Raw genomic sequence first — 57,671 nt, 5'->3', positions numbered from 1 at the left:
GCGGTTCTGCGCGAAGAACGAGACGGTGAGCTTCTTCGGGCCCATGGCGTACGGCACGGTGGGCGAGGGTGAGGGCGCCGTACTGCGCGACGACGTGCCCCGTGTCCGCCGGGTGTTCTTCTCGCACTGGGCGGCGCGTGCGCTGGCCACGGCGATCGCCCGGGACCCCAAGATCCTTCCGCATCTCGCGTTCCACTCCACCGGACGTGGTGACGCGGCGCGGGAGCCGCTGCTGCCGCTCGTGGCCCCGGACGGAACGGTGTTCCGCGACGTGGTGCGCGCCGCCGGGCAACCGGCCCGCGACGTGGCCAGGACGCTGATGCGGCTGGTGGCCGAGGAGGCCGTCACCATCGGCCTCGGCGGCGGCGACTACGACCTGGAGCCCCTCGCGACCCTGCGGGACCAGCTCTCCGCGCTGCCCGCCTCGCCGGCCCGCGAGCTGTGGCTCGACCGGACAGCCGAACTCTCGTCCCTCATCGGCGAGTTGGCGGAGGTGCCGCTGGAGCGCAAGGCCGCCGCCGTCGCCGCCCTGGAGGAGCGGTTCACCGAGTTCACCGGCAGGCCGGCCAGGCGGGGCGCCGGTGCGGCGTACGCCGACCGCGCCGTGTTCTTCGAGGAGTGCGCGTCGCCCTTCGCGCTGACCCTCGGAGCCGGGCTGGTCGGCGACTGGGAGCGGCAGCTCGCCCCCGTGATGGAGGTGTGCGCCGCGCACGGGCAAGCCGCCCAGCGCGCGGCGGCGGCCGCGGTGCGCGACGCCTTCACGGACGGCACCGCGGGAGGGGCGGGCGCCGAAGGCCGCGACGGATCCGGGCCACCGGCGGCCACGGAGTTGGACCTCCTCACGTACGCGACCCGAGCGGCCGCGAGCCGGTCCGACTCGACCAGCACCTTCCAGGCAGCCCACGCACCCGTCTACCCCGGCGCCGACTGGCGGGCCGAGGTCGAGCGGCTGACCGAGGAGGCCGGGGCGCTGGACGGCGACCGGTACGCGGTCATCGACCTGTGCCCCGCAGCGCCGGACACCTCCGGGCTCGGCGCCGCCGCCCCGCTCGTCCTCTCCCGCGCCCACCACCACCTGCTGGTGCACAGCTGGCTGGGCACGATGCACCCGGATCCGGACCGGCTCGGCGCGGACGCCGCCGCCTGGACGGCGGCGCAGGACGGCGCGGTCGTCGGCCTCGACTTCGGGCGCCGCAACAAGGGCTACTACCGCTTCCCCGGCCGTGAGGTCGCGATGCGCCCGCTGACCTGGACCGACCACGATCAGCCGGAGCTGCTGAAGCCGGAGGACCTCACCGTCCGCATCGGGCCGCACGACGTCACCCTGCACGATCCGGACGGCAAGGCGGTCAGCGCGTACGTCCCGCTGAGCGACTTCGTCAAGTACGCCCCGATCGCCGCCCTCTCGCATCCGCAGGTGCTCCACCCCACCTTCACCACCGAGGACGCGCAGCCCGAAGTGGCCCTGGGGTCGGTCGTCCTGCAGCGGTCCCGGTGGCAGGTGCCCACCGCGGCGCTCGCGGCACCGGAACCCGAAGCGCGGTTCCTCGCGCTGCGCAGGCTGGCCCGGGAGACCGGAACGCGGTTCGTCTTCTGCCGCAGCGCCCATGAGCGCAAGCCGTACCTGATCGACCTGGCCTCACCGCTCGCGGCCGACCTGGTCAGCCATGTGGCGCGCGGCGCCGAGCAGTTGGGCGTGGAGCGGATGGCGCCGGGGCCGGACGAGCTGTGGCTGCGCGACGGCGAGGGCCGGCGCTACACCAGCGAGCTGCGGATGCAGATCATCGGCAGCAGCGGCAGCAGGAACAGCGACGGCAGCACCAGCAGCGACGGGAGCAGCACGCGATGACGCACACCACGCTCTTCGCCGAGCACTCGCTGCGGATGCGGGCCGACGTGCTCCCGGACGGCGCCGTCTCCACCGAGCGGACCTCGGTGCGCGGAATGAGCGTCGAACGGCACCTCGACCGGGGCTTCACCGAGCACCGCTTCGCCGACGGCGACGACCTGCTGGCCTCGGGCGCCGCCGGAGCGGGCCCGGAGGCCGCCGACGCGCTGCGCGAGGTGCAGGAACGGCCGCTGTTCGAGCTGACCCCCGAGCTGCGCGCCGAGCTCGCCGGGATCGCCGCCGAGACCGGCGCGGAGCTGACCCTGGGTGTGGCCCAGCAGCACGTCGCCGCCGGCAGCGCGGACCGCGTCGCCACCACGGAGCGGATCGTCACGACCCTGGAGACCAGGCTGACCGGCGACGACGGCACCGTCCACTCCCGGTCGCTGTTGTGCGCCCCCGCGGGCTCCGCCCCGGACGGGCTGAGGGACGCGGCCGTGCGGACGGCCGACGCGGTGCGCGAACGCCTCGCACTGCCGCTCGCCACCGAACTCCCGGAGGGCGCCGACCTCGTGCTGCTGCCCGGTCTCGCCGGGGCGTTCTTCCACGAGATCGTCGGGCACCCGATGGAAGCCGACGTGGTCGCGTCCGGAACGAGCTACCTCGGGGCGCGCGCCGGGCGGCGGGTCGCACCCGCGTGGCTGTCGGTGGTCGACGGCGGTGCGCACGACGGGCCGGGCTACCGCAGTCCGTTCGACGACGAGGGCACCCCGTGCCGCGCCCTGCGGCTGATCGACCGGGGCACGGTGGGGCGGCCGATGACCGACCGGGCGCTCGCCGCCCTGCTCGGCGGCGGCCCCGGCACGGGCCACGGGCGCAAACAGAGCTACCGGCATCCGGCGATCCCCCGGATGACCCACACCGTGGCCCTGATCGAGCCCGCGGCCGAGCCGGAGCCGCCCTCGGGCGACTGGATCGCCCCGTACGGGCTGCGGCTGGACATGATGAACATCGCCTCGGGCGCCTTCGTCTTCCACGCCCCGTTCTCCCTGCTGCACCGCGCCGACGGCAGCACCGCCCGGCTGGGCCCGCTGACGGTGACCGGTGACGGAGCGCGGGTGCTCGCGGGCCTGCGGCCCTACGAGCACCGGGTCGCCGCCTACCTGCGGGCCACCGGAGGCTGCGGGAAGCTGGGGCAGTACCCGGTGCCGGTGTCGTTCGCCAACGCCGGATTCCGGCTGCCAGCCGGACTCGTCGGGCTGCGGGCGGTGGCCCGTGGCTGAGACCAGGACACGTGCCTCCGGAATCGTCACGCCCACCCGCGGCGCGGCGCGGCTGACCGTCTCGCTCGACACCCTGCGCCTCGAACGGGACGCGAAGGGCCGGGTCACCGGCTCCCGCCGGGTCGCCGGGTCGCCGGACCAGGACGCGGGCAAGGAGACCGGGCTGCTGCTCACCGAGGCGGCCGAACGGACGGCGTCGGCCGTCGCCGGACTCCAGAGCGCGGTGGCGCAGGTCCACGAGTGGCGTGACGGCGACGGCCTGCCGGTGTCGAGGCGGGCCGAGCTGCTGGCCCGCGTCGAGACCCCCGGCGGTCCGGTGCTGCTCGGCACCAGCGGCCAGGGGGATCCGGCCGGGCTCGTGGAGGCGCTGCCCTGGGGCGAACTCGGGGCGCTCTCGGAGCCGTTCGTGCCGGCCGACCCGCCGGACGACTGGCGCGAGCGGCCACTGCTGCTGCGGCCCTCCGCGGCGGCGGTGCTGGTGGCCGGTGCGGCCTTCTCGCTGACCTCGCGCGGGGGTCGCGCGACCGCTGCCCGGCTGGCGGGGCGGCGCATACTGCCGCAGCTGACCCTGACCGATCTGCCGTCGGCGCCGCCCGAGTCGGGGCTGGACGACCGGGGCGACCCGGCGGCGGCCACCGTCCTGGTCGACGGCGGCCGGATCTGCCCGCCGCCCCCGCTCGCCGAGGGCATCGCGCTCGGCCGGGCCGTGTGGGACCACGACACCGGCGGGTTCGGCCCGCCGCCGCTGGCCCGGCTCGAACTCGGCGGGCCCCGGGCCGAGGTGCCCCCGGACGCGGTGGAACTCGTCTGGTGCGTGGAGGGCCTCCAGCGTTACCACGGCGACGGCACCGTCCGGCTCCAGTGCCTGGCCAGGGTCGCGGACCGGCCCGGCGGCTGGTTCCGCCTCGCCCTACGGGGCAAGCCCGTCCACCTGCTGCGCCAGGCCCGCGGCCTGGCCGGCCCGCCCATGGCTGTCCACAGCGACAGCGACGTGACCACCCGCTCGCTGGTACTCGCCGGCGCGGCCGAAATGGAAGGTGCAGGACATGCCGTCGTCACCGTCATCACCCCCTGACTTCACGCTCATCGGCGGAGGGATCGTCGGCGCCTGCCTCGCCGAGGAGTTGAGCGACAGCGGGGCGTCGGTCCGGGTGCTCGACTCCGGTGCCGAACCCGGGCACGCGACCAACCGCGCGGCGGGGGTGGCGGTTCCCTCGCTGCGCTACCTCACCGACCGGGAGTTCTACGACTGGCTGCGGACCGCCAAGCGGGACCTGGACGCCGACGTCGCCCGGCTGGAGCCGGAGTACGGCGCGTTCAGCGTGGCCAGGCCCATCCTGCGCGCCCTGCGCGAGACGGACGTGGAGGCCCACGGCGACGTGCTGAGCGGGCTCGGCGTCGGCGACTGGGTGGAGGGCGGCGCCCTCGCGCAGGCCGCGCCCGGGCTCAAGCTGCCGACCAGCAGGCGCTACCTCCTCGACCCGGACGGGCTGATGATCGACGGCCGCCGCTACCTGGACGCCGTACGGCGCCGGTGCCTGGCCCGGGGCGTCGACTGGCGGCAGGGCGTCACGGTCCGGGAGGTGCGCGAGGAGGGCGCGGCCGTCTCGGTGGTGACCTCCGACGGGACGCTCCGCGCGGACCGGGTGGTGATCACGGCCGGTGCCTGGAGTTCGGGCAAGGGCCTGGCCGAGGCGACCGGAGTCCGGCCGCAGCGCGGGCAGATGGCGGTGCTGCGGACCGACGAGGAGCTGAACTGCATCCTGTCCTCCGCCTACTACCTCGCGCCCGGGGTCGGTGACGACGTGATCGTCGGTGCGACGGAGGAGGACACGGGGTTCGCCGAGCACGTGACCACCCAGGGCATCGCGCACCTGCTGCGGTTCGCCACGACCGTCATGCCGGGGCTCGCGGACTCGGTGCCCGTGGAGCTCCGTGCCGGACTGCGCCCGGTGTCCGGCACCGGACGGCCGCTGGCGGGCGCGCTGCCCGGCCACGAGCGGATCTTCCTGTCGGCCGGCCACGCCGGGCACGGGCTGCTCTCGGCGCGCGCCACCGGCAAGGGCATGGCCGCCGGCCTGGTCGGCGACGACTGGGAGGCCCTGCCGTACAGCATGTGCCCCTCGCACGCCCTGGGCGGTGCCTCCTGATGCGCATCGACCACGTGATCCTCGGCGCGCGGACCATCGAGCCGCTGCGCGAACTGCTGTGGGACCAGTACGGGTTCGGCATCACCGACGGCAGTCCCAACCCGGACGGCACGGCGAGCTGGGTGGTGCCCTTCGACACGCCCGACGTGCAGTACCTGGAACTGCTCGTCACCCACGACGAACGGCGGCTGGCGGGCGAGGACTTCGGCCGGCTGTTCCTGGAACGGACCGCGGACGGGCCGGACTTCCTCAACTGGGCGGCACTGACCGACGACATCGAGTCCACCGCGCGCGAGGTGGAGACGGTCACCGGAGCGGATCCGGACCTCTTCCGCGGCGAGTCGGTCCGGGCCGACGGCCTGAGCGTGCCGTGGGCGGAGGCGGCGTTCGACCTGTCGTGGCGCAGCCGGGTACTGCCGTTCTTCCTGAGCTACGGCGACCCGCAGGCGCGCGCGGCACGGGTGCCGGGCGATCTCGAGGCGGCCGGGCACCGGGTGTGCCCGACGTCGCTACGGCTCCTGGAGACAGGCCCGGCGCCGGAGCGGGACTGGGCGGACCGGTGGCCCGGACTCGCCGCGCTCGACGTCCTCGTCGACCCCGCGGCGGGCCCCCGCATCTCGGCGGTGCACATCGACACCGCCGAGGGCGAGACGGTGGTGCGGCTTCCGTGACCCCCGCACGCCCCGCACCCGCGGGGGCACCGGGCGGCCTCCGCCGCAGCACCGCCGCGGCCGGGGCGTCCGGACCCGCCCGGCCGGGCGGGTCCGGACGGCGGCGGTCAGCCGGCCGTGCGGCCCGCGTCACGACGAGCCGCGTGGGCCGTGAGCAGCCGCTCCCGGGCCTGGTCGTCCTCGGCGGCCCGCGCCGCCGTCCAGGCCAGTGCGACGGACGCCTGGAGCAGCGCCCGGTCGGCGGCCGGGCTCACGCAGGCCCGGGCGAACTCCGGCTGGTGGTTGACCGCGCCGCCGGTGTCGATGCCGATGCTGGGGTGCACGCTGGGCAGGACCCGGCTGACGTTGCCCATGTCGGTGCTGCCGGTGGGCATCGCGCGCTCCTCCTCCGGGGACACCAGGGGGCGGCCCAGTTCGGTCGCCGCCGCCCGGTAGGCCGCCACCAGGAACGGGTCGTGCGCCAGTTCGGCGTACGCGGGTGTCGAGCGGACCTCGTGGGTGCAGCCGGTGGCGACGGCGCCGCCCTCGAAGCAGGCTCTGACGCGTGCTTCCAGGCGCCCCAGGGACTCCATGTCGGCGGCCCGCAGGTTGTACAGCGCGCTGGTGTGCGCGGGGACCACGTTGGGCACCTCGCCGCCCCTGGTCACGATGCCGTGCACCTGCTGCCGCGGCTCGAAGTGCTGGCGGCCCACGCCGACGGCGACCTCCGCCACGGTCAGGGCGTCGGCGGCGTTGACGCCCAGGTGCGGGGCGAGGGCGGAGTGCGACTCGCGTCCGGTGTAACGGACTTCGAGCTCGACCAGGGCGAGGGGGCGGGGAGCACAGTTGTCCTCGGGGGCCGGGTGGACGAGCATCGCCATCGACACCTCGTCGAAGACACCGGCCTCCAGCATGGCGATCTTGCCGCCGCCCTCCTCCTCGGCCGGGGTGCCCAGCACCATGACGGTGATGCCGAGGTCGTCGGCCACGTCCCTCAGCGCCAGGGCCGCGCCCACCGACGAGGCGGCGATGATGTTGTGGCCGCAGGCGTGGCCGAGGCCCGGCAGCGCGTCGTACTCCGCGCACAGCCCGACCGTGAGCGGGCCGCTGCCGTAGCGGGCGGTGAACGCGGTGTCCAGGCCGCCGGCGCCGTGCACCACCTCGAACCCCTCGTCCCGCAGCAGGCCGCTCACCTTGGCGGCGCTGCGGTGCTCCTTGAACGCGGTCTCCGGCTCGGCGTGAATACTCCTCGACAGCGCGATCAGTTCGTGTTCGGCGCGTTCAACGCTTTCGCGACAACCACGCATGATCCGAGACGAGATTCGCATCTTCTCTTTCCCCTCCGAATGACCTGGATCGCCGCCGGCCGGATGGCCGGACAATTCCCTGGCCTTTTCCTTCCTACCGGAGTCTCCGACGAAAAGCGAGACCAGTCTGGAGAATTGACATGACGTCACTGAAAACGTCACTGAAAACGTCACCGGCAACGTCACTGACAGCGTCACTGACATGGAAGGTGCGGGCGGGCGACGGGGAACTCTCGGTCGAGATGATGCCCTGGTCGCTGCTGCGCGCGACCGGCTTCCCCGCCGGGCTCCTGGACGGGCTCGCGTCCGAGGAACTGCTCGGCACCGCCGCCGGGGTGCTCGCGGCGGAGCAGGCGGTCGCCGCCGAGCGTGCGCACTTCCTGGACCTGCTGTGGCCGGGGCTGCGCAAGGCCGTACGGACGGTCGAACCGCGCCAGCGGTCGCTGCGCGCCCTCCAGAGCTGCCGCCGGCTGGTGGACGGGGGCGCGCCCCTGGACGAGCGGTGCGCAGCGGTCCTCGCGGCGACCGGCGCGCCGGACTGGGCGCCCCGCTGGAACGCCCTGGTCGCCGCGCTCGACGAGCGGCTGGCGGCGGCCGGGACCGCGCTGGAGGCGGCCCTGCTGCGGGCCCGGCTGCACACCGCACGGGCCGCCGGCCGCGACGACTTCGGGCACGCCGTGTTCGTGTCGAACCCCTCGTTCCACCACACGGCCCTGGAGACCCCGCCGCTGACGCACCCGGGCTGGGCGCAGGCGCGGGACGAGGGCGGCGCCCTGCCGCAGACCCTGCGCCGCCGGGTCGACACCCTGCACCGCTATCTGCGCCGGTTCGCCACCAAGTGCGAGACCGTCTCGTTCTTCGGCCCGGTGCTGTTCGGCCGTCTGGTGCCGGAGCAGGAGGAGACCCTGCTGGTCGGCGCGCCCGGCCGCGAGAAGGTCGTGGTGGAGGCGAGTGCCTGGCTGGTGGAGGAGCTGCGGGAGCAGGCCGCCCGCGAGGTGCCGCTGACGCGGCAGCGCGTGTGGCCCAGCCCGCTGTTCCGCCGGCCGGACTCGTCCCCGGTGCTGGAACGGGCCGTGGACGGGCGCAGGTTCAGGGTCGCGGCGCCCGCGCTGGCCCTGTGGAGTGCCGCCGCCGCGGCGCCGGGGAGCCGGCTCGACTCGCTCGTCGGCGCCGCCGGCCCCGTGCCGGCCCCGCATCGGGCGGGGGCGGACGACGCGTACGCCGCCGGGCTGGTGAAGGCACTCGGACCGGCGCTGGTCGTCTCCCCCTGGCGGCTGCCGGCGACCGAGCTGCACGCGCTGACCAGGCTGGCGGCCGAGCACCCCGCGGACACGGTGGTGGACCTGGCGGAGGTCCGCGACACGTACGCGCAGGCGCCCTGGCCCGAGCGGGCGGCGCACCTCCTCGCCGTGCGGGCGGCCCGCGCGGCGGACGGCGGGCGGGTCTCGCAGGACAGCGGACGGCACTACGCCGACCGCGAGCTGTTCCACGAGGACAGGTCGAGTCCGCTGAGCGAGCGGGTCGGCTTCGGGGCGCCGGTCGTGGAGCGCATCCGGGAGGTCACCGAGGCGGTGTTCCCGCTGGTGTTCCTCGCGGCGCTGCTGGCCAGGGAGGACGCCCGCGACGCCCTGCGCGCCGAGCTGGCGGGCGCCCCGGCGCCGCTCGCCGCACTGGCCGCACGGGAGATACCCGCTCGTTCACCGCGCCGGGACCGGCTGGACGCGGTGCTGCGCCGGCTGGTCGGGCGGGCCGTGGAGGCCGCGGGAACGACCGACGGCCGCCCCCCGGTCGTGGAGCTGAGCCGTAGCGAACTGGCCGAGGCGCTGGCGCCGCTGTGGGACACCGTGACGTACGGCCCCGACGACGCGTGCCTGCCGAGCCCCGACCTGATGGTGGCGGGCCCCGACCCGGCCACCGCCGACTGGGTGCTCTCGGAGCTGCACGACGACTGCAGCTCGATCTTCGGGGGGCTGGAGCGTCCGCTGCACAGCGACCCGGACGGGCTGTGGGCCGGCTTCACCGAGCGGGTGGCGCGAGCCGTGCCGTCCGGGACCGCCGCGACCATCGTCTCGCGCCGGCGCAGCGCCCACGTGACCCCCGAACTCCCCGGTACCGCCATCGAACTGAGCGGCCTCTCGGGCAAGGACCGGGCCGACGTGGTGCCGATCGCGGATGCCGTCGTGCCCGCTTCGGCCGACGCGGTGGTGGTGGACGGCCGGCGGCGGCTGCTCTACCCCGGTGACCTGTCGTCGACGCTGCACCGCGCGGTGTCCCGGCCCGCGCTGGTCCCGGTGCCGGTCGACCTCGGGGCGTACACCCCCAGGATCGTGGTGGACGGTGTCGTGGTCCAGCGGGCCCGCTGGCGGCTGAGCATTCCGGAAAGGGCTCCGGAGAAGACCGCGGACACCGTCACCCAGTGGTTGTCCGTGCAGCGACTCCGGGCCGCCCGGGGAATGCCGCGCCACGTCTACGTGAAGCATCCGGCCGAGCCCAAGCCGCTGTACGTCGATTTCGCCGATCCGCTGTCGGTGATCGATATCGCGCGACTTCCCGGAGGGGAAGTCGTCGTGTCCGAGATGCTGCCCACCCCGGATCAGTTGTGGTGGCGCGTGGCGGACGAAACGCATTGTGCCGAATTCCGTCTCGGCTGCATCGTGCGGCCGGTGACGTCCGACAATCCGCTGACCCCGGAACAACAGGAAGAGAGCGCGTCATGACCGAGGACCTCCGCATCACCTCACTGGTGAGGGACGCTTACGACAAGGCCGCCGAGCAGTACGAGTCCGCCGGTCAGATGATCTTCCACCCGCTGGGGAAGATGATCGCCGACACCCTGGAGCTCTCGCCGGGCGAGCGGGTGCTCGACATCGGCTGCGGGCGCGGCGCCTGCCTGTTCCCGATCGCCCACGCGGTGGGCCCGGAGGGCTTCGTGCTCGGCATCGACCAGGCCCAGGGCATGGTCGACGCCTGCACGGCCGACATCACGGCCCGCGGGGTGTCCGGCTGGGCCCGCGCGGAGCTGGGCAACGCCCAGGACTTCGCCTTCGCCGAGCCGTTCGACGCGGCGAGCGCCGGGATGGTCCTGTTCCTGCTGCCGGAGGCGGAGAAGGCCCTGTCCTGCGCCGTCGCGGCGCTGCGCCCCGGGGGCAGGTTCGCCGCGACCACCTTCCCCACCGAGAACGGCAGGCTGGCCGCCGGCTGGGAGTCCGCCGAGATCCTCGCCGGAGTGCTCGCCAAGCACCTCCCCGAGGGTGTGGACGACCCGTGGCAGGTGGTCCTGGGCCTCGGCGGCCCGCTGGCCGGTGAGGAGTCCACGGCTGCCGCCTTCCTCACCGCCGGCTTCAGCGATGTGCGGATCCGCCACGTCCCGGCGGACTCCCGCTTCGAGACCATCGACGACTACCTGGCGTGGACCAAGACCGTGACCACCCGCGTGCAGTGGGACCTGGTGCCCGCGGAGCGGGTGGCCGAAGCGACCGACGAGGCGCGCGAGGCGCTGCGGGTGCTCGCGGGGCCGGACGGCTCCCTGGAGTTCTCCTGCCCGACCAGGACCGTGCTGGCCGTTCGCTGACGGCACGACCGCAACCGTCTACCAAGCGCTGAACACAGAGCCGAGAGGTGCGATGACATGGCTCCTGACACGACCCCTTCGCTGATCCGTCCGCTGTCCGAACTGCTCGGCGGACACGCCGCCCGGATCGGGGACAAGGTGGCCTTCACCGACGCCCGGCGGGGCGTCGGCTACCGGGAACTGGATCTGCGGACCTCTCGGCTCGCCGGCCGGCTTGCCGCGCTGGGACTGGAGAAGGACGGCCGCGCCGCCGTCCTCATGGGCAACAGCGTGGAGATGGTGGAGAGCTGCCTCGCCGTCATCCGGGCGGGCGGCATCACCGTGCCGCTGAATCCGCAGGCGTCCGAGGCCGAACTGGTCCACTTCCTGCGGGACTCCGGGGCGTCGGTGGTGCTGTGCGACCCGGCACGGCTCGACGTGCTGCTGCGCGCGGTGGCCGCGTCCGGCCCGTCCCGGCCCTCGATCGTGCTCACCGGCGACTCCCCCGGCGCCGCCGCGCACGACACCGCGGACACCGCGGACACCGCCGGGTACGACGTCACCGCGTACGAGACGCTCGCGGCCACCCCGTACGACGGGCCGGTGCCCGAGGAGAACCCGCTCGACGCTCCGGCCTGGATGCTCTACACCTCGGGCACCACCGGCCGTCCCAAGGGGGTGCTCTACTCCCTGCGCAGCTCGCTGTGGCTGGTGGAGGCCTGCCACGTGGGTGTGCTCGGGATGACGCAGGACGACCGGCTGCTGTGGCCGATGCCGCTGTTCCACGGCCTGGGCCAGAACCTGTGCGTCATGGCGGTCGTGGCCGTGGGCGCCGGCGCCCGGCTGATGAGCGGCTTCGCCCCTTCCGAGGTGCTGGACGCCCTGCGCGACGACGGGGTGACCTTCCTCGCCGGGGTGCCGACGACGTACCACTACCTGCTGGACCGCGCCCACCAGGAGCACACCCGGCTGCCTTCGCTGCGGCTGGGGTTCGTCGCCGGTTCGGCCGGCGGCGCCTCCCTCGGCAGCCGTTTCGAGGAGGCGTTCGGGGTCCCGCTGGTGGACCAGTACGGATCGACCGAGACCGGCGCGATCACCTCGAACCGGCCGACGGGCGACCGGGTCGCCGGGGCGGCCGGGCCGCCCGTTCCGGGGGTGGACATCCGCCTGGTGGACGGCGGTTCCGGTGCCGAGGTGCCCGACGGCGAGCAGGGCGAGGTCTGGGTCAGCGGCCCCAACCTGATGCTGGGCTACCACGGGCAGCCCGGCGCCACGGCGGAGGTGCTGCGGGACGGCTGGTACCGCACGGGCGATCTGGCCCGCCGGGACGCCCTCGGGCAGGTGACCCTGACCGGCCGTCTCAAGGAGCTGATCATCCGGGGCGGCGAGAACATCCACCCCGTGGAGATCGAGGACGTGGTGCGCACGGCGCCGGGCGTGGCCGACGCGGCGGTGGGCGGGGAGCCCCACGAGGTGCTCGGCGAGGTGCCCGTCGCGTACGTGGTGCCCGGTCCCGAAGGCGTCGACGTCCAGGCGCTGTTCGAGCACTGCCGGACGCGGCTGTCCTTCTTCAAGGTGCCGGAGAAGGTGTACGCCGTCGAGCGCGTTCCGCGCACCGCGTCCGGGAAGGTCACCCGGCATCTGCTGGCGGACGCGGATGCCCGGTTGCTCGGTACGGCGTCCACCGGCGCGCCCGGGGAGCGCGGGGAGCGCGGGGCCGAGCCCGACCGGGGCGAGTGGGCGAGCCGTCTCGCGGCGCTGACGGCGGCCGAGCGGGCCCGGACGGTGCTGGACCTGGTCCGCGCCGAGGTGGCGCTCGCGCTCGGCGTCGAAGCCGAACGGGTCACGCCCACAAGGCCGTTCGTGGACCTCGGCCTCGGCTCCCTCGCCGTCGTGGCGGTCGGGCGGCAACTGTGCGCGCTGGTCGGGCTGCGGCTCCCGGCGACCGCCGTGTTCGACCACCCGACGCCCGCCGCCTTCGCGGACCGGCTGGTCTCCGAGCTGACGGAGCCATCGGAGCCGACAGAACCGTCGGAGCTGACGGAGCCGACGGGCACCCGCACGGCCGCCGAAGCGTTCCCGGCCGAGCGCACGACCCCCGCGGGGCCCGACCCGGACGGCGCCGAGCCGATCGCCATCATCGGCATGGCCTGTCGCTTCCCCGGCGGGGTGGAGTCGCCCGAGCAGCTGTGGGACCTCGTCGCCGCAGGCCGGGACGCCACCTCGGACTTCCCCGCCGACCGGGGCTGGGCGCTGGACACGCTGTTCGACCCCGACCCCGACCACCACGGCACCAGCTACGTCTCACGCGGCGGCTTCCTGACCGACCCGTCCGCGTTCGACGCCGGATTCTTCGGCATAGCCCCGCGCGAGGCGACCGCGATGGACCCGCAGCAGCGGCTGATGCTGGAGGTCGCGTGGGAGGTCTTCGAACGGGCGGGCCTCGACCCGACCGGCCTGGCCGGCTCGGAGACCGGCGTCTTCGTCGGCACCAAGGGACAGACGTACAGCACGCTCGCCGCGCCCGGATCCGAGTACGAGGGCCATCTCGGCTTCGCCACCTCGGGCAGCGTGATGTCCGGCCGGGTGGCCTACACCCTCGGTCTGCACGGCCCCGCCGTCACCGTCGACACGGCCTGCTCCGCGTCCCTGGTGGCCCTCCACCTGGCCTGCGGATCCCTGCGCTCCGGTGAGTCGCGGCTCGCGCTCGCGGGCGGGGTCACGGTGATGTCCACCCCGGACGACATGATCACCTTCAGCAGGCACCGGGGCCTCGCCCCGGACGGCCGGGTGAAGGCCTTCGCCGGCGCGGCGGACGGCACCGCCTTCGGCGAGGGCGCGGGGGTGCTGCTGCTCGAACGGCTCTCGGACGCGCAGCGGGCGGGCCACCGGGTGCTCGCCGTGATCCGGGGCAGCGCCGTGAACCAGGACGGCGCGTCCAACGGGCTCACCGCGCCCAACGGCCGGGCGCAGCAGCGGGTGATCCGCCGGGCGCTCGACAACGCCCGGGTGGCCGCGCACGAGGTCGACCTGGTCGAGGCCCACGGCACGGGGACCATGCTCGGCGACCCGATCGAGGCCGAGGCGATCCTCGCCGCGTACGGGCGCGGCCGGGACCCTCAACGGCCGCTGTGGATCGGCTCGGTGAAGTCCAACATCGCCCACACCCAGGCCGCCGCGGGCATGGCCGGTGTCATCAAGCTGGTGGAGGCGATGCGGCACGCCGTACTCCCGGCGACCCTGCACGTGGACCGGCCGTCACCGCACGTCGACTGGTCGTCGGGGAACGTACGGCTGCTCGACGAGGCGCGGCCGTGGACGGCGGCCGACGGACGGCCCCGGCGCGCCGGGGTGTCCTCCTTCGCCATCAGCGGCACCAACGCCCATGTCGTCCTGGAGGAGGCCCCGCGCTCCCCCTCGGCCGAGGAGACCCCGGCCCCGGTCCGGGCGCTCACCGCCGTACCGTGGCTGCTGTCCGCGAAGTCCCCGGCCGCGCTGCGCGACCAGGCCCGCCGGCTGGAGTCGTTCCTGCGCGCGGCGCCCGAGCGGGATGCCGTGGACGTGGGGCGCACCCTGGCACTGTCCCGGGCCGGGCTCGAACACCGGGCCGCCGTCGTCGCGGACCTCGGTCGCGGCGCGGACGGGGCGGGCAGCGCGGAGGGCCTGCTACGCGCCCTCGGCGCGCTCGCGGAGGGCGAGCCCGCGGCCGGGCTGACCACGGATCACGCCGGTGCCGCCCGGACCACGGCGTTCCTCTTCACGGGCCAGGGCTCCCAGTGGGCCGGCATGGCCCGTGAACTGTACGAGGCGTTCCCGGTGTTCGCCGAAGCACTGGACACGGTGTGCGACCATCTGGCACCGCAGGTAAGGCAGTTGCTCCTCACCGCCGGCGACGCGGCGGACGGCGGACGCATCCATCGCACCGGTATCGCCCAACCCGCCCTGTTCGCACTGGAGGTCGCGCAGTTCGCGCTGCTGCGGTCCTGGGGGGTGCGTCCCGACGCGCTCGTCGGCCACTCCCTCGGCGAGCTGGCCGCCGCGCACGTCGCCGGGGTGTTCTCGCCGGCGGACGCGGCCAGGCTGGTCACCGCCCGGGGCGAGCTGATGCAGGCGCTGCCCGAAGGCGGTGCCATGATCGCGCTGGAGGCCACGGAGGACGAGGTCCTGCCGCTGCTCGCCGGCCGGGAGTCCCGGCTGGCGATCGCCGCCGTGAACGCGCCCCGGTCCGTCGTGGTGTCGGGCGACGAGGACGCCGTGGCGGAGGTCGCCCGGGCGGTGTCCGAACGGGGCGGCAGGACCAAGCGCCTGACGGTGAGTCACGCTTTCCATTCGCCCCGGATGGACGCGGTGCTGGAGGAGTTCGAGGCCGTGGCCCGGACCGTCACCTACCGTGCGCCGGACGTGCCGATCGTCTCCACGGTCACCGGCGCCCTCGCCGGTGCGGAACTGCTGACACCCGCGTACTGGACCGGGCAGCTGCGCTCGGCCGTCCGGTTCGCCGCCGCGGTGGGGACCCTGCGGGAGCGGGGCACCGACACCTTCGTCGAACTGGGCCCGGACGCGTCCCTGACGGCCCTGGTGCGTCAGATCGCCGACGACGCCGACAGGGGTGACGGGGGTGACGGGGGTGGCCGCGCGGGCGGCCACCGTGCGCTGCCGGTTTCCCGGCGTGACCGGCCCGGTGCCGCGACCGCCGTCGGTGTCGCCGCCGCGCTCCACACCGCCGGCGTCCCGGTCGACTGGGCGGCGTTCTTCGACGGCACCGCCGCCCGCCATGTCACGCTGCCGACCTACGCCTTCCAGCGCAAGCGTTACTGGCTGCCCGCACTCGCCGCCCCCGCCGCGTCACCGGTACCGACCGTGGCCGTGGAGTCGGCGGCCGGGGATACGGCCGGGGAGACCGCCGGGGAGACCGCCGAGAAGACGACCCCGTCCGGGCGGGTGCTCAAGCCGGGTGAGCGCCCGGAGGTCGCCGCCCGTCTGGCCGGCGTGCTCGCCGGACTGGACGAGGAGAAGCAGCTGCTCCACATGGTGGACCGGATCGCCACCCGGATCGCGGCGGTGCTCGGCCATGACAGCGCGGACGCCATCGACCCCGACGTGCCGTTCCTCGAACTCGGCGTCGACTCCCTCATGGCCGTGGAGATGCGCAACCAGTTCAGCGACTTCTGCGGGGTGAGCCTGCGCCCGACGCTCGTCTTCGAGCACCCGACCCCGGCGGTGCTCGCCGACCACCTGCTCGCGAAGGTGCTGGCCGCGGTGTCCGCCACGCCGGGCGTCGACGAGGACGCGGTGGACTTCGCCGCCGAGGTCGTCCTGGCGGCGGACGTCTCCCCCGCCGACGAGGTGATCTGGGTCGCGGACGACCCGCGGGAGGTGCTCCTCACCGGTGCGACCGGGTTCCTGGGCGCGTACCTGCTGCGCGACCTGCTGCGGACGACCCGTGCGACCGTGCACTGTCTGGTCCGCGGGGCCGACGAGGCGGACGCGTGGGCGCGGCTGCGCGAGAACCTGGAGTGGTACGAGTTCTGGGACGGCATCGACCCGGACCGGTTGTCCGTGGTCGTCGGCGATCTCGCCCGGCCGCTGCTGGGGCTGGCCCCCGAACGCTTCGACGCCCTCGCCCGCAGCGTGGACAGCGTCTACCACGCCGCCGCGACCGTCAACGGCCTCTACCCGTACTCGGCGTTGAAGGACGCGAACGTCACGGGCACCGCGGAGATCCTGCGCCTGGCCGCACGGCACCGCACCGTGCCCGTCCACCACGTCTCGTCCACCGGTGTGTTCGCCGCGGAGGCGGTCCCCGGGCAGGCCCTCCAGGTGACCGATCCGCCGGGCCCCGCCGAGGCGCTGTCGTCCGGCTACCGGCAGACGAAACTGGTGGCGGAGCAGATCATCGAACTCGCCAGGGGGCGGGGCCTGCCGGTCTCGGTCTACCGGGTGGACGAGATCTCCGGCGACTCGGAGCGCGGCTTCTGCCAGACCCACGACTTCGTCTGGCTGAGCATGAAGGGCATCGTGCAGGCCGGCGCCGTACCGCAGGATCCCGCCGGCATCTTCCACCTGGTGCCGGTCGACCACGTCAGCGCGGCGATCCTGCGGCTGTCCCGCGACGACCGGGCGGCGGGCCGCAACCACCACCTCGCCAACGGGACGCACCTCCCGTTCTCCGCGATGACGGAATCCCTCCGCTCCCTCGGCTACCACCTGGACGAACTCCGCTGGGACGCCTGGGTGCGGCGCATCCGCGCCGACCGCGACAACGCGATGGTCCCGATGATCGACGCCTTCGAATCGACCATCTACAGCGGACGCAACCACTACCTGTCCGTCGACACCTCGCAGACCCGGGAGCTGCTGGCCGGTACGGGCGTCGACTGCCCGCCGATGACGCGTGAACTCTTCGAGAAGTACGTCGGGTTCTTCGTCCGCGTCGGCTACTTCCCCGAACCGGGCGTCGGCCGCTTCCCCGAACCGGGCGCCGGCGACCTTCCCGGCGGCGACGCCGTGGACGGCGGTGCACAGGCCTTCCGGGTCCGGAAGGCGGCGCGGGAGGACCTTCCGGCGATGGCAGGCATCTGCTTCGAGGCCTTCAACGCCCTGAACGCCTCGCTCGGTCTCGCTCCGGAGTGGTCGTCGGTGGACGAGGTGACGGAGATGTTCCGGGACCGGCTCGCGGCCCCGGGCTGCCTCGCCTACGTGGCGGTCGACGGCGCGGGCTCCGTGACGGGCTCCAACTTCCTGGTCCTGGGCGAGTCCGTCGCCGCCTTCGGCCCGCTCAGCGTCGCGCCCGGCGCGCAGGGCGGCGGTGTGGGCCGGCTGCTGATGGACGAGGTGATCGGCGCGGCCGCCCGGCACGACCGGGACTCGGTCCGGGCCGTCCAGGTGACCAACAACCTGGGCGCGTACCGGCTCTACTCCTCGCTCGGCTTCGTCCCGTACGAGCAGCTGTCCCTGGTCGCCGGGTACGCACCGCCCACCCCGGCGAACATGGCGGGCTTCACGGTGCGCGCGATGACCGAGGACGACGTGCCCGCGTGCCAGGAGCTGTACCGCTCGGTCAACGGCCATGCGCGGGACGGAGAGATCCACATGGCGGCCAAGCGGGCCTTCGGCTGGTCGCAGCCGTACGTGGTCGTGGACCGGTCGAGCGGCACGCTCGCCGGCTACACCACGGGCCTGTCCGACCTGGGCCATCTGACGGCGGCCTCGGAGGCCGCGGCACGGGCGCTGTACACGGGCGCCGGCGAGCTGATGCGCCGGGCCGTCCCCGACGGCGCACCGCCCCGGCTGCGGATCCCGGGCCGGCTGCTGCCCGAGACCCTGAGCTGGGCGTTCCGCACCCGGGGCATCGCCCTGGAGCGGCTGGAGACGCTGGTGGTGCGCGGCTCGTACACGGCGCCGCAGCAGGGGGTGTACTGCCCGGGGCTGTCCTACTGAGGCACCGTCCCTACCGAGGCACCGCCGTACAACGCCGCGCACCGCCACGCACCGTCGTACAGGGAGCACGCGAGGGCGCTCACCCCGTAGCCGTCGAGGGCAGGGTGAGCGCCTTCGTGCGTCCGGAGGCCGCCGTTCGGTCGCCGTTGTTCGGTCGCCGTTGTTCGGTCGCGCGTCCGGAGGCCGCCGTTCGTCAGACCGGAGTGACCGGCACGTCCTCGCGCACGGAGCGCTCGCCCCTGGGTACGGCCAGCAGGGTGATGAGCACGCCGAGCAGGGCGAAGCCCGCCCCGACGGCGAACGCGAGCCGGAAGCCCTCCGTCATCGCGTCGGCCGTGGCCGGGCCACCGGCCTGCTTGCCCTCAAGAAGCTCCCTGATACGGGCGTTGGCCACCGAGGAGAGCACGGCGAGGCCGAGCGCGCCGCCGATCTGCTGGGTGGTGTTGATGAGGCCGGAGGCGAGACCCGACTCCTGCGGTGTCACACCGGAGACGGCGACGATGGTCACGGGCACGAACGAGAACCCGAGTCCGAGTGCCGCGACCACCGAGGGCAGGAGCACGTCCCCGGCGAACGTGCCGTCGGCGGGGATGCGGGTGAACAGCAGGAGCCCCACCGCGGTGAGCGCCAGACCGCAGGCGAGGACGGGCCTGGGTCCGACCTTGGTCACCAGCTGCGAGGCCGCACCGGCGGCGACGATGCTCGCCACCGAGAAGGGCAGATAGGACAGTCCGGCCTCCAGCGCGGAGAAGCCGAGCACCTGCTGGAGGTAGAGGGAGATGAAGAAGAACATCGACAGCAGCGCGGCGCCCACCAGCAGGGACACCGCGTTGGCGCTGGAGAGGTTGCGGTTGCGGAAGATCCGCAACGGCATCACCGGGTGCTTGACGAGGCGCAGTTCGACCAGGGCGAAGACCAGCAGCAGGACGGCCGCGAGGCCCAGCAGCCCGATGGTCCTGGCCGAGCCCCAGCCCGCCCGCTCGGCGTCCACGAGCGCGTAGACCAGCACGCTGAGACCGCCGGTGACCAGTGCGGCACCGGCGAAGTCGATGCCCGTGCGCTCGTGGCCGCGGCTCTCGCGGACGAACCCCGGCGTGAGGACGGCGGCGACGACGCAGATCGGCACGTTGACGAACATCACCCACTCCCAGCCCGCCCACTGGGTGAGCACACCGCCGAGCAGCACGCCGATGGCACCGCCCGCTCCGGCGAGCGCGCCCCAGATGCCGAGGGCCTTGTTGCGTTCGGCGCCTTCGGTGAAGGTCGTGGTGACGATGGACAGGGCGGCCGGCGCGATGATCGCGGCGCCGAGGCCCTGCCCCACCCGCGCGGCGATCAGCAGGCCCGCGGTCGGTGCGAGACCGCCGAGCAGCGACGTGGCGGCGAACAGGCCGAGTCCGGTCATGAACACCCGCCGCCGTCCGAGCAGATCGGCGGTCCGGCCGCCGAGCAGCAGGAAGCCGCCGAAGGCGAGTGCGTAGGCGTTGACGATCCACTGGACGTCGGAGTCGGCGAAGTGCAGGTCCCGCTGGATCGAGGGCAGCGCGACGTTCACGATCGAGGCGTCGAGCACCACCGTCAACTGGGCGACGGCCAGGACGACGAGCGCCTTCCAGCGGAGAGGATCCGGGGAGGAGGTCGAGGTCGAGGTCGAGGTCGATAAGGAGGAAGTGGGAGGCACGGCCATGGGAGGGATACGCTCCTGTGGGTTAAAGTGGTAACCGGAATCGGACTCACGGTTCCGGATGGCGACGATACGGAGGCGCGGTTCCCCTTGTCAAACACCCCTTCCCCTCCCCCTTCCCGTTCCAGCACACCCACCGGCGGCAAGCTGCGCTCCGACGCCGCCCGCAACCGGCTCAAGGTGCTCGACGCCGCCCGAGCCGCCTTCTCCGAGTCCGGGCGGGACGCACAGATGGGCGACATCGCCCGCCGGGCCGGGGTGGGCGTCGGGACGGTGTACCGCCACTTCCCGACCAAGGAATCGCTGGCGGAAGCGATCGTGGAGCACCGGTTCCAGCAGACCCTGGACTTCCTCAGGAACGAGGTGCTCCCCGACCCCGACCCCTGGCACGGCCTCGCCCGCTCCCTGGAGTTCTGCGGAACCATGCAGGAACAGGACCGGGGCTACGCGGAGACGGTCACCGCGATGGTCGGCGGCAGCACGTTCGACGCAGCGGCGATCGCCGAACTCAACGAACTCACCGACAAGGTGCTCAAGCGCGCCCAGGCCGAGGGTTCGGTGCGAGAGGACCTGACCGTCGCGGACGTGTCACCGCTCTACATCGGCCTCTGCCACGTCGTGCAGGCCGGGGTCACCGACTGGCGCCGCTACCTGGGCATCATCCTCGACGGACTGCGCCCGCGACGGTGCGCGGACTGCTCCGGCGACTGACACCGCCAGCCGCCGGGGGGGGCGAACCAGGAAAGCCGGGGGGCGAATCAGGAAATCCGCTGGCAAATCCCCCCACCTCCCCGAGCCTCTCGACAAGAACCTCCCCCGACAGTGAACCCGATGGGGAGCCGGCTGCGTGTCTACGTCTGTAGGGCGACTGCAGAGTCGGCTTACGTTCGCTCAGCCACCTGGTAACGAAAGGGAGACCCAAAGATGAAGATCCTGTTCGCCATCCGTGACGCGTCCTTCGCCAAGAAGAGCCTGAAGGCCAGCGCTTGGTACATCTGGTACTAAGCCGGCTGATCGGTACCTCCGGTACCTGAACAGCTGATCCGCCCCCGCCCCTGCCCCCCTCGCGGCCTCCGCCGGGAGATCGGGCCCGGGGCGGGGGCGGAGACCGGTCCCGGCAAAGTCTCGGAGACATCACATGGCACTCTCCCCCGCCTCCGCCCGTTCGCGAACCACCGTGCTCTCCCCCCGACTTGAGGCCCTGCTCAGGGACCATCTGGGCAAGGACGCCGTCCGGCTCGAACCCGACACGATCGGGGTCGCCGGGCCCGAGCTCACCGACCGGATCCTCGCCGCCCGGCGCGCCACCGAGATCGAACGGCCCACCTTCAAACCGCTGCACGGACGTTCGATCACCCGCACCGAGGCGTCCTCGGTGACGCGGACGATCGGCAGCGACGTGCGCGAGGCACTGAAGGCCCCGCTGCCGCCGAACATCGACCTGTCCGGCCCGTGGCCGCTCACCGGACACCTCTTCCTGCGCGACCTCATCCTCGGCCGGGACCCGCGCCGGCTGCGGATCCTGATGAGCCGCAACCTCGAACTGACGCCCCTGCTCACCTGGTTGGTGATCTCGGCCGGCGCCGCACTGCCCGGCAGGCCCAAGCCCGGCGACGACCTCACCGAACTCGGCAAGCTCACCGCGAAGGCCGCCAACTACCAGGACCGACGGTACGCGCTCGGCATGTACCGCCGAGCCGCCGCACCGGTCTGCTTCACCATCTCCACCCTGGTCGCGAACGCGCTCTGGCTCGGCGCGCCGTTCGACGACAGCACGCCGAACCGGAACATCATCTTCGAGTCGCTGCGCCTGCTGCCGCCGTCCTGGAACATCCTGCGCCGCGCCTCGCCCGAGTACCCCGCGATCGACCCGCGGATCGGCGCGGGCGACGACGTCCTCGTCCTGCCGCTGCTCTCGCACCGCGACCCGGCCCTGTGGGAGGACCCGCACGAGTTCCGCCCGGAGCGCTGGGACCACCTCGACCCGGACAGCACTCCCGGCTACCTGCCGTTCGGGCACTCCTCCGAACGCTGCTGGGGCCGGCACATGGTGATGCCGCTCGCCGAGCTGCTGCTGGACCAGATCCGTACGGCCGGCCTGGTCGTCGACCCCGAGCAGCGGACCGCCAAGGTGCCGCTGCTCGGCCTGCTCGGCGTCAGCGAGGTCCGCGTCCTGAAGCCACGCGATACACACTGATCACATGCACGCCGATCACATACGCACCGAACACAGCGCCACCGAACACAGCGCCGCCGAACCGGAGCTCGCCGACGGCCAGTTCTACGCCGACCCGCACGCCGCGTACCGCCGCTGGCGCACCGAGGGCGGCGCCCGCAAGGTCCGGTTCGGCGGCGCGGCCGGGCTCGAAGGCTGGGTCGTCACCGGCCACGCCGAGTGCCGGGCCGCCCTCACCGACCCCCGGCTGAGCAAGAAGGCCGTCACCGAGGCGTTCGCCCGACACATCGGGAACTCCGAGGGCGGCCCGGGCCGCGACCTGATGTCGCACATGCTCAACTCCGACCCCCCGGAGCACACCCGACTGCGCAAGCTGGTCCAACAGGCTTACACCGCGCGGCAGGTGGCAACCCTGCGACCGATGGTCGAGCGCCACGTCGGCGCACTGCTGGACCAACTGGACGGCCCCGACTCGATCGAGCTGATCAGCGAGTTCGCGCTGCCGCTGCCACTCGCGGTGGTCTTCGAGCTGTTCGGCGCGCCGCAGGCCGAACGGGAGAACCTCCAAGTGCGGGGCAACGCGGTCGATGCCGCCCCGGAGGACGGCGGCGAGGCGGACGGCGGAGCGGACGGCGAAGTCTCGGTGGAGACCGCCGAAGGTATGGCGGACTACCTGCGCGCCCTGGTCGACCACAAGCGCACCCACCCGGGCGACGACCTGATCTCCGAACTGCTCGCCGCCCAGGCGGACGGCGACCGGCTGACCGAGGCCGAGATCACCTCGATGGCGTTCCTGCTCGCCATCGCCGGCCACCAGACCACCGTCAACCTGATCGCGAACGGCATCCACGCTCTGCTCAGCCACCCCGAGCAACTCGCGGCGCTGCGCGCGGATCCGGCACTGCTTCCCGGCGCGATCGAGGAAGTCCTGCGCTACGAGAGCCCGTTCAGCATCGCCTCGCTGCGCCGCACGACCGAGCCGGTGACCATCGCGGGCACCACGATCCCGGCCGGCGAGTTCGTCCAGATCGCCCTGCTCGCCGCCAACCGCGACCCGGCCGTCTTCACCGACCCCGACCGCTTCGACATCACCCGCCCGGACGCCACCCGACACCTCGCGTTCGGCCACGGCATCCACCACTGCCTCGGCGCACAACTCGGCCGCCTCCAGGCCGAGGTAGCGTTCACCGAACTGCTGCGCCGCTTCCCCGCCCTGCGCCTGGCCGAACCGGCCGAGACCGCGCAGTGGCAGGACAACCCGAGGCACCGCGGGCTGCTCAGCCTGCGGCTACTGCTGCACTGACGCCGGCAGGCCCCCACCCGCCCAGCGCCGGTGGGGGCCGAGCACATCACCTGCTCGGTCCGGGCCCGCCCATCCGACGCACCCCGTCGAGGACCAACTCCACACACCAGAACGGTCTCCACCGCGGTAAGTGGCAACTCCCCCTGATAGCCGTGCTCCCACGCGCCGACTTCCAGGCCTCACTGCGGCGGCGCTGAAGCTCTACGACCTTCCCCATGCCCGGGGCCGACTACCCCAAGGCCAGCAACACTCACCGTGGCAACCGGCGACCTGCCCCGCCCCACTTCGCTTCGCCCAGCAGCACCCGCCGCGCACCTGTCCCACATGAACACCACCCGGCGGACAACCTCCTCAGCCACGCATCCCGCACAACCAGGCGAACAGACCTGGCCCCGCAAGACCATTCGGGCGCCGCCTCGTCACCATCGGCAGGCAGCGGCCCCGAATAATCTCGGCCACTGCCCCAGCGTCCAGCATCTACGACAGCAACAGGCTGCCCCTGACCTCGGACGGGTATCACTGCCGACGGTCCTCAACCTCCACGTGCGAGTACGCTTCGAGAACTCAGGCCACGACACCGACAACCACCCCTGAGGCAATGAAAGATGGCAACAACACATCGGCCGTTCGACGGATCCTCCACCAATCGAACTGAACCAATCAGGCCCCTCGACCGATAATCACCCCAGGTCAAAAAGCATCGGCCCCGCGCCCGCAGGGATTGCTCCGGGTGGGCCTCCAGCACGGCGGCTGCCGTCAGATCGGCCCCGCGCCCGCGGGGATTGCTCCCGGGGCAGCGTGCGGGCAGATCCAGGCGGGGCATCGGCCCCGCGCCCGCGGGGATTGCTCCTCGGGGTTCATGATCGAGTTCCGTTCTGCCGCATCGGCCCCGCGCCCGCGGGGATTGCTCCCTCCGCACCGAGCTGTCCGCCATCATCGGACCATCGGCCCCGCGCCCGCGGGGATTGCTCTGCCCGAGCCCCCACCCGCCGAGCAGGTCCGTGATCGGCCCCGCGCCCGCGGGGATTGCTCCTGCCCGTGCAAGGGCGAAGGCCACGGCACCGAATCGGCCCCGCGCCCGCGGGGATTGCTCCTCCCGCTGCATCTCGCGCTGCATCCACGCAAAATCGGCCCCGCGCCCGCGGGGATTGCTCCCGCTCGGATATCGCGTGGGCGGACTTCCACGCATCGGCCCCGCGCTCGCGGGGATCGCTCCCATCGGTCGCGATGGTGGGTGGCTCCAACTCCATCGGCCCCGCACACGCGGGGATTGCTCCCGCCGCTCGATGTCCTGCTCCACCTTGTACGGGTTGGCCCCGCACATGCGGGGATTGCTCCAGCACCGGCTCGCCGGGGAACAGCACGGCCCAGTCGGCCCCGCGCTCGCGGGGATTGCTCCTCCGCCGGCCGGTATCGGGCCTTGCGCTCCTTATCGGCCCCGCGCCCGCGGGGATCGCTCCGCCCCCGCTCGGCTTCGGCCGGGCGGGGGCGCTTCGTCGTTACGGGGTGTCGTGCGTCCACTGCCACACGCCGTCCGCGTCCGGCTCATACCAGGACCGTCCGTCGACGTACCGGCCATGCCGCCACCGTACGACCGGCATCGGACCATTCAGGTCAGGAACGTGGGGCGCGCCCGTACTCAGCAACCCAGCGCGAGGTGAGCACGATGTCTGCGGTCTCAACTGGGCGCCCGGTGGCCTGGTCGTAGTAGGTCCGTTCAATTGCCATCACCGGGACAGCGGGTGCAACGCCGAGGGTCTGAGCCTCAGGTCGCGTGGCAGCCCTGGCACTCACGCGCTCAACGGGCACGCCCACGTCGATGCCGAGGATCGCCATGCGGTCGGCGACGCCGATACCAGCGTGTGGACCGGCCTCGGGCAGGACAACCAAGCTGCCGCCAGTGGTGGCCATCGGTTCCCAGCTCTCTGCGAGCTGCACCGGGTCTCCGTCGGCCAGGTACACGTAGGTCGTGTGCATCACCGGATCGCCGGGCTGGATTTCCAGCCGGGCCGCGATGCGGGCCTCGGCGGCACGAGGCTGAGATTCGTGCCGCCAAGTACCGGCGACACCCTGTCTGGCGAGGGTGGCCTCCGTCGGGCTGCCGTCGCCGCGGGGTACGCGTTGACGGCGCACCAGGACGGTGGGCGGTTCCTGGCTGCGGACGTAGTAGCCGCGGCCATGGCGGGCGACGACCAGGCCCTCGGATTCGAGTAGCCGGTAGGCGTTCTGGCCGACGCCGTGGGAGTAGCCGAATTCCTCACGCAGTGCAGCGAGAGACGGCAACTGGGCTCCGGCTGCGAGCTGGCCGGTGAGGATCCGTTCGCGGATGTGGTCTGCGATGCGGAGGTAGGGGGATTCGGCGTCGCCTGCCATGCATGTCCTCCTACGTTCCGTGCTCGGTGGGTGACAGAGTATGCGGCCAGGCTCTACTGTATGTGTAGCCCTAATCCTTACATGTACTGAGGGATCGGTGCAGATCGGCATGTGCGCAGGAGCCGTGAAGGCTGCGCTCGGTCAGGCCACAGGCGCCCACGTACGCGTTACGCGCCCCAACGCTGGAGTAGTGCGCCTGAGCGTCCCCGCGTCTGTCGACGAATCAGTCGAACGCTGGGCTGATGTCCTGGCCATCGTGCAGTCCTGCACCTCATGGGGATCCACGGACGCAACTGGCGCGGTGGTCGTTTGGGCCGAACTGGAGGAGCCGCAATGATCGCCAGACCGGACGTCCCGTCCGGCATCGTCATCACTCTGGACACAGCCCGGGCCGGGCACTACGTCAGCGCAGAGTGTCAACTCGACGCCCACCACGGGTGTCCCGACGGCCTGCGGGACGAGTGCGGTGCTCGGGTGCTGGTATGCCTCTGCGACCCGTCGGGGTGCCCCTGCGTTCGCAACCTGCCGAGCGGATCTCCCACCGGTGGCCCGAACCAGCCCCTCGCGATCAGGTCGAAACGCCCTGATCAACCCTCCGTCCCCTCCCGGGCCTGACGACGACGTCGGCCCAGGAGGTTGCACCACTCGACACACCGAGAGGAGCACTACCATGATCATTCCCGAACCACCCCGGCGCTGGCGCCGCCCCCGACCGCTCCGGACCAGTTCGTGAGCGCGGCGACGTTCGACTCCGTCATCTCCACCGTGCTCTCCAACAACGAGGGCATGGACGTCGCGATGGCCACCCGGATCACCCGGGAAGCCATCGCGTTCGTGGTTGTGGGCGCCCGCCGCCCGCACCTGGCCATGGCGCCGTCCAGGATCGTGGACGAGGGCTGGCACGCGTTCCTCGTCCACACCGAGGCGTACGCCGAGTTGTGCGAGCGCGAGGGCCGGTTCGTGCACCACAGCCCGGGATTCGACCCGGGCAACTTCGACCAGGACATCATGGAGCAGACCCAAGCTGCCATCCGGGAGGCGGGCTTCGAGGTCGACCAGGAACTGTGGCGGCCGCCGACGGACGACAGCCTGGTGACCGTAGCGGCGAGCTGTCAGCACTCGCCCAGCTGTTCAATCAGGCCGATGAAGAAACCGGAGAAGCCCTGCACCAAGCCCGCTGAATAGCGGACTCGGAACGCGTAGGCTGCCGGCACACGAGTAGGAGGCATCCGATGGAGTGGATCGATCCGCGGTACGCAGACCTGGTCGCGTGCTACCGGCAGCAGGACTTCGAAGCTTTCGGGCCATTGCTCGAACGTCCCGACGGCGAGACTGTACCCCCGCGGCTCGGGTTCGTCATGGAGCCGCTTCGAGACGAGTAGCAGCAGGTCAAGGCCCTGACCGGCCCGATGGCCGGCCAGGGCTACTCGTCGCGGACCAGGCGCCAGAGTGGCACGCCGATTGCCCGCGCGATGGCGCCGAGTTGGTCGAGCGTCGCAGGTGCGAGGCCGTTCTCGATCCGCCCAATCGTGCGCCGGTCAAGTCCGGCGCGCTCCCCAAGCCGCTCCTGCATGGGGTCCGCCTGTCGCCTGAGCGAGAGAATCCGGGCCCCGACGTCTCGCCGGTCGCGGATCTGCTGTTCGTCGGGTTGGTACGGGGCAGGCACCCCTTGATGCTGACCGGATCATGATCAAAAGTCTGTACCGATATGCCGCCACTTATAGAGCATCCGTTCGACAGGCTTGACCCACCGCAGCCCGAAGGGACCAACCGGGAGCACACTCTGAGCGCCACCTACGCCATACCGGCCCCGCGCCCGCGGGGATTGCTCCGACCTGACCCGGGCCCAGCTGCTCACAGTCTCGTCGGCCCAGCGCTCGCAGGGATTGTTCCGCACATTGCCATCGCCGAACTCACGCTGCTGGCAACACACTTGCGTGGGCTGCTCCGCGGCAGATCCCCAACCCGCCCGGCGGACTTACTCCACAGCGCACCCAGCCAGCCCCTGACCTCGGGCAGGTACCGCTGCCAGCGGTCCTCAATCATCGTCTCAATCTCCACGTGCGGGTACGCTTCGGGGAGTCAGGCCACGACACTGACAATCAGCCCTGGGGCAAGGAAAGATGGCAACAACGCATCGGCTGTTCGACGGGACTTCTACCGATCGAACTGAGCCAATCAAGCCCCTCAGCCGCTAATCACCGCAGGTCAGGAAGTATCGGCCCCGCGCTCGCGGGGATCGCTCCCCGCACCGCCGGCCGCTCTCGTGACCGTCGAAATCGGCCCCGCGCTCGCGGGGATCGCTCCATCTCCTTGAACGTCCGGTACTTGCCGATGCGATCGGCCCCGCGCTCGCGGGGATTACTCCATCCCGGATGAAGCTCTGTGGGAGCGCATTCCGTCGGCCCCGCGCTCGCGGGGATTGCTCTGCGGGGCACATCGCCATCGCCGAACTCACGCTGTTGGCGCCACATTTGTGGGGACTGATCCGTGGCAGATCCCCAACCCACCCGGCGGACTTACCCCACAGCGCACCCAGCCAGCCCCTGACCTCGGACAGGTACCGATGCCAGCAGTCCTCAATCATCGTCTCAATCTCCACGCGCGGGTACGCTTCGCGGAGTCAGGCCACGACACTGACAACCAGCCCTGGGACAAGAAGAAATGACAACAGCACATCGGCTGTTCGACGGGACCTCTACCAATCGAACTGAATCAATCAAGCCCCTCAGTCGCTAATCACCGCAGGTCAGAAAGTATCGGCCCCGCACACGCGGGGATTGCTCCGCGCACGATCCGGTACAGGCCGTCGCCGTAGAATCGGCCCCGCACACGCGGGGATTGCTCCCAGTCGCTCGCGGCGGACGCCGCCGCGCTCAGATCGGCCCCGCACACGCGGGGATTGCTCCGACGTCGTCTCGGCGGGCATGATCGCAACCTGGTCGGCCCCGCGCGCGGGGATTGCGCCTTGGCATCCCCCGGCCGGTGATCTCGGCGGCCCAACCGGCCCCGCACCTGCGAGGGCTTCAAGAAGCCACTGTCGTGCGATCCGATCGGGGTGTTCGGCGTGGCGACGCCGGACACCGCTGCGCCCCACCCCGGAGACTCGAGGTGGGGCGCAGCGGCGTGTTCAGCGCATCAGATCATCTGCGGTGGCGGGCAAGCGTATGGACCGACCGTTCGTCACCATTCGCTGGAGAAGGGCGAACCCCTCCTGCTTCGAGACGATGAACCCGACGCACGCCACCGCCATCACGTCCTTGGTCCGCATCGTCGGGATCCCTCTGTGCCGCGCGAGGTCCAGCGACGCCTTGTCGTCGCTGATCCACGTGGCCTCTTTGAACTCCACCCGGGTGCTGATGACGTGCAGGGTCTCGGACTCCCCGAGATGCTTGAGCGGATCCGACGGGCTGCCGAAGAACACACCCTGTCGAATCCGCTCCACGGCCTCGGGGTCGTCGACTTCGATCGGATCCCCCAGCCAGCGGGAGACGTCAGGTGGGTCCAGGGCCGGCAGAAATCGAGATGATCGCTTGGCTTCGTACGCCACTGCTTCCGTCCATCGACCCCGGCCGCTCAGTACGTTTTCCAGGATGTCGAGCCTGGAGACGGACGCGAAGTTGCACAGGACCGTGTTGTCGGGAAAGCAGATGATCATGGGCTGAACGCGAGCTCCGTTCCGGGATCGGACGGTGCCGCCTGCTGCTGCTCAGGCTCGAGCTGGGCGGGCTCCAGGAGGTCCAGGAGCACGTCCGGGTCGAGGTCCAGGAGGGCTGCCAGCGGCCGGACTGTCGTATCACCCGAAGCATAAGCCTTGATTGCCAGCTCTGTTAGTCGTCGAGGATGCCAACCACGTTGGCTGCGCTCGGTGTTGACCATGTGCTGCTCCAGGGCCCCCGCGGCGCCGGCGATCCTGGCGCCGTCGGCTGTCAACATCGCTCCCCACTGCCTGCGCTGATCGGCAGTCAGGACTCCCAACACCTTCAACCGGGTTGCCATCGCGCTCGGCGACACGCGGTACTTCCAGGCCAGCTCCGCCACCAGGTCACCGCCGGCCGTTCGGTCCCGGGCGTCGGCCAGAACAGTGGTACGCGGCATCAGGAACTCCGCGGCGAACGCGTTCGCCTGCACTTCCATCGCAGTGGTCGACCGGCCCGGTTGCACCTTCTCGACGACTGCCTCGTCATGCGCGTCGCCGGCGAGGATATGGCCGAGTTCGTGGGCAAGGGTGAACCGCTGGCGTGTCCACACATTGGTTTTGGCAACGAGGATGAGGTCGAAGCTGTCGGTCGACCAGGACAGGCCGTCCAGCTTGTCGGGAAGATCGACGCCCGCGATCTCCACGCCGAAGGCCTGCTCGAAACTTGAGGCGAGGTTCTGGGTCGAGAGGGTCCAGGGGTCGGTTCCCACTGCTTCCAGGGCGGCCTGGGCGAGCTGTGTGCCGTCGATTCCCTCTGGGCGGTTGTGGGCGCGCCTCGGCAGGTCACTCCCGATCCGCGCCAAGGCGTCGATCACCTGCTCGTACCGGCCCAGGAGTGTGCGCACTTCGTCGGTGGTGTGCTCGCAGGCGCCCGCCTTCCGCGCGGCGGCGCCGAGCGCCGAGCGCGGCTCGACGCCGCGCAGCAGCCAGTCAACGGTTCTGCCGCCGAAATCGGCGATCAGCGCTAGTTCGAGGGAGGTGAAGCGGCGTTTCCCGCCAAGAGACTTCGACAGCTTGTCTGGGGAGATTCCAATGCGCTCCGCCATGACGGCCTGGGTCTCACCCGTTGAGCCGATGACCTGACGCACGCGTTCAATCAGTCCGGCATCCATGCTGCGACCGTACAGTCGCGTTGCGATTCTCGCAATCGACATGACCAGGTTGTGACCTGGGGTTCACCCGCCTGAGTGAGTGCACGGCGCGCACTGACGGCGACGCCTCGACAGGCACCCTGACCTGTGGAGATGCAATCGCGGCCACACGGTGATTGGGCGCCGCCAGGCGCAGTGGCGAGCCAGATCGGCAATGGCCGCTGCAATCATTGGTACAGACCACGCCGCACGTCATTGCTTCGGGGACGCGTCCACCCAAGCCCTCCCTGCGTAGGCCAGGACACGGCTGCGCAGCCGGTCAGGAGAGGCTGATGATCTGCAGAACTGTGACGCGGCGCGCCTCCTCGTTCAGCAGCAGTCGGCCTCGCGCTCGCGGGGGTTGCTCTCCGCTAGCATCAGTGCCGGTTCAGTGGCACGGGTCGGCCCCACTGTCGCGGGGATTACTCCACCTTCGGCACCATCAAGGCGAAGGCCGCGGTGTCGGCCCCGCACACGCGGGGATTGTTCCCCGAACAAGGCCAAGGGGACGGCTTGGGAGAGCTCGGCCCCGCGCTCGCGGGGATGGTTCGGGAGACCAGCCCATCACACCGGTGACCACCGGAAGCTGGTCTCGTCGAGAGGAAGAGGCATGAAGTCCGTCACGCGCCGCCTGCCTAATCGAACTGAATCAACTGACGGTCCCTGACACGAATCGCCGCAGGTCAGGAAGTGTCGGCCTCGCGCTCGCGGGGATCGCTCCGGGAAGATCCAAGCCCAGCTAGGCACGACCCCGTCGGCCCCGCGCTCGCGGGGATCGCTCCACGCTCTTGGGCCGGCCGCCCGGGGCCATCTTGTCGGCCCCGCGCTCGCGGGGATCGCTCCTGGCCCGCGGGGTTCGGTCTGACAGACCGCGCGTCGGCCCCGCGCTCGCGGGGATCGCTCCGGCGAGTTGGTCGGGTGGGAGTCGGGCGACACGTCGGCCCCGCGCTCGCGGGGATCGCTCCGGGTCGCCAGGGGCCAGGGCCCCGCTGTCGATGTCGGCCCCGCGCTCGCGGGGATCGCTCCAGGCCCGGCTCCCCGGCCCGCAGGCCGTTTCCGCCTCGCGCCTCCGGGTGGGGGTTGTCGGCATCAGGGGGATCTTGGTCGGCTCGCTACCTGGGCGACGGCTTCCGGCCCTCCCGGCAGTTGGGGGGATGCCGTCGTCGGTGGAGGCCAGGACTTTCTGGTGCTGCTCCTTCGTCCCGTGTGCCACGTTCGCGTGGTCCTTGGTCGACGGGAACGCCCGGTTGACCTTGGGGCATGCCGTCGTATCCCGCTAGTTCTGGTGCTCGGTCAGTCATGGGCCCGGATTCGGGCCCATGGCGTGATCTCTGGGGAGACATCCGGGTCTTCGGAAGCCGCCATGGTGCCCACACGGGCTCAATCGAACGCGTGCTTCTCTCTCCTTCGGAAAGGTGTCGACCTCCAGGTCGGGGTATGACACCCCCGTCGCCAGCGTGGGCAACTGGCTTATAGGCGAGACTATTTGTGGCCGACAAGAGGTGGTCCCGTTGTGCGGTATGCCGCACAACGGGACCACCGGCCACCAGCAGCCGAGCTGTCAGCGGGAATCCAGCTTCCGGACCCCGTGGCTCCGGAGGTGGGATTCGAGGGGCCCCGTCGGGCCGGCCGTGGGGGGCGCTCACGGCCGGCCCGGTCATGCGGGGGGGATCAGTGCGGGAGGTTCCACTTCTGGTTGTCGGCGCCGTTGCAGTCCCAGATGCCGAGCTGGTTGCCGTTGTTGGTGGCGAAGCCCAGGTCGTCCAGGCAGCGGCCGGACTGCGGGTTGAGCAGCGAGCCGTCGGACTGGGCCTTCCACTGCTGGGCGCCGCTGCCGTTGCAGTCGTAGAGCTGGACCATGGTGTGGTTGGCGGTGTTGCCGCCCTGCACGTCCATGCACTTGCCGAGGGCGCGCAGTGTCCCGTCCACTCCGACGGTCCACTTCTGGGCGTTCGTGCCGTTGCAGTCGTAGATCTGGACCGCGGTGCCGTTCTTGTTCTCACCGCCCTGGACGTCGATGCACTTGCTCGCGTAGCCGCTGATCTGCCCCTGCGGCCCGGAGACCGGCGGCGGCACCGTCCCGAGGAAGACGACCTGCGGGAACATGACGGTGTCGCCGAAGTTGCACATGGCGGTGCTCATCCCGCTGCCGACGACGGCTCCGCCGATCGCCATGCGCATGTACGGGCCGGTGTGGTTGACGTAGTACTGGCACTGCGCCTGCACGCGCCAGATCTGCAGGGGGCTGATGTCCGTACAGGTTCCGATGACCTGGCCGCCGCCGGTGGCGATGGCGTTACACCCGCCGGCCAGCGACGCGCCCGAACTCGCCTGCTGTGCCTGGGCAGTGGCGGGCGCGGCCTGGCGCGCGGCGGTGGATGCGGCCTGGGCGGCGGCGGGGACGCTGAGTGCTGCGGCGGAGGCCAGCAGCGTGGTCATCATGACAACAGCGGTACGGCGCATGAGGGTTGGGCCCTTTCCGTGATGACAGGGTGATGGCACTGCTCAGATGTTGCGCAGGTTTGGCCATGAGCATTGCAGTGCCACCTGGGGTCGTCAACGGATGTGAGCCGACGAGATGTCGCCATTCACCTCAGCTCATCCGCGACCTGCTCGTTCCCGCCGGGCGGGAACCAGAAAGGAGCCGAAAAGGAGCCGAAAAGGAGCCGGACGGGAGCCGGACAGGAGCCGAACAGGGACTGGATCCAGCCGAATTGACGCAATCTCAGCCCAGCGCGCGGTCGAGGTTGAAGGCCGCGCTGATCAGCGACAGGTGGGTGAAGGCCTGCGGGAAGTTGCCGAGTTGCTCGCCGGTCGGGCCGATCTCCTCGGCGAACAGCCCGAGGTGGTTGGCGTAGGTGAGCATCTTCTCGAAGGCGAGCCGGGCCTCCTCCAGGCGACCGGCGCGGGCCAGTGCCTCCACGTACCAGAAGGAGCAGATCGAGAAGGTGCCCTCCGAGCCGCTCAGGCCGTCCGGACTGGTGGCCGGGTTGTAGCGGTAGACCAGGGAGTCGGAGACCAGGCCCTTGGTGAGCGCGTCCAGGGTGGAGAGCCACTTGGGGTCGGTGGGCGAGATGAATTTGGCCATCGGCATCATCAGCAGCGAGGCGTCCAGCTCGCCGTCGTCCAGGGACTGGACGAACGCGCCCAGCTCGCTCGACCAGCCGCGCCGCATGATCTGGTGGTAGATCGCGTCCCGGGTCTGCCGCCAGCGGGGCAGGTCGGCCGGCAGGCCGCGGCGGTTCGCCATCCGGATCGCCCGCTCCAGCGCCACCCAGCACATCAGCCGCGAGTACACGTAGTTCCTGCGGCCCCCGCGGGTCTCCCAGATGCCCTCGTCGGGCTGGTCCCAGTGGTCGCAGAGCCAGTCCGCCACCATGCCGACGTCCTCCCAGCCGTCGCTGCTGATCGGCTGCCCCCACTTGTCGTACAGGTAGATGGAGTCGATCATGGCTCCGTAGATGTCCAGCTGGAGCTGGCCGGTGGCGGCGTTGCCGACCCGGACGGGTGCGGAGCCCAGGTGGCCCTCCAGGTGCGGCAGCGCGTACTCGGGCAGCTCGGTGCGCCCGTCGATGCCGTACATGATCTGCAACGGGCCGTTCGCGGCGGTGTCGCGCATGCGCTCGAAGAGGAAGCCCATGAACGCCTCGGCCTCCGAGGTGAACCCGAGGCGCAGCATGGCGTAGACGCAGAAGGCGGCGTCGCGGACCCACATGTACCGGTAGTCCCAGTTGCGCTCGCCGCCGACCTGCTCGGGCAGGCTGGTGGTGGGTGCGGCGACGATCGCGCCGGTCGGCGCGTAGGTGAGCAGCTTGAGCAGCAGGGCGGAGCGGTGGACCATCTCCCGCCACCGCCCCTGGTAACGCGACCCGGCCAGCCAGTGGCGCCAGAACCGGACGGTCGCCTCGAACTGCTCCTCCGCCTCGGCGCGCGGACACGACCGGGCCGGGACGTCGTCGCCGATCTGGTCGAGGGCGAACACGACGGAGTCGCCCTCCAGGAGCTTGAAGTGCGACCACACGTCCAGTCCGTCGGTCTCCAGCGGCGCGGTGGCGGTCAGCGCGAGGGTGAGCGACGGGGAGCGGAAGACCGCGACGTGGCCTTCGAGGGACACGGTGTGCGCCTCGGCGCCGTAGCCGAAGCGCGGGGCGATCCGCGCCCGGAACGGGAGGATTCCCCGGACGCAGACCAGCCGGCGGATCAGCCGGTGCCGGGCGACCTCGGGCGACTCGTCGGCCACGGGCATGAAGTCCTGGATCTCCGCCACGCCGTCCGCGGCGAAGAAGCGCGTGATCAGCACGTTCGTGTCGGGGAAGTAGAACTGCCGGGTGCGGGTCGGGACGTCCGCGGCCAGCTCGAACGATCCGCCCCGGTCCGCGTCGAGGATGGCCCCGAACACGCTGGGCGCGTCGAAGCGCGGACAGCAGTACCAGTCGATGGTGCCGTTCGTGCCGACCAGGGCGGTCGTCCGGAGGTCGCCGATCAGGCCGTGCTCGGAGATCGGCAGGTACCGGCCGCTGTCCGCCTGCTCGAAACCCGTCGTGTCGAACGCCATGCCGACCTCCCCGCCGCTGTGGCGCGGGCTTGGAGACGAAGCCTTCCCAGCCATGGTAGATCGCCGTCGGCATGAAGGCCGGGCCGAGCACCGGCCGGGCCTCGCGGGCCCCTGCCGGTGCGGGCCCGGCCGGGGCGATCTCCGGCCGGTGCGGCTTCCGCCGTGGGCGCGGCCCCTCCCGTCCCGGCCGGGCAGGAGGGGCCGGACACGACGGGCCGGGCACGAGGGGCCACGCCCCGTGGTCAGCGGGTGACGCTCCAGACCAGGCTGCGGGTCAGCGCCGGGGTCAGGGCCGGGTCGATGACGGCCGAGGTGGGGTCGTTCGCGACGGCCTTGAGCTCGTGGGCGGCGGGCTTGGGGCCGGTGGGGCCGAGGTCGGAGACGGCGATCGTCTTGCGGTCGCGCAGGGCCGTCACCTCCTTGCCGTCGAGGTACCACCGCAGCTTGGTGCCGGAGACCGGGAGGTCGACGGTGAGGCGGTCGGTCGCGGTCAGCCGGGTGGTGACGGGCGTGGCGCTGGAGAGGGTGGAGGCGCGCCGGTAGAAGCCGGCGATCATCGCCTCGCGGCCGGGCAGGTTGAACTCGCGGCCGAGCGAGCGCATCACCGAGTTGTCGGTCGGCCGGTTGAGGCCGGACGGGTAGTTGCTGGCGCCCTGGTAGGCGCCGACCTTGCCGCCGTCGGGCGAGGTCTTGCCGAGCCAGCGGTACCACTTGGTCTTGTCCTGGCGCATCCGGTCGGCGCTCAGGGTGGTGATGTTGGGCTGCCCGGGCTCCGCGCCCTGGTAGGGCCCGGCCCCATCGGCCCAGTACTCGTCCGCGAGCTTGCCCAGCGAGTGGCCGGTCTCGTGCACCGCTATCTGGCCGGATGCGCCGTTGCCGCCCGCCACGGTGGCGATGCCCTCGTACCCGAGCGGCGACTGGGTGCTGCCGTAGCCGGCGCCGCCGTACTTGGCGGTGTTGGCGACGACGATCACGAGGTCGGCCTGCGGGGCCTTCGCGGCGTAGGCGTCGACGGCCTTGACGTCCACGCACAGCAGCCGCTCGATGGAGTTGCACCAGAAGTGCGAGCCGAGGGCGGTCTTGCGGACGGTGTTCTGCTTCGGGTCCCCGGAGACCCCCGACTGTGCGGAGACCGCGCCCACGGCCCACACGTTGAACAGCTTGCGGTAGGTGGCGTAGGGCTCGACGGCGCTGATGTCCTTCCACTTCGCCGCGGCGTCCTTGCGGAACTTGTCCTGCTCCGAGGCCGTGTAGCCGTCGCCGATCATGACCACGTCCAGCTTGCTGTCCGTGCTCCCGTTGTTGACGACCTTCGTGACGGCGCCGTCCCCGGCAGCGGCCCCGGCGGCGTCCACGCTCATGGACTGCTCGGCGACGAAGGGGGACGCCGAAGGGACCTTGGTCCGGCTGATGGCGCCGTCCTCGGCGAAGACCTCGACGTCCTGGTCGCCCGGGAAGGCGCCCGGGAAGGCGTCCGGGAAGGCGGTGACGGCGGCCGGGTCGGACGGCACGTCGACCGGCTCGGACGGGGCGGCGACCGCCGGGCCGACGCCGACGGCGAGGGCCGCCAGCGTCGTGACGCCGGCCAGGAGGACCGAGGTGAACCTGCTGTTGCGCAAAGGAGTTTCTCCGAAATCGACGGGCGGCGAGGGCCGGTGACGAGCTTTCCGGGACATGACGCGCGGTGCCGCACGGTCCCGCGCCGTGACACCGCCGCCCCTCGCCAACACGGCCGCACCAGGCCCGAGCTGACTGGGCGACATCGCCCGGTCGCCACCTCACCGGTGGATACGGCCGGTCCCCCACGAACGGTTCACACCGGCTGCCGCCATGGTGGTGACGGCGTCCTCGAAGTGGTCGACGACGGCCAGGCGGCCGGAGATGTCCACTCGTACGATGCCGCCTGCGCGCAGCCGGCCGAATGAGGGAAGCCCGGGCCCAGTCATGAGTAATCCCCGGGTGTGGCACGGGACTTGAGCACACTCCCGGCCCGGGCTGTCGCGAGCACGGCCGGCGACAGCCGAGTGGCCAGGTTCCTGGCCAGGATGCCGCCGCGGCCGGCCGGGACGAGCAGCGCGAAGGCCGCTCGTACGGACTGCCGGGCCTGGTCCACCAGCCCCCGGTGCGCGGCCTCGTAGCGGGCCAGGGCCGCGCGGTGGTCGGCGGGATCGGCGGCCAGGGCATCGGCCAGGCCGTAGGCGCCCGCCATGGCCAGGCTGGAGCCGCCGCCGAAGAGCGACACGCAGGACGCGGCGTCGCCGAGCAGCGCGACCCGGCCCCGCGACCACTGCGGCAGCCGGACCTGGCTCACCGCGTCGACGTACAGTTCCTCGCTCTTGCGCACCTGCGCCAGCACCTCGGGCGCGCGCCAGCCCATCCCGGCGAACGCGGCGGTCAGCAGTCGCCGGTGCTGCTCGGTGTCGCGGTGGTCGAAGTCCGGCACGGCGGCGGACCGGACCATGAACGCGGCCAGCGGCCTGCCGCATCCGGGATGCACGCAGAGGGCGCGGCCCGGCGCGTTGTGGATCGCCACTTCCCGCAGGTCGCCCGCCGCCCCGGCCAACGGCATGGTGGCCACGTACATCCCCAGGTGGCGGACGAACCCGGACTCCGGGCCGAAGGCCAGCCGGCGGACGGCGGAGTGCAGGCCGTCGGCGCCGACCACCAGGGCGAAGCGGCGGGGGCGGCCGTACTCGAAGGTGACGTCGACACCCGCCTCGTCCTGGCTCAGGCTCGCGATCGAGTCGCCGAACACGAACTCGGCGTCGTCCCGGCTCGCTTCGTGGACGATCGCGGCGAGATCGCCGCGCGGCAGCTCGACCGTGTCGGCCCGGGCCGCGCCCGACAGGCCCCGCAGGTCGATCCTGCCGACCCGGCGGCCCGCGCCGTTGTAGAAGCCCACACCGGTCACCTGGGTGGCGGCCGCACGGAGGCGGTCCCTGATCCCCATCCGCTCGGCGACCTCCATCGCGCGACCGGCGACATCGACCGGGCTGCCGCTGGAGCGCACGGCCGCAGCCCGCTCGACCACGGTCGGCTGAAAGCCGTGGCGGGCCAGCCAGTGGGCGAGCGTCGGTCCGGCGATGCCGGCCCCGGAGATCAGCACGGTGCGATCGGCCGTCTTGGTCGAGGCGTTCATGGACGCTCCTTCTGTCATCGCCTGATCGCGTGTCATCGCCTGATCGCGGTCAGGCCGACTCGCGGCAGCCGTCGCCGGTCAGCGGTCGCGCCGGCGCTCCCGGACTGACCATCGGTCAGTAATTCGACGCTACGCCCTGACCGCCGGTCAGGCAAGGGACAGCGACTAGGCTCCCCGTATGACTGCCGAGAACCCCGACACCCGGGCACGGATCCTCGCGGTGGCCCTGGAGGAGTTCGCCGCGCACGGCTACCACGCCACCTCGGTACGCGGGATCGCCGAGCGGGTGGACGTGACGAAGGCCGCGGTGCTGTACCACTTCCCCAGCAAGGCGGACATCCTCGGCGCGCTGATCGAACCGATGCTGGACGACCTGGACGCCGCGCTGGCGCCCACCGGCCCGCCGGATCCGGCCGCAGTCCGCTGGGCGGCGATCGAGGGGCTGCTCGACGTCTGGCTGCGCCACCGCGACCTGCTGCGGATGAGCCTGTACGACGCGGCGCCGGGCCTCTCGGGCCCGGGCTTCACGCGCTTCCGCGACGGGATGATGCGCGCGAACGTCCTGGTGGCGGGGCCCCACCCGGACTTCGTCGCCCGGGTGCGCGCCGCCCAGACGATCGCCATGCTCTCCGACCCGGTGATCCTGCTCGCCGACGCCCCGCCCGAGGACCTGCGCGCCTGCGTCCTGGCCGGGGTGCACCGGCTGCTGGACGGCCCCGAACCGCCCGCCGCCGGCCCTGGGCGCGTCGGCGGTGAGCGGCGCGGCCGACCGAGCGCGATGAGCCCGGCGATGGTCGACACCGCCCGGCGCCTGCACGCGGCCGGCCGCACCGCCGAGCAGATCGCGGCGGCACTCGGAGTCTCCCGGGCGACGGTCTACCGCCACCTGCCGACGTAGCCGGGGACACGAGAACGGCCGCCAGGCAGCGGCCAATAATGAGACTTAATTGAGACACCGAAGGTCATCTCAGCGGTGATGCCGGTCGGACAGGCGCAGGAAGTGTCCACCCCACCGGTGCTCCGGGTCTCGCGGTGCGTCACGCGCCGCTGGCCTCCTCGATGCCCGATCTCGCGGCGGCGTCCTGCTGTTGACGGGGCAGAGCGACCGGCCCGGTCCCGGGACGGGCGTCAGGAGCGCGGATGAGGCGCCGCACGAGCGGGTTGACGGGCAGGGTCGCGGCGAAGGCGGTGACGAGGAGAACGGTGAACAGCCGGTCGCCGATGATGCCGAGGTCACGGCCCAGCGTCAGGATGAGGACCTCGCCGAGGCCCTTGGTGTTGAGCAGGACCGCCACCGTCGTGGCCTCACCGCGCGGCACGCCGATCAGCCGGGCACCCAGTCTGGCGCCGGCGAACTTGCCGCCCCACGTGACGACCAGGAACACCACCACCGCGACCAGGCTTCCGGAACCCAGCCCGCCGATGTCCACGGACAGCCCGGTGAGCGCGAAGAAGACCGGCACCAGCAGCGCCCCCGCGTGGCGCATCGGCGCCTCGACGGCGTGCCGCAGTTCCTCGGCGGCGTCGCGCGGCATGGCCAGCCCGAAGGCGAAGGCGCCGATCACGGCGTGCATGCCGAGCCACGAGGTGGTCCACGCGGACAGCAGGATCCCGCTGCCGAGGGTCAGCAGGACGAGCAGGGGATGTCCGTCGGCGCGGACCGGCCGGCGCAGCAGGCGCCGCAGCAGCGGGCGGATCACGAAGGCCATCGCCGCCGCGTAGCAGGCGAGTTCGGCGAGCGAGAGGAGGACGTGGTCCGAGCCGCCGCTCCGGGCCACGGAGGCGATGCAGGCGACGCCGCACCAGGCGGTGATCTCGGTGAGCGCCCCGCAGGCCGTGGCCATGGCCCCGGTGCGGGTCGCCTGCAGCTGGTTCTCCCCCACGATGCGCGCGAGCACCGACAGCGCGCTGGCGGACAGCGCGATGCCCAGGAACACGGCCAGCAGCACGGGGGACGTCTCCGTACCGATGAGGCGGGGCCACCTGGCCGCGAGGACGGCGGCCAGGGCGACCGCGAGGGCGAAGGGCACGGCGACGGAGGCCGCGGTGACCGCCACCACGGTGCGGACCCGCCCGTTCAGCTGCTTCAGGTCGAGTTCCCAGCCGACGGCGAACATGAAGAGCGCGATGCCCAGTTGGGCGATCACCGACAGGTGCTCACGGACCTGGGGCGGGAAGAGGACGTGCGGGAGGTCGCCCGGCAGCAGCCCGAGGACGCTCGGCCCCAGGATCACCCCGACCGCGATCTCGCCGACCACCACCGGTTGACGCAGGCGAGTGCGCAGCGGCGACAGGGCGAGCCCGATCAGCAGGATGGTCGCGATGTCGGCCAGCGCGGTCGAGGAGGAGCCTTCCATGGTCGTGCGCCTTCCTGGAAACGGGGACCTGCGCGGCCCGGTGACGCGGCCCCTGCATTATCGGGAAGGGCCCGTTCGTCGACGTAGCGTTCCCCGCGTGTCGCGGTCGCGTGGCTCCTCCCCCGCGCCCCGACCCGGACCTTCACGCCCTAGTTGGTGCCGGCGGTCAGCTCGCTGAACAGTTTGTTTGCCGACTCGGAGGCGAACTGGCGCTGGAGCTCGGCGCGGGCGATCTGCTTCTTGAACTCGCCCTCGTAGCCGGTGAAGCCCGCGTTGTGCATGGTGTCGGTGATCCACGTGGCGAACGCCTGGTAGTTCCAGATGTGTGGCAGGCAGGTCTGCGAGTAGCTGTCGAGGAGGCCGGAGTCGCCCTCCTTGGCGTGGCGGATCACTGCGCGGGCGAAGACCTCGGTGTCGTGCAGAGCGAGGTGGATGCCCTTGGCGCTCATCGGCGGCACGATGTGCGCGGCGTCGCCCAGGAGGTAGAGGCTGCCGTAGCTCATCGGGTCGAACACCACACTGCGCAGCGGAACGATCTGCTTGGACAGGATCTGCCCGCGCGAGGGCGGCGTGCCGAAGCGGGCCTCCAGCTCGCTCCAGATCCGCTCGTCCGGCCACTGCTCGGGGGTGTCGTCGACCGCGCACTGCAAGTAGATCCGGCTGGCTTCGGGGCCGCGGGGGATCATCCCGGCCAGTCCCAGTTCGTGGATCGCCATGCCCGAGGGCTTGGTCTCGGTGGCGGCCAGGACGCTGAGCCAGGAGTAGCCGTACTCGTGGGAGTACTCGGTCAGCGCGGAGGCGGGGATGGAGCGGCGGGAGACGCCGTGGAAGCCGTCGCAGCCGGCGATGAAGTCGCAGTCGACGGCTCGCGCCGCACCGTCGGCGTCCCGGTAGCGCACCACGGGGTGGCCCTGGGTGAGGTTTTCCAGGGTGACGTCTGCGGCTTCGTAGCGCAGGTCACCGCCCTCGCGGAGGAAGACCTCGGTGAGGTTGCGCACCAGGACCTGCTGCGGGCAGTACAGGCTCTCGTTGTTGTCCTCGTCCACGTCGATCGGCATCGCGTGGCCGTCGATGTAGAAGCCGCCCTCGCTGTACGGGATGGGGTCGCCTGCGAGGACCTCCTCCAGGCCCCATTCGCGGAGGAGGCGCACGCCGAAGGTGTCGATCGTTCCGGCGCGCTGGCGCTTCTCGACGTAGGCGCGAGGGTGCTTCTCCAGCACGACGCAGTCGACGCCGTTGCGCAGCAGGAAGTTGCCGAGAGTCAGACCGGCGACGCCGGCCCCGATGATGACGACGGCCGTGTCGTCGTGTGTCTCAGTCATGCGTGCGAGCCCTTCATGATCCGTGCAGTGGTCGGTACGCGCCGAGCGCGTACGTCGCGGCGGCGGCCGTGAGGTCGGAGGGCCGGCGCTCGCTCGCTGTCCACTATGGAAGACCCGGCGGGCCGCGAACCACTGGTAAGTCGACACCCGATACCGGAAACCCGCCAAGCTGGCTCTGGCGTCGCGCGCTGTGCACCTGACCAGCGCGAACCGCCCGGGTGGGGGCTAGCGCGCGTGGAAGCGCAGGCCGGCCTGATAGCGGCCGGGGGTCTGGCCGACGACTTCGGTGAAGGCGTCGATGAAGGTGGACGGATTGGACCATCCGCACGCGACCGTGGTCTCCGTCACCGTCATCCCGTCGGTCAGGTGCGCCAAGGCGTGGTGGATGCGCAGCGTGGTCCGCCAGCGGTGGAAGCTCATGCTCAGCTCGGCGTGGAACAGGCGGCTGAGCGTGCGCTCGCTGGCTCCCACCGCCTGGCCGAGCTCGGCCAGGGTGCAAGGCCGGGCGGGGTCCGCGCGCAGCAGGTCGGTGGCGGCGCGCAGCCGGTCGTCGCTCGCTTCGGGAAGGTGGAGGGAGGTCTCGGCGGCGTCGGCCAACTCGTCCACGATCACGGCGAGCAGGCGCCGGTGGGCGCCAGGCCGCCGTTCTGGCTCGTCGGTGAGCGCCAGAAGGGCCTCGCGCAGCAACGGGCTTACCGCGAAGACGCTGGGGTGATCGATGAGCACGGCGCACAAGTCGAGTGGGACGGACACCAGCCGTACGTCGGTCTGCCCGTAGAAGCGGTGCGAGTGGGCAAAGCGCGGAGGCGTCCAGGTGATCCGGTCCGCCGGGGCGACCCACGTGCCGCGCTCCGTCGCCGTGACCAAGGCGCCGGCGGCGGCGTAGACCAGCTGACCGTGGACGTGGCTGTGTGGATCGAGCTGAAAGCCGTGCGGCAGCCAGGCACCGCCTTTCAGGATCTCCTCGTCTGCATCGGCGGGCAGCGGTGAAGTATGGCGGGTTGTCGGCATCGGGCGTCAGTTTACCGGTGGTCTCGCGCAGAGCGTCGCGCCGACAGTGGTCGCATGACCACGGTGACGCTCAAGTCCCGTCCCCGGTGGAGGTAGCGGTGGCCTCCCGGATCCAGCGCCCGCGCAAGCGGCGGATGCTGTCGTTGACCGTGCAGGGAAGCGAGCAGCCCAGTCCGCATTTCATGACCGTCACGCTCGGCGGCGAGGACGTCCAGCACCTGGAGCGGGCAGGCTTTGTCGCCTTCCCCGCCGCCGTATGGGGCGCCTTTGCCGCGGCCGTTCGCCAGGGGGAGTTCCCGGCTTGGCGCACCCGGGCCGGGCCGGTCAGTCGTGGGGGCGGGCCAGCAGGGCGGCCGAGTTCGGGTCGCCGACGAAGGTCGCGGCCACTCCCTTGACCACGGCCAGCGCGGCCGGCAGTGCCGCCACGGCCGCCGCCTTGAACGCGCCGATCGACGTCAGGTCGAATCCGTCCGCCAGCAGCAGGCCGAGGAACGCCACGGCGTAGGTGGCGACGGTGCGTTCGGCCAGGTCGATGATGAACTTCCGCATGGTCGGGACTCCTTCGCGGTGAAGGTGCAGAGGTACACGGGGGGCGCTCGGAATCGCCGTCCCTGGTGTACACGTTCACGCTGCCGAGTTCCGACGACGGGCTCGGCGGTCCAGTCCGGTGCCCCGCACACGCGTGGTGTGCGGGGCACCGGCTCCAGGGTCACCCGGGCGTCACAGCCCGGCCGTCACCCTTCGTGCAGGGCCCACTTGCTGCTGTCGACCTGCACCGTTCCGGGCAGCGCGATGAGTTCGGGCTTGAACAGCGGTGGCGCGCCCATCGCGGGCTCCCAGGTGGCCAGCTTCTCGTCCTGCGGAACCTCGATCCGCCGGTCCGCGGTGAGGTCGGCGACGACCTTCAGGAGCAGTCGCACGCCGAGCGGCGCCAGGTGGTCGCGCCACAGGCTCTGCGCGGTCGAGCCCGGAGGCACGAACAGGTGCTCCTGGGCGGCGAGCGGGCCCGCGTCCGTGCGCTCGGTGAGGTGGTAGACGCTTCCGCCCGTCACCTTGTCGCCGTCGCGGATCGTCCACCGGATGGCGTCCCGGCCGCGGTGCAGCGGCAGCAGGCTGGGGTGGTACCCGATGGTGGCGACGGCGGCCCGGGCGCGGGTCTGGCGGCCGAGGAAGGCGTGCGAGTGCGCGGCGACGATGATGTCCACCCCGTCCGGGATGTGCCGCGCGCGCAGTTCGGCCGAGTCCGTCCACGGGACGTCCTTGTGGTACGCCCAGGAGCGCAGGCGGTCCCAGCACATCGCGTCGCCCTCGTCGGACTTCCCCTTGCGCAGCCGGGGGGCGGCTGCGCCGACGATCTTGTGCCCGTCGTCCGACAGGGCTTCCGCGACCGCGACCGCGAATCCCCCTTGTCCTGACATGTAGATGTTCATCCGGATCAGTCGACCTCTTTCAGTCCGCGGTGGTCGGGCTCGAACCGCACCGGCATCGTGGAGAACCCGGTCAGGAAGTTGGACCGGATCCGCAGCGCCTCCTCGGTCTGCTCGAACCCGGTGGTGAAGTCCCGCAGGGCCGTGAGCAGTTCGGCGATCTCCACCTTGGCCAGGTACGAGCCGACGCAGAAGTGCGGGCCGTAGCCGAAGGCCAGGTGCTTGTTGGGGGTGCGGCCGAGGTCGAACACCCCGGGCCGCGCGAAGACCCGTTCGTCCCGGTTGCCGGAGGCGTGCCAGAGCGTGACGATGTCGCCCGGGCGCAGCCGTACGCCGTGCAGTTCGGTCTCCCGTACGGCGCTGCGCCCGAAGTGCATCGTGGGAGAGGCCCAGCGCAGCACCTCGTCCACGGCGGTCTCGACCGCGACCTCGCCGTGCTTGAACCGCCGCCACTGCTCGGGCCTGGCGGCGAGCGTGTGGACGCAGTCGATCATCGTCAGCCGGCTGGTCTCGTCGCCGCCGATGATCAGGCTGTAGCAGTTGAGCACGACGTCCTCGTCGGACAGCGGCACACCGTCGATGGAGCTGCCGATCAGCATGCTGATCACGTCGTCGCCCGGGGACTCGCGCCGCTCCTCGACGACGTCCAGGAAGTACATCAGGATCTCGTTGCGGGCCATCTCGGAGTCGACCTCGTCGACGTCCTCGTCCTCGGCCGACAGCGCGGTCTTGGTCAGGCCGAGCAGGTAGTCCCGGTCCTGCTCGGGCACGCCGAGCAGGTTCGAGATCGTGGTCATCGGGATCCGGCCGGCGATCTCCTCCGCGAACTCGCAGCCGCCGGACTCGACGGCCTCGCGGATCCACTGCCGGGTGTTGACCCGGACCGTCCGCGCGACCTCGTCGAGCACCCTCGGCGAGAGCACCCGCTGGAGAATCTTGCGCAGTTCGTGGTGCCGGGGCCCGTCGGTGACGGCCAGCATCCGGCCGGCCCCCGCGTCGCCGCCCTCCAGGAGCGTGACGAGCACGTTGCCGCGCTCGGACGTGAAGTTCGCGTTGTCCCGGTAGGTGGCCATGATGTCGTCGTGGCGGGAGAGCACCCAGAACCCCCGGCGGCCGTCGACGGGCGGGTTCCAGTGCATCGGGGCGGTGTCCCGCAGGGTGCGCCAGAACCCGTCGAGGTCGTGGTCCGCGAAGGTGGCCGGGTCGCCCAGGTCCACGGTGTCCGGTGCCGGCGTGCTCATGGTCACCAGTCCGTGCGCCAGAACCGGCGCGGCTGGAACGGGTAGGTGGGCAGCGGCACGCGGCGGCTGGCCTCCCCCAGGTGCAGGGCCTCGAAGTCCACCTGCTGGCCGGTCACCCAGGCGGCGGCCAGCTCGGACAGCGCCCGCGCGTCCTGGCCGGACGGCACGATCCCGTTGTCGTTGCGGGAGAAGCGGGAGAAGGAGCCCGGGTCCGCCTGCGGGGCGGCGGCGGTCGTGGTGGCGGGGCCGCGGGCGGCGTCGTCGGACAGCGCCGCGATCAGCTCCGCGCGGCTGCGGACCACGGCCGCCCACCGGCGGGCCATCACCTTGCGGCCGAGGTTGAGGCTGAAGCAGACGTCGTCCAGGCGCAGGTCGGGGTCGGCCTCCAGCCGGTCCTTGAGCCGCGCGCGCTGGCGGGCCAGCGCGTCGTCGTCCAGGGCGGACAGGGTGGCCAGCCGCGGCCGGCCCTCGTCCTCGGGGGCGCGTCCGGCGGCCGTCGGGGCCTCCTCCAGCAGCAGGTGCGCGTTGTAGCCGCCGCCACCGATCGAGGTGATGCCCGCGCGGCGGATGCCGGCCTCCGGCTCCCAGTGCGCCCCTTCGATCTGCGGCACGAAGGGGGTGCTGGGGAAGTCGAGGTCCTGGTTGACCTCGGTCAGGTTGATCGTCGCCGGGAGCGTCTTGTGGTGCAGCGCCAGCGCGGCCTTGATCGCGCCGAAGCCGCCCGAGACCACGCCGCCGTGGCCGACGTTGCCCTTGACCCCGCCGATCGAGGTGGTCGCGGTCTGCTTCCCGAACGCCATGGTCGCCGCGTGCACTTCGAGCTCGTCGGTCATCGGCAGGCCGAGGCCGTTGGCCTCGTACATGGACACCGTGTCCGGGGTGACGCCGCCGACCTCCATGGCGTTGGCGATGCAGGCGCTCAGCCGCTCGGGCTGGGCCAGGCCGTACGCCATCGCGCTGACGCCGTTGTTGTTGACGGCCGAGCCCTTGACCACGGCGTAGATGTGGTCGCGGTCGGCGACGGCGTGGCCCAGCGGCTTCAGCAGCACGGTGACGACCCCGCTGGACAGCGCGGTGCCGGTGCCGTTGGCGTCGAACGGGCGGCAGTGGCCGTCCTTCGACAGGATGCGGTTCTCCTCCCACAGGTGGCCGCGCGGGTGCGGCAGGCGGACCATCGCGCCGCCGGCGATCGCCAGGTCGGTCTGGCCGAGCAGCAGCGACTGACAGGCCAGGTGCACCGCGTAGTGGAAGCCCGCGCAGACGGCGGCGACGGTGACGGCCTCACCGATGAGCCCCATGTAGTACAGCGCGTTGGAGGTCATGGTGTCCGGCGACCACGCCAGGCTGGCCTCGATCGCCTCGGGGCCGACCGACACCCGGTCCGGCGGGGAGCTGTAGAGCGCGGCGGTCTGCGGGTTGTTGGCGCCGTACATGCCGATCTCGGCCCTGAGCCGGTCCGGGTCGTAGCCGCCGTCCTCCAGCGTCTCCCAGGCGCTCTCCAGGAACAGCCGGTTCTCCGGGGTCATCGCGGCCGCCATCCGGTCGCTGATGCCGAACACCGACGGGTCGAACTTGTCGTACGTGTCGAGCACGCCGCAGGCCCGCACGTAGAACGGGCTGTGGATCAGGGTCTCGTCGACGTGGATGTCGTCCTTGGCCAGGAACGACACGGACTCCCGGCCGTGGACGAGGTTGTCCCAGAACTGCTCCTTGGTGCGGGCTCCGGGCGCCCGCAGGGACATGCCGATGACGGCCACGTCGCCCGGGTCGTAGTCCTGCTCGGGGTTGTCGGTCATGGGGAGGCTCCTGCTTCGTTTCGAGTGAGGGTGACTCAGCGGCCGCTGTACGCAGACGCCGGCGGCTCAGCGGCCGGTGGCGCCGCCGCGGCCGCGCAGCGCGGCCCGACGGGTGTTGGCGCGCGCACGGGCGGACTGGACCGCCTCGGGGGTGGCGCCGCTCTCGTCGTCGAGCCAGCGGGCGAGGGAGGAGATGTCGCGGAAGCTGAAGAGGTCGGGCACCCGGACGCGGCGGTCGAAGCGCCGGGTCATCAGCCGGGCGAGGCGGATGAGCAGCAGGGAGTCCCCGCCGAGGTCGTAGAAGGCGGACTGCACGTCGATGCTCGACGGTTCGAGGTCGAGCAGCTGGCCCCAGATCTCCGACAGGGCCAGCTCGGTCGGCGTGCCGGCGGCCGTCAGGGGCCCGCCGCTGTCGGCGGCCGGCGGCTCGGGCAGCGCGTTGCGGTCGAGCTTTCCGCCCGGCCCCAGCGGAAGGGCGGCGAGGACCACGAGCGTCGCGGGCACCATGTAGTCGGGCAGTTCGACGGCGAGCCTGCCGGTGACGGCGCTCTGGAGCGCGGCGTCCAGCCGGGGGCCGCCTTGCGGCGCGTCGTCGCCGGCGGGCACGACGTAGCCGACGAGCCGGTTGCCCCGGACGACGGCGGCGGCCTCCCGGACTTCGGGGCAGCCGGTCAGCCGGGCCTCGACCTCCTCCAGCTCGATGCGGTAGCCGCGCAGCTTGACCTGGTGGTCGGTGCGGCCGAGGAAGCGGAGTTCGCCGCCGTCGGTGAACTTGACGACGTCCCCGGTGCGGTACATCCGCTCGCCGTTGCGGAACGGGTCCGGCACGAAGCGTTCGGCCGTGGTGCGCGGCCGGTTGACGTAGCCGTGCGCGAGGCCGGCGCCGCCGAGGTAGAGCTCGCCGGGCTCACCGGCCGGGAGCGGCTTCAGCTGCTCGTCGAGCACGTAGACCCGGTCGCTGGTCGTCGGCGGGCCGATCGTCGGTTCGTCGGTCCCGTCCTCGGGCACCGGCCCGAACGAGCAGAAGACCGTCCCCTCGGTGGGGCCGTAGGCGTTGAACACCCGGTCGGCGCCGGTCTCCCGGTAGGTGCGGTCCACCAGCTTGCGGCGCAGGGCCTCGCCGCCGAACACGACCGTGCGCACGTTCGGCGGCAGGGCACCGGCGTCGAGCAGGCTGTTCATGACCGAGGGGACGACGTTCAGGTGGGTGATCCTGTCGGCGTACCGGCTCTCCGGCAGGTGCACGGCGCTCTCGACGAGCACGACGGCGCCGCCGCGGCACAGCGCGTTGAAGATCTCCATCACGGACAGGTCGAAGCAGACCGAGCTCGCCGCCGAGACTCCGCTCAGGTCGCAGCCGTCGAGGACCCGGTCCATCTCGGCGAGCATCGCCACGCAGCCGCCGTGCCGGACGGCCACGCCCTTGGGTCTGCCGGTGGAGCCCGAGGTGTAGATGACGTACGCGGTGTCGCCGGGCACGACCGCCACGGGCTTCGCGCCGGGCTCGGTCGTGACGTTCTCCCCGAGCACGACCACGGTCGGGCCGGGCGGGCAACTGGCCCGGGACGCGGGGGTGGTGAGCAGCAGGCGGGTCCCGCTGTCCTGGACCATGAAGGTCAGCCGGTCGGCGGGGTAGTTCGGGTCCAGCGGCAGGTAGCAGGATCCGGCGCGCAGGGCCGCCAGGATGCCGACGAGCAGGTCGGGGGTGCGCTCGACGCAGATGCCGACCGGGACGCCGGGGCCCGCGCCGTCGGCGACCAGCCGTTCGGCCAACTCCCGGGAGCGCTCGTTCAGTTCGCCGTAGGTCAGGACGCCGGCGTCGGAGTAGACGGCGGTCGCGTCGGGGTTCTTGAGGGCCTGCTCGACGAACGCGGAGTGCAGGGTTTCGGTCACCGGTCCGTCTCCTCGGGGAGGCCGGTCGGCGCGAAGTCGCCGATGGCCTGGTCGGGTTGGGCGATCGCGTCGAAGAGCACGGTGCGGTACAGCGCGAGCAGTGCCGTCACGGTCTGCCTTTCCAGGTAGCTCGGTTTGAACTGGACGTGGCCGGCCACCTCGCCGTCGATGTCGGCCATCGAGATCTCGAGGTCGAACTTGGCGAGGTGCCTGCGCACCTGAAGCGGTTCGAGCGGCAGCGCGCCGTCGGGCGTGATGGTGTCGCCGATGCCGTGGAAGAGCTTGACGGACCGGGGGAACGCGTCCGAGGACAGCCAGTTGACGACCACGTCGAACCACGGGGAGCGGCCCTCGGCCCTCGGCGGCCGCAGCTGGGAGGCCAGCAGGTCGAGGGGGTAGTTCATGTGCTCCAGGAGGCCGAGCGAGAAGGCGTGGACCTCGCGCAGCAGCTCGCGGAAGCTGCGGTCACCGGCGGGGTTCGCCCGCACCAGCACGGTGTTGAGGTAGTAGCCGATGGCGGATTCCCAGCCGGGTTCGGCGCGTTGGGCGATGGCGGTGGCCAGTACGGCGTCCTCGGCGCCGACCGCGCGGTTGAGCGTGGCGAAGAACCCGGCCAGCACGACGGTGCTGATCGACACGCCTTCTCGTACGGCGAACTCCCGCAGCAGGCGGGTCTCTTCGGCGCTCCAGCGGAAGGCGAGGTCGCGGCCCTCGTAGGTGACGCCCGGCGGCCGCTCCTTGGTGGACAGGTCGAGGTGGGCGGGCGGGTCGGCCAGCTTCTGCGACCACCAGTCCAGGGCCGCGCCGGCCGCCGGCCCGGCCAGCCACTGCCGCTCCCACGCGACGAACTCCGTGTACGGGACGACCGGTGCGCTGTCGGCGGGGTCGGCGCCCTCGTAGAACTCCTGGAGTTCGCGGATCATGACGTCGGCCGACGCCGCGTCCGACGCGATGTGGTGGACGAGCACCAGCAGGTAGTGGTCCGCCGGACCGCGCGTCATGAGGACGATCCGCACCAGCGGCCCGTTGTCCAGGTCGAGCGGCTCGTGCCCGTAGCGGGCCAGTTCCTCGCGGGCCTGTTCGTCGTCCAGGTCGGTGCCGTCCGCCACGACGAACTCGTACACCGGTTCGTCCAGGATGACCTGGTACGGGCTGCCGCCCGCCTCCACGAAGAGGGTGCGCAGCGCGGGGTGGCGCTCCATCACGGCCCGTACGGCGCGGTCCAGGGCCTTCTCGTCGACGGCGGTCCGGATCCGGGCGGTCACCATGAAGTTGTAGGGCACGGCGTCCGGCGCGACCATCTGCATGAACCACAGCGAGGCCTGGCCGTGCGAGGCCGGTGCCAGTGCGAGGCCGAGGCCGTCGGCGCGCAACTGGTCCAGGGCCGGTGCGTCGGTGGCCTCCAGCAGTCCGCGCGCGTCCAGTTCGTCCACCAGCTCCTCGGCGTCCAGTTCGGACAGCTCGTCGAGGTACGTCCGGTCCGGCTCGGCCTCGGGGGCCGAGGCGGGGGCGGGGGCGGCCGACGGTACGGGCGGTGCCGTCGCGGGCGCGGCCGGTCCGGCGGTGAGCTCGACGAAGTGGCCGACGACCTCGGAGATGGACCGGCCGTCCAGGAACACCACCGGCGACACCCGGTGCCCGAACAGCGACTGCAGCCTGTTGACGAGGCGGATCGCCAGCATCGAGTCGAGGCCGAAGTCGAGCATGCTGGCGTTCACGTCGAACCTGCTCACCGGCACGCCCAGCGCGTCGGCGAGCTCGGCGAGGACGACCTCCGCCACCGGCCGGATCTCCGTCGGCTGCTCCTCCACCACCACACGGGCCACGGGCGCGGCCGCGGCCTCGACGGCCGGGGCCGGCGCCCGGACGGGGCGGGGCTCGGTGTCGATCCAGTAGCGGTCCTTCTGCCACTGGACGAGCGGCGTCTCCACGACCTCGACGTCGTCGGCGAACAGCGGGTCGAAGGTCAGCGGCAGGCCCCTGACGTACAACGACGCGGCGGCACCCAGCAGGCAGCGGACGTCGCTCTCGTCGCGCCGCAGGGAGTTGATCGCGTGCACCTCGGCGCCACGGGTCAGCGCGATCTCCTCGACCGCGCCGCGCAGCGTCTCGTGCGGGCCGATCTCGATGAAGGTGCCGACGCCCTGGTCGACCAGTGCGCCGATCGTCTCGGCGAACCGGACCTGGTTGCGCAGGTTGTGCACCCAGTAGTCGACGTCGGCGACCGGGTTCACCGTGTCGGCCAGTGCCGTGGAGTGGAAGTCGATGCCGGGCGTCAGCGGGGTGATGCCGTCGATGCCCGCGCGCAGCGGCTGGAGCAGCGGGTCCATGCCGGGGCTGTGCACCGGCCGTTCGACCCGGATCCGCCGGGTCGAGATCCCGTCCCGCTTGAGGTCGGCTTCCAGGGCGTCGACGGCTTCGGGCGAGCCGGAGACCGCCGCGCTGGTGGGGCTGTTGACCACGGCGACGGCCGCGTGCGCGGCGTAGGGGGCCAGCCGCGGCAGCAGCTCCGCCTCCGGCAGGTCGACCGAGATCATGGCACCCGCGGCGGCCTTGCGCTCCAGCAGGTGCGACCGGGCGACCACCACGCGGGCGGCGTCCTCCAGCGACAGCGCGCCGGCCACGCAGGCGGCCGCGACCTCGCCCAGGCTGTGCCCGACGACGGCGGTCGGCTGGATGCCGAGTCCGAGCCAGACCTTCGCCAGCGAGACCTGGAGGGCGAACAGCACCGGCTGCTGGAAGTCCATCTCCTCGTACCCGGCCTCGTCGGCCGGGGCGGCGAGCCGGTCGAGCACCGAGCAGCCGCCGGCCGCGCGCACGGCGGCGTCGCAGGCGGTCATCCAGGTGCGGAAGCCGGCGTGCGAGCGCAGGAGTTCGCGGCCCATGCCGACCCACTGGGTGCCGCCGCCGGAGAACACCAGCGCGACCCGCCGGTCGACGGTGCCGGAGACCGTGCCCGTGACGACGTCGGGGTGCGGCTGGCCGGTGGCGACCCTGGCGAGGCCGTCCAGGACGTCCTGCCGGTTGCGGGCGAACAGGGCGATCCGGTGGTTGTGGTGGGTGCGCCTGGCGGCGAGCGTGTAGGCGAGGTCGGAGACCCGCAGGCCCGCGTCGCGTTCGACGTGGTTGGACAGCTCGCGGCAGGTGTCGGCCAGCGCGCCGGCCGTACGTGCGGTGACAGGGACGAGGTGCACCTGCTCGTCGGCGGCGGCGTCGCACCGGCCGGGCGTGACGTGCCGCCCGCGGTCGCCCGCGAGGAAGGGGTGGGCCGCGACGGGGAGGCCGGCGGTGTACAGGGCGCCGAGCGAGCCGAGCAGGGTCGAGGCCTCGTCGGCGCCGCGGCGCAGCGAGGGCAGGGTGGTCGCCGTCAGGATCTCCGACACCGACTTGAGCAGGACGGGGTGCGGGCTGATCTCGATCACCGCGTCGACGTCGTGGTCGCGCAGCTTCGTCAGGGCGTCGACCACCCGGATCTCCCGGCGCAGGTTGTCCGCCCAGTAGTCCGGCCCGAGCTCGGCACCGTCGACGCGTTCGCCGGTGACCGTCGAGATCATCGGGATGCGGGTGGTCCGGGGCCTGATGCCGTCGAGTTCGACCTTCAGCGGGGCGAGGACGTGGTCGACCAGCGGGGAGTGCGGGGCGTGGCCCATCCGGACCCGGTGGTTGGTGACGCCCGCCGCGGTCAGCCGCTGGACGAGGTCGTCGATCTCCTGCGGTGTGCCGGTGACCAGGGTGGAGTTCAGGCCGTTGTGGCCGGAGACGGTGAGCCGGCCGGTCAGGTACGGCCCGACCTCGTCGGCGGCGGTCATCACCACGATGCCCTCGCCGCGCCCCACGGCGAGCTGCTGGAGGAGCCGGCCGTGGTGGGCGGCCAGGCGGGAGGCGTCGTCGAAGTCGAGCGCGCCGGCGATGTGGGAGGCGGCGAACTCGCCGACGCTCTGCCCCACGACGACGTCCGGCTCCACCCCCAGCGAGCGCCAGGCTTCGGCCAGCGCGACCTGGAGGGAGAACAGCAGCGGCTGGAAGACGTCCATGTCGTCGATGCGGCCGTCCGGGGACATCAGCTGCTCGACGAGCGAGAAGCCCAGCAGCTCCCGCATCCGCCGGTCGGACTTCATCATGGACCGGCGGAACACGGGCATTCCGGCGAGCAGTTGCCGGCCCATGCCCACCCACTGCGAGCCGTTGCCCGAGAACAGGAAGGCCACCCGCGGCCTGCGTCCGGCCCGCTCCCCGACGCTCAGCCCGGCGGCCGTCGCCCCGCTGCCGAAGGCGTCCAGCTGGGAGCGGAGTTCGGGCATGTCGCGGGCGGTGGCCGCGAGCCGGAACGGGCCGTCGCCGGGCGTCCGGCGGCAGAGCTCGCGCAGGTCGCTCTCGTCGCGCAGCGCCCGGGCCCGCTCGGCCAGCGCCTCCCGGGAGTCCGCGGCCAGCAGGAGCAGCGAGCTCTCGGGGCGCGGCAGTTCCTCGACGGCGACGTGACAGATCGCGCCGCCGAACCCGAACGAGCTGACGCCGCCCCGGCGGGCGTCGGAGCGTCGCGGCCACGGCGTCAGCCGGTCCTGGACGGTGAGGTTGTACTCGTCGAACATGATCTGCGGGTTCGGCGCGCTGTAGTGCAGGCTCGGCGGCAGCACACCGTTGCGCATCGACATCGCGAGTTTGACCAGGCCGACGATGCCGGCGGCCGCCTCCAGGTGCCCGACGTTGGACTTGACGGACCCGAGCCGCAGCGGCTCCGTACGGCCGCCGCCCAGCACCGCGCCGATCGCGTTGGCCTCGATCGGGTCGCCGAGGGGCGTCGCGGAGCCGTGGCACTCGATGTAGTCCACGAGGTGCGGGGCGATGCCCGCCCGCTGGTACGCGGTGCGGAGCATCTTCTCCTGCGCCTGGGGGTTCGGCGCCGTCATGCCGTTGCTCAGACCGTCGTTGTTGGAGGAGCTGCCCTTGATCAGGCAGTACACCGGCAGGTCGCGTTCCAGTGCCACGCTCAGCGGGGCGAGCACGACGACGCCGGCGCCCTCGCCGCGGACGTAGCCGTTGGCGCGGGCGTCGAAGGACTTGCAGCGGCCGTCCGGGGCGAGCGCGCCCATCGCGTCCATGGCGGTGTAGTAGTCGGAGACGAAGCTCAGGTTCACGCCGCCGGCCAGCACCAGGTCGCTCTCGCCCAGCCAGATCGACTGGCACCCCACGTGCACCGAGACCAGCGATCCGGCGCAGGCGGCGTCGATGGCCATGCTCGGGCCCTGGAGGCCGAGGACGTAGGAGACCCGGTTGGCGATGATGCCGTCGTGCATGCCGGTCGCGGTGTGCGGGGTGATCTGGCTGTCGGGGCCGCGGTAGTGCGCCAGGGCGGCGTAGTCGCCCCAACAGGAGGCCATGAACACGCCGGTGTCGCTGTCGACCAGGCTGTGGGGCGCGATGCCCGCGTCCTCCAGCGCCTCCCAGGACAGTTCCAGGATCAGGCGCTGCTGCGGGTCCATCTGGACGGCTTCGCGGGGCGAGATACCGAAGAACAGCGGATCGAACCGGTCGATGCCGTCGATGAATCCGCCCCAGCGCACCCTGTCGTTCAGCAGCTCGCGTCGCGCGGCCGGTACCGGCCCGACGGCGTCGCCGCCCTCGACCAGCAGCTGCCAGAACGACGACGGGTCCGGCCCGCCGGGGAACCGGCAGCCGATGCCCACGATCGCGACGGGCTCGTGCGAGGGCAGGCGGCGGCGCTCGGCACTCGGGGCGGGCTCCGCGGCACGCGGACCGTCGACGAGCGCACGCGCCAGCCCGTCGACGGTCGGGTACTGCCACATCCAGGTGGCCGGGACCTGCCAGCCGAGGAACTCGGACAGCGAGGCCGCGAGCGTCACCGATCTCAGCGAGTCCAGTCCGTACCGGTGCAGCGGCGCCGAGCGGTCCACCGCGCTCGCGGACACGTCCAACAGCTCGACAACACGGGAAAGCAGGAAATCCGTTACGGCGGAAATGTCTCGCGCTGCGCGCTTTCGGGGCACGGCGACTCCCTCAACAGGGCGGATGGAATGGACGGGTGGAGCTTCACGGCCGACCGGTCGGGGGGGTTCGGTCCGCACCCGGGCAGCCGGACACGGGGGCGGCTCATGACGCGGAGGGTCCCCTTCGCCGCATCACGTTCCTGGGTGGGGCCGACGGTTGGCATGCGGATGGGATCGGCGTTTCCGATCTCCGCGTTCACAGCGAGTGAGAACTCCCGTTCGTGTACCGCTGTTTCGGCTGGCGGCGCAGCTCGCTCTCACCGCGGGAGAAATCACGGGCATCTCTGGGTCACATCGGTCCGCGGGTGCATCGACGACAGGATCGCGTACGCGGATTCTTCACCTGCACGGCTACTGTCGATGGGCTCCAAGGTCCATTTGGTCAAGCGCGACGAGTATGCTGATGGAGGCAAAATGGATCGTCAGTGCTAATCCGACCGGCGGACAGCAGAGTGCCAGTTTGTTAATGGTGAGACAAGCGCCATTCGAGGGCCGGTTGAGGCAGTGGCGAGATTTGATCTCCAAGTGTCCGGTTCGAGTTGGAGCTGTCGGCGGTCCGAAATGGCGCCTCGACTCAGCAGCGCCCCCGCGTCACCGCGCCCCGGCCGGGACAGGCGCACGACCCCGCGAAAGGCGCGCTCCACCGGCACGCGATTGGGGTAGACAGCGGCTGAGTGACCCATGCAAGCTGACCCCCATGGCAGTTGAGAATCTTGATGCGGCGTCAGTCGATGCCGACCGTTCCTTAGCCGGTCCCACCGGCCGCGACGTCGACGGCAGGCCCGCATGACCGACGCCACCGATACCACCGACAGCACCGACACCGCGGTCAAGCCGGCGCTCCGGCCGGGACTGGCACTCGGCGTACTGGCCGGGGCGCTCGCCCTGGACGTGAGCGGTCTCGGAGTCCTCAACGCCGCCCTGCCGTCGGTCGGAGCGCGCTTCGACCTGGACGAGACCACGCTCCAGTGGGTCATGACCGCCTACGCCGTCACGTTCGCCGGCTTCCTGCTGGTGGGCGGCCGACTGGCCGACGTCCTCGGCCGGCGGCGGGTGTTCGAGGTCGGGGTCGCCCTGTTCACCGTGTCCGCGCTGGTCGGGGCGCTGGCCCCGGACACCGCGGTGCTGCTGGGCGCGCGCGCCGCCCAGGGCATCGGCGCCGCCCTGTCCGGGCCGGCCGCGCTGGCCCTGCTCACCGAGACGTTTCCGGCCGGTCCGGCGCGCAACCGGGCCTTCAGCGTGTACGCGGCGGTCGGCGCCGCGAGCTTCAGCGGCGGGGTGCTGCTGGGCGGCGTACTGACCCAGTTCTTCGGCTGGCGTTCGGTGCTGTGGTTCTCGGTGCTGCTGGGGCTCGCCGTGCTGGCCGCGACCCGCGCCGGACTGCCCGGTGGCGCCGGGCACAGCGGCCGACTGGACCTGCCCGGCGCGATCACGGGCACGCTCGGACTCACCCTGCTCGTCGTCGGCGTGAGCAGCGACGGCGCGACGGCGTGGATCGTCCTCGGCGCCGCGGTGGCCTTCCTGGCGCTGTTCCTCGTGCGCGAGCACCGCACCGCCGACCCGGTGCTTCCGCTCGCCCTCTTCCGGATCAGGCCGGTCCGGGCCGCGAGCCTGGCGGCCTTCCTCCAGTACATGGGATCGGTCGGGCTGCTGTTCTTCGCGCCGCTGTACCTCCAGGGGATGCTGGACTACTCCCCCTTCGAGTCCGGTCTCGCGCTGGTGCCGATGTCCCTGGCCGTGTTCCTCACCGCCAACTTCGCCACCGGACGCCTGCTGGCCCGGTTCACCCCGCGCACGCTGATGGCGGTCGGCCTCGTCCTGATCGGCGGGGGTGCCGCGCTGTGGCTGGGCACACCGCACGACGGCGGCTACGTGCAGTACGTGCTGCCCGGCCTGGTGCTCAGCGGCATCGGCCAGGGGCTGAACTTCCCCTCGATGACGTCCGCCGGGCTCACCGGAGTCCCGGCGCGGCAGCACGCCGTCGCCGGGGCGGTGAACGTCGTGGCGCAGCAGATCGGCGCGAGTGCGGGCGTCGCGGTGATGGTCCTGGTCGCCGCGACCGGCACGGACCAGCTCGCCGGCTACCACCTCGCCTACCTCACCGCCGCCGGCGCGTGCGTCCTCGGTGCGGCGGTCATCGCCGTACGACGGCAGGCCTGAGGGGCCCGGCCTACCGGCTCCCGGGGTTCGGGGTTCGGGGTTCGGGCGAGATCATGCGGAAGGGCGGCGGGCGGCCCCCCCGGGGGGGGGGCGCCCCCCCCCCGGCCGGCCGGCCGGGGGGGGGGGGCGCCGGGGAGTGACAAGGGGTTTGCGCCAGGGGGTTTTTTGGCGGACAGAAACCCCTGTGGTTT

At 72.1% G+C, this 57,671-nt stretch carries 35 protein-coding genes and 3 CRISPR repeat arrays (1 of these 38 only partly in view); of the genes, 15 read left to right on the top strand and 20 right to left on the bottom strand.

The window, feature by feature from the left end:
- The 5 genes in view from ACIP37_RS05850 to ACIP37_RS05830 are tightly spaced (each overlapping or abutting the next) and all read left to right on the top strand, a layout consistent with a single transcriptional unit that may run on beyond the window.
- Positions 1–1,849, top strand: the 3' portion of a protein-coding gene (locus tag ACIP37_RS05850; RefSeq protein WP_400802937.1) for a lantibiotic dehydratase. 485 nt of this gene lie to the left of the window's left edge; 1,849 of the gene's 2,334 nt are visible here — the last part of the coding sequence; its start codon lies off the left edge, out of view; its stop codon occupies positions 1,847–1,849.
- On the top strand, positions 1,846–3,111 hold the full coding sequence (locus tag ACIP37_RS05845; RefSeq protein WP_400802939.1) for a metallopeptidase TldD-related protein: 1,266 nt from the start codon (positions 1,846–1,848) through the stop codon (positions 3,109–3,111). The genes ACIP37_RS05850 and ACIP37_RS05845 overlap by 4 nt, the downstream gene beginning before the upstream one ends.
- On the top strand, positions 3,104–4,186 hold the full coding sequence (locus tag ACIP37_RS05840; protein ID WP_363586669.1) for a hypothetical protein: 1,083 nt from the start codon (positions 3,104–3,106) through the stop codon (positions 4,184–4,186). The genes ACIP37_RS05845 and ACIP37_RS05840 overlap by 8 nt, the downstream gene beginning before the upstream one ends.
- Positions 4,158–5,261 carry an NAD(P)/FAD-dependent oxidoreductase gene (locus tag ACIP37_RS05835; protein ID WP_400802944.1) on the top strand — a complete coding sequence of 368 codons (1,104 nt, stop codon included), beginning with the start codon at positions 4,158–4,160 and terminating at the stop codon, positions 5,259–5,261. Before ACIP37_RS05840 ends, ACIP37_RS05835 begins: the two co-directional genes overlap by 29 nt.
- Complete coding sequence (locus ACIP37_RS05830) at positions 5,261–5,932, top strand: VOC family protein (protein WP_363586667.1); 672 nt, start codon at positions 5,261–5,263, stop codon at positions 5,930–5,932. Before ACIP37_RS05835 ends, ACIP37_RS05830 begins: the two co-directional genes overlap by 1 nt.
- Positions 5,933–6,039: 107 nt before the next feature.
- Here the strand turns inward: ACIP37_RS05830 and ACIP37_RS05825 are convergent, their stop codons facing one another.
- Positions 6,040–7,239, bottom strand: a complete 1,200-nt coding sequence (locus tag ACIP37_RS05825) for a M20 family metallopeptidase (protein ID WP_400802947.1) — start codon at positions 7,237–7,239, stop codon at positions 6,040–6,042.
- A gap of 221 nt (positions 7,240–7,460) precedes the next feature.
- Between ACIP37_RS05825 and ACIP37_RS05820 the strand changes: the two genes are divergently transcribed.
- The 3 genes from ACIP37_RS05820 to ACIP37_RS05810 are packed head-to-tail and all read left to right on the top strand — an operon-like array spanning position 7,461 to position 18,208.
- A complete protein-coding gene (locus ACIP37_RS05820) occupies positions 7,461–9,935 on the top strand; it encodes a lantibiotic dehydratase (RefSeq protein ID WP_400802950.1) in 2,475 nt (824 codons plus the stop codon).
- On the top strand, positions 9,932–10,789 hold the full coding sequence (locus ACIP37_RS05815; RefSeq protein WP_363588654.1) for a methyltransferase domain-containing protein: 858 nt from the start codon (positions 9,932–9,934) through the stop codon (positions 10,787–10,789). Before ACIP37_RS05820 ends, ACIP37_RS05815 begins: the two co-directional genes overlap by 4 nt.
- 57 nt (positions 10,790–10,846) lie before the next feature.
- Positions 10,847–18,208 carry a thioester reductase domain-containing protein gene (locus tag ACIP37_RS05810; RefSeq protein WP_400802954.1) on the top strand — a complete coding sequence of 2,454 codons (7,362 nt, stop codon included), beginning with the start codon at positions 10,847–10,849 and terminating at the stop codon, positions 18,206–18,208.
- Positions 18,209–18,401: 193 nt separating this feature from the next.
- Here the strand turns inward: ACIP37_RS05810 and ACIP37_RS05805 are convergent, their stop codons facing one another.
- A complete protein-coding gene (locus ACIP37_RS05805) occupies positions 18,402–19,895 on the bottom strand; it encodes an MFS transporter (protein ID WP_400802957.1) in 1,494 nt (497 codons plus the stop codon).
- A gap of 87 nt (positions 19,896–19,982) precedes the next feature.
- Between ACIP37_RS05805 and ACIP37_RS05800 the strand changes: the two genes are divergently transcribed.
- From ACIP37_RS05800 to ACIP37_RS05785, 4 genes are all read left to right on the top strand, one after another.
- Positions 19,983–20,603 carry a TetR/AcrR family transcriptional regulator gene (locus ACIP37_RS05800; RefSeq protein WP_363588660.1) on the top strand — a complete coding sequence of 207 codons (621 nt, stop codon included), beginning with the start codon at positions 19,983–19,985 and terminating at the stop codon, positions 20,601–20,603.
- A gap of 213 nt (positions 20,604–20,816) precedes the next feature.
- Positions 20,817–20,897: a tryptorubin family RiPP precursor gene (locus tag ACIP37_RS05795; protein ID WP_224285092.1), complete on the top strand. Its 81-nt coding sequence runs from the start codon at positions 20,817–20,819 to the stop codon at positions 20,895–20,897.
- A 133-nt stretch (positions 20,898–21,030) separates the two neighbouring features.
- Entirely contained in the window at positions 21,031–22,089 is a 1,059-nt protein-coding gene (locus ACIP37_RS05790; RefSeq protein ID WP_363588662.1) for a cytochrome P450, read from the top strand.
- Between the two features lie 4 nt (positions 22,090–22,093).
- Positions 22,094–23,371 (top strand): cytochrome P450, encoded by a 1,278-nt coding sequence (locus ACIP37_RS05785; protein ID WP_400802961.1) that lies wholly within the window; start codon positions 22,094–22,096, stop codon positions 23,369–23,371.
- Between the two features lie 699 nt (positions 23,372–24,070).
- Positions 24,071–24,831: a CRISPR direct-repeat array (repeat unit 29 nt; unit sequence ATCGGCCCCGCGCCCGCGGGGATTGCTCC).
- A gap of 154 nt (positions 24,832–24,985) precedes the next feature.
- Here the strand turns inward: ACIP37_RS05785 and ACIP37_RS05780 are convergent.
- Entirely contained in the window at positions 24,986–25,744 is a 759-nt protein-coding gene (locus tag ACIP37_RS05780) for a GntR family transcriptional regulator (protein ID WP_363588666.1), read from the bottom strand.
- Between the two features lie 729 nt (positions 25,745–26,473).
- On the opposite strand from ACIP37_RS05780, the gene ACIP37_RS05775 reads away from it, so the two are divergent.
- Entirely contained in the window at positions 26,474–26,929 is a 456-nt protein-coding gene (locus tag ACIP37_RS05775; protein WP_400802965.1) for a glycine-rich domain-containing protein, read from the top strand.
- Positions 26,930–27,167: 238 nt separating this feature from the next.
- Here ACIP37_RS05775 and ACIP37_RS05770 read toward each other — a convergent pair whose 3' ends face one another.
- The 8 genes from ACIP37_RS05770 to ACIP37_RS05735 form a co-directional block, all read right to left on the bottom strand.
- Complete coding sequence (locus tag ACIP37_RS05770; RefSeq protein WP_363588670.1) at positions 27,168–27,410, bottom strand: helix-turn-helix transcriptional regulator; 243 nt, start codon at positions 27,408–27,410, stop codon at positions 27,168–27,170.
- A 551-nt stretch (positions 27,411–27,961) separates the two neighbouring features.
- Positions 27,962–28,167: direct repeats of the CRISPR family, unit length 23 nt; unit sequence ATCGGCCCCGCGCTCGCGGGGAT.
- 707 nt (positions 28,168–28,874) lie between these two features.
- The gene (locus ACIP37_RS05765) at positions 28,875–29,402 is read right to left on the bottom strand and encodes a hypothetical protein (protein ID WP_363588672.1); all 528 of its coding nucleotides are present in this window, start codon (positions 29,400–29,402) and stop codon (positions 28,875–28,877) included.
- Positions 29,399–30,556: an XRE family transcriptional regulator gene (locus ACIP37_RS05760; protein WP_363588674.1), complete on the bottom strand. Its 1,158-nt coding sequence runs from the start codon at positions 30,554–30,556 to the stop codon at positions 29,399–29,401. The genes ACIP37_RS05765 and ACIP37_RS05760 overlap by 4 nt, the downstream gene beginning before the upstream one ends.
- Positions 30,557–31,266: 710 nt before the next feature.
- Positions 31,267–31,600: a CRISPR direct-repeat array (repeat unit 29 nt; unit sequence GTCGGCCCCGCGCTCGCGGGGATCGCTCC).
- A 645-nt stretch (positions 31,601–32,245) separates the two neighbouring features.
- Complete coding sequence (locus ACIP37_RS05755) at positions 32,246–33,016, bottom strand: ricin-type beta-trefoil lectin domain protein (RefSeq protein ID WP_400802970.1); 771 nt, start codon at positions 33,014–33,016, stop codon at positions 32,246–32,248.
- Positions 33,017–33,299: 283 nt separating this feature from the next.
- Positions 33,300–35,129 (bottom strand): glycoside hydrolase family 15 protein, encoded by a 1,830-nt coding sequence (locus ACIP37_RS05750; RefSeq protein ID WP_363588771.1) that lies wholly within the window; start codon positions 35,127–35,129, stop codon positions 33,300–33,302.
- Between the two features lie 242 nt (positions 35,130–35,371).
- The gene (locus ACIP37_RS05745; RefSeq protein ID WP_363621531.1) at positions 35,372–36,748 is read right to left on the bottom strand and encodes a M64 family metallopeptidase; all 1,377 of its coding nucleotides are present in this window, start codon (positions 36,746–36,748) and stop codon (positions 35,372–35,374) included.
- Positions 36,749–36,907: 159 nt separating this feature from the next.
- On the bottom strand, positions 36,908–37,075 hold the full coding sequence (locus ACIP37_RS05740) for a hypothetical protein (protein ID WP_400802974.1): 168 nt from the start codon (positions 37,073–37,075) through the stop codon (positions 36,908–36,910).
- A complete protein-coding gene (locus ACIP37_RS05735) occupies positions 37,072–38,268 on the bottom strand; it encodes an FAD-dependent monooxygenase (protein WP_400843340.1) in 1,197 nt (398 codons plus the stop codon). Before ACIP37_RS05735 ends, ACIP37_RS05740 begins: the two co-directional genes overlap by 4 nt.
- 178 nt (positions 38,269–38,446) lie before the next feature.
- On the opposite strand from ACIP37_RS05735, the gene ACIP37_RS05730 reads away from it, so the two are divergent.
- Entirely contained in the window at positions 38,447–39,166 is a 720-nt protein-coding gene (locus ACIP37_RS05730) for a TetR family transcriptional regulator (protein WP_363588779.1), read from the top strand.
- A gap of 139 nt (positions 39,167–39,305) precedes the next feature.
- Here ACIP37_RS05730 and ACIP37_RS05725 read toward each other — a convergent pair whose 3' ends face one another.
- The 9 genes from ACIP37_RS05725 to ACIP37_RS05685 form a co-directional block, all read right to left on the bottom strand.
- Complete coding sequence (locus tag ACIP37_RS05725) at positions 39,306–40,625, bottom strand: cation:proton antiporter (RefSeq protein WP_363588781.1); 1,320 nt, start codon at positions 40,623–40,625, stop codon at positions 39,306–39,308.
- Positions 40,626–40,774: 149 nt separating this feature from the next.
- Positions 40,775–41,947 (bottom strand): 4-hydroxybenzoate 3-monooxygenase, encoded by a 1,173-nt coding sequence (locus tag ACIP37_RS05720; RefSeq protein ID WP_363588783.1) that lies wholly within the window; start codon positions 41,945–41,947, stop codon positions 40,775–40,777.
- Positions 41,948–42,172: 225 nt separating this feature from the next.
- Positions 42,173–42,958, bottom strand: a complete 786-nt coding sequence (locus tag ACIP37_RS05715) for a helix-turn-helix transcriptional regulator (protein ID WP_363588785.1) — start codon at positions 42,956–42,958, stop codon at positions 42,173–42,175.
- A gap of 324 nt (positions 42,959–43,282) precedes the next feature.
- Positions 43,283–43,507 (bottom strand): holin, encoded by a 225-nt coding sequence (locus ACIP37_RS05710; RefSeq protein ID WP_350880880.1) that lies wholly within the window; start codon positions 43,505–43,507, stop codon positions 43,283–43,285.
- Between the two features lie 185 nt (positions 43,508–43,692).
- Positions 43,693–44,388, bottom strand: a complete 696-nt coding sequence (locus ACIP37_RS05705; RefSeq protein WP_400802987.1) for a formyltransferase family protein — start codon at positions 44,386–44,388, stop codon at positions 43,693–43,695.
- Positions 44,389–44,393: 5 nt separating this feature from the next.
- Entirely contained in the window at positions 44,394–45,632 is a 1,239-nt protein-coding gene (locus ACIP37_RS05700) for a cytochrome P450 (protein ID WP_400802989.1), read from the bottom strand.
- Entirely contained in the window at positions 45,629–47,422 is a 1,794-nt protein-coding gene (locus tag ACIP37_RS05695) for a beta-ketoacyl synthase N-terminal-like domain-containing protein (protein ID WP_400802992.1), read from the bottom strand. Before ACIP37_RS05695 ends, ACIP37_RS05700 begins: the two co-directional genes overlap by 4 nt.
- Before the next feature lie 66 nt (positions 47,423–47,488).
- Positions 47,489–49,315 (bottom strand): amino acid adenylation domain-containing protein, encoded by a 1,827-nt coding sequence (locus tag ACIP37_RS05690; RefSeq protein ID WP_400843336.1) that lies wholly within the window; start codon positions 49,313–49,315, stop codon positions 47,489–47,491.
- Positions 49,312–55,320, bottom strand: coding sequence for an acyltransferase domain-containing protein (locus ACIP37_RS05685; RefSeq protein ID WP_400843333.1), 6,009 nt, complete (start codon positions 55,318–55,320; stop codon positions 49,312–49,314). The genes ACIP37_RS05690 and ACIP37_RS05685 overlap by 4 nt, the downstream gene beginning before the upstream one ends.
- A 786-nt stretch (positions 55,321–56,106) precedes the next feature.
- Here ACIP37_RS05685 and ACIP37_RS05680 point away from each other — a divergent pair.
- A complete protein-coding gene (locus tag ACIP37_RS05680; RefSeq protein ID WP_400843330.1) occupies positions 56,107–57,480 on the top strand; it encodes an MFS transporter in 1,374 nt (457 codons plus the stop codon).
- The last annotated feature ends 191 nt before the right edge of the window (positions 57,481–57,671 follow it).

It is taken from the genome of Kitasatospora sp. NPDC088861, assembly GCF_044750105.1.
In the GTDB taxonomy this organism is placed as follows: domain Bacteria; phylum Actinomycetota; class Actinomycetes; order Streptomycetales; family Streptomycetaceae; genus Kitasatospora.
Note: the sequence above shows the minus strand (reverse complement) of the source record. Positions and strands in the feature narration are given on the sequence as shown.

Coding starts and splice junctions, on each gene's coding strand:
- ACIP37_RS05845 (WP_400802939.1), top strand. CDS start 1,846: ATGACGCACACCACGCTCTTCGCCGAGCACTCGCTGCGGATGCGGGCC.
- ACIP37_RS05835 (WP_400802944.1), top strand. CDS start 4,158: ATGCCGTCGTCACCGTCATCACCCCCTGACTTCACGCTCATCGGCGGA.
- ACIP37_RS05830 (WP_363586667.1), top strand. CDS start 5,261: ATGCGCATCGACCACGTGATCCTCGGCGCGCGGACCATCGAGCCGCTG.
- ACIP37_RS05825 (WP_400802947.1), bottom strand. CDS start 7,239: ATGCGAATCTCGTCTCGGATCATGCGTGGTTGTCGCGAAAGCGTTGAA.
- ACIP37_RS05820 (WP_400802950.1), top strand. CDS start 7,461: ATGATGCCCTGGTCGCTGCTGCGCGCGACCGGCTTCCCCGCCGGGCTC.
- ACIP37_RS05815 (WP_363588654.1), top strand. CDS start 9,932: ATGACCGAGGACCTCCGCATCACCTCACTGGTGAGGGACGCTTACGAC.
- ACIP37_RS05810 (WP_400802954.1), top strand. CDS start 10,847: ATGGCTCCTGACACGACCCCTTCGCTGATCCGTCCGCTGTCCGAACTG.
- ACIP37_RS05805 (WP_400802957.1), bottom strand. CDS start 19,895: ATGGCCGTGCCTCCCACTTCCTCCTTATCGACCTCGACCTCGACCTCG.
- ACIP37_RS05795 (WP_224285092.1), top strand. CDS start 20,817: ATGAAGATCCTGTTCGCCATCCGTGACGCGTCCTTCGCCAAGAAGAGC.
- ACIP37_RS05790 (WP_363588662.1), top strand. CDS start 21,031: ATGGCACTCTCCCCCGCCTCCGCCCGTTCGCGAACCACCGTGCTCTCC.
- ACIP37_RS05785 (WP_400802961.1), top strand. CDS start 22,094: ATGCACGCCGATCACATACGCACCGAACACAGCGCCACCGAACACAGC.
- ACIP37_RS05780 (WP_363588666.1), bottom strand. CDS start 25,744: ATGGCAGGCGACGCCGAATCCCCCTACCTCCGCATCGCAGACCACATC.
- ACIP37_RS05765 (WP_363588672.1), bottom strand. CDS start 29,402: ATGATCATCTGCTTTCCCGACAACACGGTCCTGTGCAACTTCGCGTCC.
- ACIP37_RS05760 (WP_363588674.1), bottom strand. CDS start 30,556: ATGGATGCCGGACTGATTGAACGCGTGCGTCAGGTCATCGGCTCAACG.
- ACIP37_RS05755 (WP_400802970.1), bottom strand. CDS start 33,016: ATGATGACCACGCTGCTGGCCTCCGCCGCAGCACTCAGCGTCCCCGCC.
- ACIP37_RS05750 (WP_363588771.1), bottom strand. CDS start 35,129: ATGGCGTTCGACACGACGGGTTTCGAGCAGGCGGACAGCGGCCGGTAC.
- ACIP37_RS05740 (WP_400802974.1), bottom strand. CDS start 37,075: ATGACTGGGCCCGGGCTTCCCTCATTCGGCCGGCTGCGCGCAGGCGGC.
- ACIP37_RS05735 (WP_400843340.1), bottom strand. CDS start 38,268: ATGAACGCCTCGACCAAGACGGCCGATCGCACCGTGCTGATCTCCGGG.
- ACIP37_RS05730 (WP_363588779.1), top strand. CDS start 38,447: ATGACTGCCGAGAACCCCGACACCCGGGCACGGATCCTCGCGGTGGCC.
- ACIP37_RS05725 (WP_363588781.1), bottom strand. CDS start 40,625: ATGGAAGGCTCCTCCTCGACCGCGCTGGCCGACATCGCGACCATCCTG.
- ACIP37_RS05720 (WP_363588783.1), bottom strand. CDS start 41,947: ATGACTGAGACACACGACGACACGGCCGTCGTCATCATCGGGGCCGGC.
- ACIP37_RS05715 (WP_363588785.1), bottom strand. CDS start 42,958: ATGCCGACAACCCGCCATACTTCACCGCTGCCCGCCGATGCAGACGAG.
- ACIP37_RS05710 (WP_350880880.1), bottom strand. CDS start 43,507: ATGCGGAAGTTCATCATCGACCTGGCCGAACGCACCGTCGCCACCTAC.
- ACIP37_RS05705 (WP_400802987.1), bottom strand. CDS start 44,388: ATGAACATCTACATGTCAGGACAAGGGGGATTCGCGGTCGCGGTCGCG.
- ACIP37_RS05695 (WP_400802992.1), bottom strand. CDS start 47,422: ATGACCGACAACCCCGAGCAGGACTACGACCCGGGCGACGTGGCCGTC.
- ACIP37_RS05680 (WP_400843330.1), top strand. CDS start 56,107: ATGACCGACGCCACCGATACCACCGACAGCACCGACACCGCGGTCAAG.